We start from the raw sequence: 57671 nt of genomic DNA on the forward strand, positions 1-57671 counted from the left end.
TAGTTGAGTGCCATAGGTGTAACTGTGCCCATAAAAGAAGCAAACAATACAACACTAAAAAGGGCTATTGAAACAGTTAGCGAAAGTTCAAACTCAGTAAAAAGTAAAACATTAGCGCCAAATACTATTCCAGCTAAAAAAACACCGTTGAGCATAGCCACTAAAAATACTTTGGCTAAACGTGTCCATAAGCCTTCTACTACAAAACTTGGGTTGGCCAAACTCTGCACAACAATTGATGCTGATTGGATTCCTACATTTCCACCGGTTGCCTGAATAAGGGGAATAAAAAAAGCGATTGCCGTTACCTGCATCAACTCGGCTTCAAATAAACCCATGAATTTTGCATTCATCAGTCCACCCAAAATACCAATAATCAGCCAGGGTAAACGGGCTCTGATGTTACGCCAGACGCTATCATCTTCTTCAACATCTTCACTGATACCGGCCATGATCTGGCGCTCTTCTTCCGCCTGCTCTGTAATTACATCCACCACATCATCAATGGTAATGCGACCTACTAATTGTCCGTTCACATTTACAACAGGCACCGATTCCAGATCGTACTTCTGCATGATATCCGCTACCTCTGTGTCTTCAAGGTAGGTTTCAACAGAAACAACCTCCTCTTCCTCCATAATTTCTGCTACAGACTTGAAGGCATTGGCCAGCACCAAACTTTTTAATGAAACCCGGCCAATTAGACGATCTACTTCATCAACTACATACACGGCATAAAACTTATCAACATTTTCTGCCTGCTTTCTTATTTCTTCAATACATTGATTAACCGTCCACCCCTGACGCACTTTGATTAATTCCTTTGCCATTAAACCACCGGCAACGGTTTCTTCATAGCGCAATAGGTCAACTACTTGTAAACGAAGATCAGCGTCTATTAATGCTAGCACTTCTTCACGTGCTTTTACAGGTACCTCATGCAAAATATCAGCTGCATCATCAGAATTTAACTGATTGAGTACTCCGGCTATTTCAGTAGGCGTGTAAATTTTCAGAAAAGCCTTGCGCGTATCAGAATCCAGGTCACGAATAATTTCTGCGTGTACCTCCTTATCCAGTATATCCAGTACATATTTGGATTCTTCAGAGCTAAATTCATATAAAAGAGATGAGATATCCGCTGACTGAACAGACTCTAATGTTTCGACAATAAAAGTATTGTCACGCTCATCAAGCGCTTGCTGAAACCGATCTCTAAACTCTTTGCTTAGTTCAAACTCCATGTTGGACTGCACGACTCTTCTCTATTACCTGTGTGAGCTGAATAAAATCTTCAACGCTAAGTTGTTCGGCTCTTTTATCCATAACGGGTAAGGCCGCAACATCGCTCGACAAAGTTAGATTTTTAAGTGCATTGCGCAATGTTTTGCGTCTTTGGTTAAAGCCTGTTTTTACAACGGTTACAAAAAGTTTCTCATCGCAACCTAATTGCTTCCTGTCATTCCTGACAAGGCGAATAACAGCCGACATAACTTTGGGTGGCGGTGTAAAAACACCTGGAGGCACCTTAAACAGGTTTTCAATATTGTAGAATGTTTGCAGTAACACGCTGAGAATACCATATGTCTTATTGCCATGTCTGGAGGCAATCCTGTCAGCCACTTCCTTTTGCAACATGCAAACCACTTGCTCTACCCTATTGCGCTGCTCCAAAACCCTGAAAAAGATTTGTGAAGATATGTTGTAAGGAAAATTGCCAATGATAGAGAAAGTCCCGGAAAACACGCTGTCTAAATCTTCTTTTAAAAAATCACCCTCAATAATTTTACCATCCAGTAAAGCAAAATGTCTCTTCAAATAGGCCACTGAATCACGGTCTATTTCAATAACTTTCAATTGTAGATTGGTTATTTCTACCAGGTATTTTGTGAGCACGCCCATGCCGGGGCCAATTTCTAAAACCTGATTGCCGGTTTTATCTAATAGCAGTCCTTCTGTAATCTTTCTGGCAATTCCCTCATCGTGCAGGAAGTGCTGACCCAGCGATTTCTTTGCTCTTACCTTATCATATGTGGCCATGGGTGCAAGTGTAAGGTAAAATACTGTATAATTGTGTTTCTATTTGTACAAATTAGTTGACTATAAGCCGATGGCTTCTGGTAAACAAGTAACAAGGTAAGTCATGATTCAACCCGCTAATACACAGCATTCACCTAAGTCTACAGATCATAAGCCGCGCATTGGCATTACTCTAGGCGACATCAATGGTATTGGTCCTGAAGTCATTATTAAAGCATTGTCTGATCACAGAGTAATGTCATTGCTTACCCCAGTTGTGTATGGGTCCGGACGGGTTCTATCATTTTATAAAAAGCAACTCAATAACGAAGAACTCAATTATACGCAGGTAAAAAACAAGGGACATTTTATTGCCAGGCAGCTAAACCTTGTAAACTGTTGGGATGATGTAATTGAAATTGTTCCCGGCAAAGCATCAAAAGAAACCGGTAAGGCGGCCTTGTTGAGCTTACAAAAAGCCTGTGAAGAACTAAAAGAAGGACTAATTGATGCATTGGTTACTGCCCCTATAGATAAACAAAGCATACATAGCGAAGAATTTCCTTTTAAAGGACATACCGAATTTTTAACGCAATACTTTGGTGCCAGTGAGAGTCTTATGTTACTGGTAGGCAATACGTTGCGAGTTGGTTTAGTAACAGAACATGTGGCGGTGCGCGAAATTGCAGGACTTATTACCCGCGAGCGCATAGAGAGTAAGCTTAAGCTTTTAGAGCATTCGCTCCGAAATGATTTTGGCATTAACAAACCAAAAATAGCCATATTAGGACTTAATCCTCATGCTGGAGATGGAGGTTTGATAGGAACTGAGGAGGAGGAAATTTTGAAACCGCTTGTTAACGATTGGAGAAATAAAGGCAAACTAGTAAGTGGCCCTTTCCCTGCTGATGGCTTCTTTGCTTCAGGGCAGTACACAAAGTTTGATGGGATATTAGCCATGTATCACGATCAGGGGCTTATCCCTTTTAAAACGCTAGCTTTCGAAAATGGAATAAACTTTACCGCTGGGCTTTCTGTTGTAAGAACATCGCCTGATCATGGAACAGCATATGCAATCGCTGGAAAAAATCAGGCTGATGAAAATTCATTCCGAGAAGCACTTTTTAAAGCGTGCGATATTATTCAAAGCAGGAAAGAACAGCTTACAGGTAAATAATGTGAATTTATTTCCATTTTCTACCGTTTAACCTAATCTAATCGGCTAAAAGACAGTAAATTGTATTTTTGGTTAAAGCGAAAGTTCAAATGGACGTAGTTACTAGAAAGCATTTAAACATACTTATCCAGTTGGCTGAAGCCGACAAACACTTTGCAAAGGCTGAGCGGGATATGATTTTTAAAATAGCCAAGGAGCGCAATTTTCCGGAATTGGAGGTTCAGGAGCTTATTCGTAAGCCAGAACCCATCGACAGTCTGGGCGCCCTTTCTGTAGATCAGAAGTTCGAATACCTCTATAGTAGCATTGAGCTTATTTTAGTGGATCAGAATATTTTCGAAAGTGAAATAATTTTTTGCAAGAGCCTGGCAATAAAATTAGGTTTCAAAAAAGCAATTATTGATTTTTTTCTGGAGAACGTTAATAAAAAATCTAAAGCGCAATTAAAGGAAATTGCTATCCAAGAATATCTGTAAATATTGATAATCAGTCAATTAGCAAATTGACTTTCTTGGAAAAACACAGCTTTACTTTTAATTTTCCATTTATTCTTCTACATTTGCCGACTATTTTAAAACCGGAGGGTCAGGAAAGTGAATTTATTCGGGGTTAATATTTTAGGCTTAAGCCTCACTGTTCACCAGTTCGATTTCGAGCTTGATAGTGGTTTTTTTAAGCAGTATGGCTCCGAAATGATTACAGAAGGCAAGTTAAAAGCCACTGTGAGTCTCGATAAACATGAGACTTTTATTGAAACGAACTTCCGCATTGAAGGCAGCATAGTCCTTACTTGTGATCGGAGTCTGGATGAATTTGATTTCCCGATCAACATCAATCAAAAATTGATGTACAAGTATGGAGATGAAGATAAAGAGATCAGTGAAGAGGTGATGATGATACATCGTGATACCGCAACGCTGGATTTGGGACAGCCAATGTTTGAATACATTGTGTTGGCCGTTCCAATCAAAAAACTTCACCCTCGCTACAATGAGGAAGAAGACGATAATGAGGAAGGGAAACTAATCTATTCTTCAGCATCAAAGGATGAAAAAAGTGATGAAAGCGCGGTTGACCCACGCTGGGAAGCACTGAAAAAGTTAAAAAAATAAAGCACTGATACTAAACTGTTTGAGTTATGCCAAATCCGAAACGAAAAACCTCGAAAACAAGACGCGATAAGAGGAGAACACATTATAAAGCTGAAGTCAGCTCTTTCACTGTTTGCCCTACTACTGGCGAAACACACCGCCCACACCGTGCTTATTGGCACGAAGGAAAGCTTTACTTTAAAGGTAAAGTAGTAATGGAAAGAGAAGCACTTGCTTAATTGCATGAGACATTCGGCAATCCTACACCTGAAAGGCAACCTGTTTAGTGTTGCATCAATATCGGATTGTAAAACATCGTAATTGATAATCAATTATTGAAATGCTCGATGGTTCATCGGGCTTTTCTTTTTTATAAGGGTTTAGTAATACTGCTGTAAGCATTAAAAAAATGGATAAGATTCGCGCTGCGATCACTGGTGTTGGCGGTTATGTACCAGAATATGTACTAACCAACAAAGAACTAGAAACAATGGTTGATACCAATGATGAATGGATTACCTCCCGCACTGGTATTAAAGAAAGAAGAATTTTGAAAGGTGCAGGCCTAGGTACCAGCTACATGGGTATTAAAGCTGCCCAGGAAATTATCAGCAAAACAGGCATCGATCCCAGAGAAATCGACTTGGTTATTTGCGCAACTATTACACCAGACATGCCTTTTCCGGCAACAGCTAATATTATTGCCACCGAAATTGGTGCCGTTAATGCATTCAGCTACGATCTTGGAGCTGCCTGTTCGGGTTTTCTGTTTGCCCTGGCCACAGGAGCTAATTTTATTCAGAGCGGCACTTACAAAAAAGTATTGGTAATCGGTGGAGATAAAATGTCTTCTATCATTAACTATCAAGACAGAGCCACATGCATCATTTTTGGCGATGGTGCGGGTGCTGTATTGTTAGAGCCGACAACCGAAGATGTTGGAATCATGGACGCTATCCTGCGAAGTGATGGAACCGGTGCCAACTTTTTGCGTATGGAGGCTGGTGGAAGCCGATTGCCTGCAACGTATGCAACCATAGATGCAAAACAGCATTATGTATTTCAGGAAGGTGCCACTGTTTATAAGTTTGCTGTAACCAACATGGCTGAAGTAGCTGCTGAGGTTTTAGAAAGAAATAATCTAACAGGTAATGACATTAATTGGTTGGCTCCACATCAGGCCAACAAACGCATTATAGATGCTACCGCAAGTCGAATAGGGCTTTCAGAAGAAAAAGTAATGATGAACATTGAGAAGTACGGCAATACCACTGCCGGTACACTACCACTTTTACTGTGGGATTACGAGAAAAAGCTTAAAAAAGGAGATAATATTATTTTTGCAGCCTTTGGTGGTGGATTTACCTGGGGCGCTATGTGGCTTAAATGGGCCTATAATAGCAAAGCATAAGAGAGTGATTAATTAATATTTGTAACTTAAAGTCCGTTTTTGATTTATGGCAACTATTTCTGATCTGAGTAAAGGCAATTATGTACGCTACAATGGCGAGGTAATGCAAATTGAAGAATTGCTACACCGTACGCCTGGAAACCTGAGGGCCTTCTATCAGGTAAAGATGCGTAACGTGCGCAATGGCAAACTTGCAGAAAACCGTTTTCGTCCCGGTGATGATATCGAAATTTTGCGTGTGGAAACCAGAGAATATCAATACCTGTATGCGGATGGAGATACTCTTGTTTGTATGGATAAAGAAACTTTTGATCAGGTTTATATAGACAAAACTTTGTTAGGGCCGTCAGTAAACTTTATTAAAGAAGAAGTTACTTTATTGATTGCATTTGAAAACGGTACAACAGCTATTACTGCTGAAGCACCATCACATGTTGTATTTGAAATTACCTACACTGAGCCAGGTTTAGCAGGTGATACTGCAACACGTACACTAAAGCCGGCAACTATTGATAACGGATCAGAAATTCGTGTTCCTCTTTTTGTGAACACTGGTGATAAGATTAAGATTGACACCCGCACGGGTGAGTATATTGAACGCGTAAAGTAATTACTATGGCCAAAGCCCGAACTACAAAACCTGTTAAAAAAGAAGCTCCTGCAAAGAAGACTTCCTCAACTAATCAAACCGACATGAAAACATCAGAAATCAGAGACCTCATCGATTTCATTGCCCATTCCGGCTTGAATGAGGTCAATGTAGAAACTAAAGAGTTAAAGCTTTATATTAAGCGTGAACCAGATCAAAAAATACTAAAATCTGCAGCTCCAGTTGCTGCTGCACCAGTTGTAGCTACAGCACCCGCTACTGTTATTGCTGCTCCTGCAGCTGCTGCGGCACCAAAAACTGAAGTTGCTGTTGCTGCCGGTAAGAAAACAGCGGATATCAAATCCCCAATGATTGGTACATTCTACCGTTCTTCAAATCCTGAAACACCTCCATTTATTTCTGTTGGTGATAAAGTAACCAAGGGACAGACAGTTTGTATTATTGAGGCCATGAAGCTTTTCAACGAAATTGAATCAGAAGTTTCCGGTACTGTGGTAAAAGTAATGGTGGAAAACGCACAGCCTGTAGAATACGATCAGGTATTGTTTGTTGTAGAGCCTGATTAATTACAAATTCAAGATTACAGATTCGAAATTACTTCACTCAATTTTGAATGTTGAACTTTTCATTTTGAATTAAAACTTATGTTTAAAAAAATATTAATAGCTAACCGTGGAGAAATAGCGTTGCGCGTAATCCGTACTTGTCGTGAGATGGGTATTAAAACGGTAGCCGTTTACTCAACTGCAGATAGAGAAAGTTTGCACGTACGTTTTGCTGATGAAGCAGTATGTATTGGTGATGCACCCAGTAAAGATTCTTATTTAAATATTCCTCGCATTATTTCTGCCGCTGAAATTACAAATGCAGATGCCATTCACCCTGGCTACGGATTTTTATCTGAGCGTGCTGAATTTTCTGCTGTTTGTCACGAATACGGCATCAAGTTTATCGGCCCCACTCCTGCCATGATTAATGCTATGGGCGATAAATCCACAGCAAAAGATACCATGAAAAAGGCGGGAGTACCAACAATTCCTGGTTCTGACGGACTTCTCTCCTCTTTAGAAGAAGGTATTGCCCTTGCTAAAAAAATCAAGTACCCGGTAATTGTTAAAGCAACTGCCGGTGGAGGTGGTAAGGGTATGCGTATCATTAACAATGAATCTGAGTTTCAGAAAGCATGGGATGATGCCAAACGCGAAGCCGCTGCTTCCTTTGGAAACGATGGCTTATACTTGGAAAAATTTGTTGAAGAACCACGACACATCGAAATACAAATTGTAGGCGATCAATATGGAAAAGTTTGTCACTTATCTGAACGTGATTGCTCTATACAACGCAGACACCAAAAGCTTTTAGAAGAAACTCCTTCTCCTATTTTGAGTCAGGAACTTCGTGAGCGTATGGGTGAAGCTGCTATTAAAGGTGCTAAGGCCATCAACTATGAAGGTGCTGGTACAATCGAATTCCTGGTTGACAAACATGGTGATTTCTTCTTCATGGAAATGAACACCCGCATACAGGTAGAGCACCCTATTACAGAAGAGGTTACCGATTACGATTTAATTAAAGAGCAAATTAAAGTAGCTGCCGGAGTGCCTATTTCCGGAAAGAACTACTACCCTAATTTGTTTTCAATGGAATGTCGTATTAATGCAGAAGATCCTGCTAATGGCTTCCGTCCGTCACCGGGTAAAATAACGAATCTACACATGCCTGGTGGTCATGGTGTACGTATTGACAGTCATGTGTATGCTGGCTACACAATTCCACCAAATTACGATTCTATGATTGCTAAGCTTATTGTAAGCGGACAATCACGTGAAGAGGTAATTACTCGTATGAAGCGTGCCTTACAAGAGTTTGTGATTGAAGGTGTGAAAACCACTATTCCATTTCATATTAAGTTGATGGACAATGAAATCTTCAGAAGTGGCAAATTCAATACTAAGTTTTTAGAAACATCGTTCGATTTTTCAGAACTAAAATAGTGTAACAGATCACCTGATTAGCCACTTACACTGGTTAATCCAAATAATTTTGAAAAGCTCCGCTAAAACGGAGCTTTTTTTGTTTTAAGAATACATTAACTTCAAGATTCAAATTACACTGCATGAATTACTGGCTTGTAAAATCAGAACCCGATGTATATCACTTCGATACTTTAGTGAAAGACAAAAAAACCGTCTGGGATGGTGTGCGCAATTTTGCTGCCCGTCTCCACCTGAAAGCAATGAAAAAGGGTGATATTGTGCTTTTCTATCACTCAACAGGTGAAAAAGCAGTTGTCGGTATTGCCAAAATTGTGAAAGAATGGTACCCCGAACCGGGTGAGCCTGATTGGGCTGTTGTAGAATTAGCCCCCGAACGTAAACTTAAAAAACCTGTAACCTTAGCACAGGTGAAAGCAGATAAAAGACTAAGTGAAATGAAACTGGTAAAACTTTCAAGACTTTCTGTACAGCCTGTTACACCCGCAGAATTTGATATGATCTTAGCCAAGAGTGAAGAAAAATGAAAACCGTTTTTACCATATTACTTCTCTTACCTACTTTCATACAACTTCGTGCCCAAGTTGAACAGCCTCAGCGATTTGAAATTATTCAGAAGTACCTTGATGAGGAGTTCACTGTTATTTCGTTAGAAAGAGAAGGTCTGGCTCTTTTCCGGGGAACAAACCAATACAAAGATCGTATGAGAAGCTGGCAGGTAATGCTGCTAGATACTACATTAAATATAAAAGTTGATACACTCGTCAACATTGAAAGAGAGTATAACATTATTGGCTTTGAATATACAACAGGGATACTCAGTTTATTATTTCAATCCGGTGAGTTTATCAAAGATAAAATTGCACTATGCGATATTGAATTGAAAGATTCAAATATCAACATCTACAATATCAAAACAGAGGTTGAGCTTAAACTCTCCTTTTTTAGTCGACTACAGCAAAGTATCCTCTTTGCAGGTTACATAAACAATGAGCCTGCCATAGTTATGTATGATCTGGTAAAAGGTAAAGCCCAAATGGTACCTGGCTTTTTACAACGCAATACCGAATTACTAGACATGCGGGTAAACCTTAATGCAACTTTTAATGTGGTAATGGTAGAAAAAATGTCTGGTGAAAATAAGCGAATTATTTTTCGCACCTATGATGCTCATGCCACACTCTTGCTAGAGGACATCATCGAATCTGAAGCTAGTTATACAATTTTTAATGCCATTAGTAGCAATCTTTATCGCGATGATTTACTCCTCATTGGCACTTGGGGCACTCGTTCATCTGACAGAGCGTTGGGTTTTTATACAACGCTAGTTAATCCTTTTGAAGAACAAAAAACGAAACTCGTTCAATTTGGAAGTTTACAGCATTATCTTGATTATCTAAAGCCAAGAAGAGCAGACAAAATAAAGACTAAAACGAAAGCAGCAATACTTGAGGGAAAACTATTCGAGTACACTAACAATTCGTTGCCGTATAAAATTGTAGAACATCAAAATGGATTTATTGTGCTGGCTGAAACATATGCCACTGGCACTAACAACAGTGATTTCTATAATAATCGAAACTATACACAGCCATGGAATAGTCCATACTATTATTACAACCCATATTATCCACGATTTGGAAGTTCACGTCCTTATCAATCACTCTCTTATGGGCAAAATGTTGCGCAAGAGGACATTGAAATAAAAACATATTCATCCTCGTTGTTGTTTATCAATGCTAAAGGTATAATCGAAAATGATTTCTCAGCTAAATTGGAAGACTTCAAAATTTCAGGCATAAAACAAATATCTGATGTAGCATACTTTAACGACTCCGCTATTGTTGTTTATCGAAAAAAGCATGACATTCTTTTCCATAAGGTTGATCTACTCGACAGTAAATCAAAAAATGGCAATGTGAAGATAAAATTGAATGATGATTTTGATGATTTACGAACTGATGATGATCAGGATGCAGGAATTAAATGCTGGTACAACAACGTTTTCTATACATGGGGATACCATTCAATCAAAAACACCAACATAAAGGGCAACAAAACGCGTGAAGTATTTTATATCAATAAAGTTGTGGTTCATTAGTCTTGTACTTACATCGGCAGTATCATTTGCTCAGGTAGAACAAATTGATCGCTTTGAAGTTCCGATTAACTATCTCACTTCAGGATATGAAGTTACCTCACTTTTACACGATGGCATTTTACTGCACAGGGTAAATTCCTCTGATCTTTCACAAGAGTTTGAAATTATAAAATTAGACACGTTATTCAACCAAAGATGGAGGGGTGCAATTCCATTTGATAAAAATTTTACTATCACTCATAAAAAATTCTTTAAGAATAGTCTTTATATATTGGCCAGAGGAAATTCTTATTATGATTTTATATTGATTAAAGTCGATCAGGAAACAGGGCGTTATACCCAGTATAAATTACGCAATTATATTCCATTCGTACCATCCGAATTTCAAGTGAATGATCGATTAGGAATAATTGGTGGTTATTTTAATAAGATCCCTATTGTTGTGCTTTTTGATTTCGAATTGCTTCGTTTAAAAATACTTCCCGGTTTATTCAATGAAATCGGTGAATTAGCACAGATCAAAGTACATCAGGATAACACCTTCGATATATTATTATGTGCCCGTTACTTTAATAGAGAAAAAACAATCTGGATAAAAAGCTATACACCTGAAGGAGATTTTATTATCCAGAAGGTATTACCAACCGATGGTAATAAGAGTTTAGTATTTGGCAGAATAAATCAATCTGTTGACGATACAAAAATAGTGGCTGGAGTTTACGGCAATCGAAATTCTGAGTATTCAAAAGGACTTTTTGTTGCAGCTATAGACCCCTTTGGTGATAGTCAGGTTAAATACTACAACTTCGCTGACCTGGAAAACTTTTTCAGTTATATGAAAATAAACCGTCAAAAAAGGGTTAAGTACAGGATAGATAAACGCAAAAACAAGGGTAAAGAAAACCGTTTCAATTACAGACTATTAGTGCATGAACTTGTGCCATATAAAGATCAGTTTATTCTATTGGGCGAAGCCTTTTATCCAAAATATAAGTCAATCGATCGTTCTATAAGTCCAGGTTTTTTTTCTCGGTCTGGGTACGGCTACTCAGGTAATAGCGAAATGATTTTTGATGGTTACCGATACACGCATGCTACTGTACTCGCATTTGATGTCAATGGAAAACTTCAATGGGACAACACTTTTGAAATTAATGATGTGAAAACGTTTAACCTGGAACAATTTGTTAAACTTAAAACTGATAAAGAGCGTATTACCCTACTCTATCTCTTTGATAATATGCTTCGAACTAAAATAATTTCCGGCAGCAATGTAATTGAAAGTAAGAATACAGAGCCTATCAAAACATTGACTGAAGGTGATGTAGTTATCAATAACCAAACTGTATTAAATAAACTAGAATATTGGTATGGAGATTACCTGTTTGCATATGGCATACAAAACGTTACAAATACTAAACAAATTGGGGGACAATCTGAGCGTAGTGTGTTTTTTATCAATAAACTGAAATGTCGGTAAATCAACAATGGTTCCAGAAAACCTTAACCAGTCTTAGTATGCATTATTGTAAAATCCTTATCTTTGTGTGCTAAGACGGTAGCGTTAGTTTTAAAATGGCTATACAAAAGAAACTCATTCTTGATTCTGATCTTCTCGACATCACGCTAAGCCGTCTTTGCCAGCAACTTATTGAAACCCATAACGATTTTGCCGAAAGCGCCATATTAGGTATGCAGCCAAGGGGCATTTACCTTGCAGAGCTAATTCATCAAAAACTTGAGAAGGCTCTTCGTAAAAAAATAAACCTGGGTTATCTGGACGTTACTTTCCACCGTGACGATTTCAGAAGAAGAGAAATTCCTGTCAAAGCAAATGAAACCCGGGTACCCTTCTTAATCGAAAACAGAAATGTGGTGCTGATCGATGACGTGCTTTTCACCGGCCGAACTGTGCGTGCAGCTATGGATGCCATGATTGCATTTGGCAGACCTAAGAAAGTTGAACTACTTGTACTTATTGACAGAAAATATAACAGAGATTTGCCTATTGCCCCGGATTATGTCGGTAAAGTTGTAAATACACTGGCCTCACAACGGGTACAAGTGGAGTGGCAGGCCCAAGGAAATAAACAAAACAAAATCTGGTTGATCAATCAAGAATAACTATGTCAAGACTCAGTCAAAAGCATCTGCTCGGTATTAAAGATATTACCCGCCAAGACATAGAGTTAATTTTTGAAACCGCTGACAACTTTAAAGACGTTATTAATCGCCCAATCAAAAAAGTACCTTCACTCCGCGATGTTACAGTAGCCAATGTTTTCTTTGAAAACTCGACACGTACCAGACTATCATTTGAATTGGCACAAAAGAGATTATCGGCCGATGTAATCAATTTCTCTGCTTCAAACAGTTCTGTAAAAAAGGGGGAAACACTTCTTGATACTGTAAACAATATTCTGGCCATGAAGGTGGACATGATTGTGATGCGGCATGCAAGCCCTGGTGCACCTCATTATCTTTCCAGGCATATTAAAGCTAACATCGTTAACGCTGGCGATGGTACGCACGAACACCCAACCCAGGCGCTATTAGACACATTTTCCATCCGTGAAAAACTAGGTGGTGTTGAGGGAAAGAAAATCGCCATTATTGGAGATATACTTCATTCAAGAGTAGCGCTCTCTAATATTTTTGCACTACAAAAATTAGGTGCTAAAGTTATGGTTTGCGGCCCACCTACCCTGTTGCCGAAATACATTGCACAACTTGGTGTGCAGGTAGAATTAGATGTAATGAAAGCCCTTCAATGGTGTGATGTTGCGAATGTTTTGCGGATACAGCTTGAGCGTCAACAGATAAAGTACTTCCCATCACTAAGAGAATACTCACTTTACTACGGTATCACCAAAAAAATTCTGGATTCACTTAAGAAACAAATTGTAATCATGCACCCGGGGCCAATTAACAGAGGGGTTGAACTAAGCAGCGATGCAGCTGATTCACACCACTCAATAATCCTTGACCAAGTTGAAAATGGTGTTGCTGTAAGAATGGCTGTAATGTACTTACTCGCAGGTCAGATCTAAGCGGCATTGCAAGAATTAAATCGCGACTATATTTTCTCAATCCTGTTACCATTCTACTTCTGGTAAGCCTTTACTTTTTAAATAAGCATTGGTCTGACTAAAATGTTTATTGCCAAAGAATCCTCTATCGGCAGAAAAAGGAGATGGATGTGCAGACATGAGTACGAGATGTTTAGAGCGATCAATAATTTCGCCCTTCTTTTGTGCATAAGCACCCCAAAGCAAAAAAACCATATGCTGTTTCTGCTCCGAAATTCTTTTAATCACTGCATCCGTAAATGTTTCCCAACCCTTATTTTGATGTGAACCCGCCTCAGATGCCCTTACTGTAAGTGTGGCGTTAAGTAATAAAACTCCCTGCTCGGCCCATCTTCTCAAATCGCCTGAAGCAGGAATGGGCTTTCCCAGATCATTTCTGATTTCTTTAAAAATATTGACCAACGATGGGGGTACACGCATACCGTCTTTTACTGAAAAACATAGACCATTGGCCTGACCAGGCCCGTGGTATGGGTCCTGACCAATAATAACCACTCTGGTAGACGCAAAAGGGCTACTATCGAAAGCACTAAAAATCTCTTTACCGGGCGGAAATACGGTTTTTGTTTTGTACTCCTCTTTAACAAACTCAATTAGTTGTTTGAAATAATCTTGCTCAAATTCCCCCTGAAGCTGATTTTTCCAGCTTTCTTCGATTTTTATGTCCATTATTTTCGTCTAAATTCAAAAGTAACCACTAAAAACGAAGAAAAAGCTAATAAAACTGCTTGCTTGTTTGATTTGCTGAAATGAAAAATCTCTTACATTTGAACCGATGGTGACCGAGATAACAGAAGGAATTAAAGTGACTGTAGAAACAGAATACCAGCCTGGCTATTCAAGCCCAAGCCAGTATCACTATGTTTTCACATACAGAATCACCATTGAGAATCAGAGTGACTTTACCATTCAGCTGTTGCGCAGGAAATGGCTCATTCACGATGCAGGGTTTAATGCGCGTGAAGTTGAAGGTGAGGGCGTAGTGGGGCAGCAACCTGTAATTGAACCTGGACAAAGCCACCAATATGTATCGGGGTGTAACCTCAAATCAGGAATTGGTAAAATGATTGGTACCTACCTGATGGAACGCATTGTCGACAGCACAAAAGTAGAGGTAAATATCCCAGAATTTACAATGGTAGCCCCTTTGCGCCTCAACTAAGCCAAGTGTCAAAATTTTTTCAAGCTAAAGCATATCTATCGTATTGGTTGAATTGTGTTGACGAACATTCGCTTCACTCACCCTTCTTTTATGATTTCTACACAAAAGTTGTAAAGAAAAATTCAATCTATAATGAGGAAGCTGAACGACTACGAGCACAATTGCTGAAGAGTGAACTTACTGTTGATATCAATGATTTAGGTGCAGGTTCGGTTTTAAAATCAAAACAAAGACATGTAAAAGATATTGCTAAGCACAGCCTTAGCAACGCTAAATTTTCTTCACTCTATTCGCGTGTAATACAATTTTATCAATGCAACCAGGTAATTGAACTAGGCACGTGTTTGGGCATTAATACACTGTACTTGGCCTCTGCAAAACCTACCAGCCTGACTACTTTTGAAGGTGCAGATACATTGATTGGCCTGGCAAAAGACACTTTTTCGTTCGCTAATGTTTTGAACATTAAGCTTATTGAAGGTAATATAGATGAAACCTTGGAGAGCTACCTGCGTGCCAACCCTAAAATCGATTTTGCTTTTGTTGATGCCAACCACCGCTATGATGCTGTTATGCGTTATTTCCGGTTTATTATGAAAGCCTCGCATAACAAGACCATTATCGTATTTGATGACATACACCTGAACCCAGGCATGGAACAGGCATGGTCTGAGATAAAGAAAGATTCTCTTGTATATGCAACGGCCGACCTCTTTCGCTGTGGTTTTGTCTTCCTGGATCCTTCACTTAACCGTAATCACAAGGTTTTAAGGTTTTAAGTTTGTGACGAAACAGCCTAAAGTTCTATCTTTCGACTGTATAACAGCAATGTTTAAGAGCCCTTATTCAACTTATGAGCGAAGTAATACAAACATCCGAAGCACCAAAGCCAGAGGCACCCAAGCGGAATAACAAGAACATTATTTTCATAGCCTTGCTTATTCTGATTATTGTGGTGCAATCCGTAAAAATATTCTTAGATGCACAAGACAAAGTTGAACTAAAGGCTGAAAATGAAACTACAGAACAAGAATTGGCCTCTACCATGCAGCGACTGACTGAGATTCAACAAGAACTGGATACGAAAATTGCTGAAATAGAGAAACTTGGCGGAGATGTTACTGAATTACAAAGGGCAAAAGCAGATGTAGAGAAACAACTTCGTATAAAGACTAAAGCAACGGGTAACTTAATTGCTGAACTGAGATCAAAAGTAGAAGGGTATGAAGAGTTGTTAGAACTCAAAGATGAAGAAATAGAAAAGCTAAAAAATGTTAATAAAGAATTACTCAGTGAGAACACTACACTGAAAACGCAAAAAAATAAGTTGGGTGATTCAATTAACAGACTTGAACAAAAAGCAACCGAGCTAGCTTCTAAAGTCACCATTGCTTCACAATTAAAAGCAGAGAATTTTAAAATTGTTGCTGTCTCAGATCGTAATCGTGAAAGGGAATCGCCTTTTCGGGTTAGACAAATTGCAAAATTAAAAGTAGAATTCAGTTTGGCAGAAAATAATGTAGCCCCAATTGAAGGAAAGAAAATAATGATTCGTGTTGTCGATCAGAATGGGCAAGTACTCTTTGATGTCAATAAAGGTTCTGGCACATTTATCTTTCAAGGAAAAGAAGAGTTTTTTACCGCGTCACAGGAGATACTTTTCGACAATTCTAAGCAACGTCTGACTTTTGTTTATGATAAAGGTAGCGATTATGCTGAAGGCAATTATATACTAGAAGTGTATACCGATGATTACCTCATGGGAAGAGGCGCTTTTGAAGTGAAGTGAGAGACTAATCTCCTGTATTAGTAATTATTTAAATTTGTTTATGGTCTGGCTTAGTGCTTTGCTCTATTACGGAGTTTTCATTCCGATTTCGCTACTACCTTATCCGGTGCTTTACTTAATTTCCGATGGTGCCTATGTTTTAGTTTACCATGTAATTGGATATCGAAAAAAGGTTGTGCTAAACAACATTAGAAACTCCTTTCCTGACAAGACAGAACAAGAGCATAAAGATATAGCAAGTGCGTTTTACAGGCATTTTTGCGATGTCATTGTTGAAAGCTTTAAAACCTTCACAATTTCAGAGCAAGAAGCTATGCAGCGAATGAAGTTTGTCAATCCTGAAATACTTAAAGCCTATGCAGTCGAGAATAGAAGCGTTATTCTTGCAGGTGGCCATTACAACAACTGGGAGTTATTTGCCGTTGCTATTGATTTGTTAATGGATCATCAGGCCATTGCCATTTACAAAGAGCTTAAAAATAAATACCTTGATGAAAAAATGCGCTCTACGCGTGGCAAATTTGGGCTGAAAATGATCTCAACCAAAATAGTAAAAGAAGAATTTGAAAAAGAGAGGAATAATTTAACCGCAACCATATTTGCCACTGATCAATCACCAAGCGTAGCAAAAAACGCTTACTGGACCACCTTTCTTAACCAAGAATCAGCTATGATTTTTGGCCCCGAGCGTTATGCTAAAGAATATAACTACCCAATTCTATATGGAAGAATTAGCAAAATTAAGCGGGGTTATTATGAGTTTTCTTTTGACCTGATAAGTGACAATCCAAAAGATGAAGCTTACGGAGAAATTACAAAAAAACTAGTGCGTCATTTAGAGCGAGACATTAAGCAAGCACCACAATATTGGTTATGGACACATAAGCGCTGGAAAAAAAACAGACCGGAAGGGATGCCATTGTATTAGTTTATATCCTAATAGCATACAAAAATTGTCAATTTCACGTTCCTCACCCGAAACAAAAGACCAATCTTTTACGTTTTCTTATTAGTATTTAGAAAGTAACATATGCTTAGTCCGCTACGCTATCTTCTTACCCTAACCCTGGTAATTTTACTTTCAGGTTCATCTTCGGCTTTTGTAATTTTAAACCAAACTGCTTCTTATACAGAGCAAAATGAGAAAAATGAAAGCGAAAATTTTATAGATGAAGCCATTCCCTCTAGTCGTTCTAAAAAGCAAGTAGTAAAAAATTCTAGTCCTTTTTTAAAGGCTGCTACAATCAAGCAAGAATCAATTTTTCCATCAACACATTCATCTCATTCTATTGGTGAAAGTTACCTGTTTATAAAATACAGGAAGCTAATTATTTAAACTTCCAATTTCCTTCTCTATTCTTAACTCAGGCATTGTTGATTCTATTCGACAATAGCAATCGTTAATATTTTCCATCTAAAATTCATGTGTATGAAATCAATTTCATATGTAATATTGCTTGCATTAATATTATCCTCTTGTGCCATTGTAAGACAAGGCGAAGTAGGTGTTAAACGAAAAATGGGCAAGCTCAAAGAGGAGGCGCTTAGCCCTGGTCCGGTTGTGTATAACCCACTTATTACTCGTATAATAAAAGTACCTACACGCACGGTCAATGTAGAAATCAATTCAAACCTCCCCTCAAAAGAAGGGTTAAATGTAGGCTCTGTCATTTCTATTCTTTATAAAATCGATCCTTCTTATGCACCATCAGTGGTGGAGAACATAGGTATGAATTACGAAGATGTATTGATCACGAGTGTTTTCCGTTCTGCTGCTGCTGATGTATGCTCGCGCTTTTTTGCCAAAGACATGCACACTGCGCAGCGAGCAGTTATTGAGCAAGAAATTTCCAATCAGATGAGGGGGATACTTAAAAATCGTGGATTTGAAATTGAAGCAGTGCTCTTAAAAACAATTCAATTACCCGCTGGCTTAGCAAGGGCGGTTGAAGAAAAGCTGGAGGCAGAGCAGGACGCACAACGAATGGAGTTTCTCCTGCAACGTGAAAAACTAGAGGCGCAGCGCAAGCTTGTAGAGGCACAAGGTATTCGTGATGCCCAAAAAGTTATTACCGAAGGGTTGAACGATCAAATACTTAAATGGCAAAGTATTAAAGCTTTTAAAGAGCTTAGTAAGTCACCCAACACAAAAATAATTATGACAAACGGAAGCACACCGTTTTTAATTGAACCTAATAAATAATACGACTATGAAATGGATAGTATTGGAAGAAAACCCAATGCCAGATAACTACATTGCCATCATGGCCGCTGAAGAAGATAGAATTTTGCAGATCGAAAAAAAGCGATGCTCAATTTTTGATTCATGTGACAAAGCGATGAATCGCGCGCGCGAATTGAGACAAAAGTACAAAGTTCCAAGTATTCGTTTATTCCAACAAGATGGTATTTCGGCACTTGTATGAAAATAGGTTAAGTTCACTTTTTAGGTTAAGGGTTTCAAAGTGAACGGGGGCATTCAGTTGAATGCCCCTTCTTTTACTAAGTTAATACTTTACACATAAATAATATTTATGAGTCTATCTACACTATGGATTGGGTTTAATCTTTTTGTATTGGTTATGCTGGCTTTAGATCTTGGTCTGTTCCACAGAACTTCGAAGGTGATCAGTGTAAAAAATGCGCTACTCTGGACAGGCATATGGGTGCTCTTTGCTTTCATTTTTAATGTTTTTGTCTATTATGAATTTGGGCAAGAAAAGGCTTTTGAATTTTTTACAGGATACATCATTGAAAAGTCGCTCAGCGTAGACAATATCTTCGTTATAATTTTAATTTTTTCATATTTCAATGTACCTCCTGCTTATCAACACAAGGTGCTCTTCTGGGGAATACTTGGAGCTCTTTTACTCCGTGTTGGTTTCATCTTTGCCGGTGTTGAATTGATTCATCGTTTTCATTGGTTGGTTTATATCTTCGGTGGATTCCTGATTTTTACAGGAATAAAAATTGTTACACAAGGAGAAATGAAACTGGATCCACAACGAAATCCTGTGGTAAAATTTACCAGAAAAATATTCAGAGTAACACCTGATTTTGAAAAAGACAAATTCTTTGTTAGGAAAGAAGGAGTACTCTGGGCAACACCCTTATTTGTTGTTGTTATTCTTATTGAAGCTACTGACTTAGTATTTGCAGTAGACAGTATTCCAGCTATTCTGGCTATTTCAGACGACACCTTTATAGTTTACACTTCGAATGTATTTGCGATACTTGGCTTACGCTCGTTATATTTTGCATTGGCTGGAATAGAGAAATATTTTATCTATTTAAAGTACGGCCTTTCTGTTATACTCGTTTTTGTGGGTGTAAAAATGTGCATCGCAGACTGGTATAAAATTCCAATTGAAATATCACTGGCTTTTATTATTCTTACTTTATCAGTTGCAGTGCTGGCCTCGATGGTATTGAGCAACACTAAAAAAGAATAAGTTAAAAGTGCTAATTCGTTTGGTTACCACTAGTTTCAAAAACATTAGAGATTTAATAAGAGTACCATCCGTCAGACCGCTGAAAGCAGAAGCAAACAGCGGTCGGACGGATTAAGCTAGTGAAATAAGATCAGGCTCTTTTTAATTCCAATATGGTTAGCTCAGGTGGCATACCAATTCGGCCGGGATAACCAATGTAACCAAAGCCTCTGTTTACATACAAGTGCTGATTACCTTCTGAGTATAAGCCTGCCCATTGTTTGTAGGCATATTGAGAAGGACTCCATTTAAAATCACCTATCTCTACACCAAACTGAAAGCCATGTGTGTGCCCTGAGAACATTAAGTCTATGTCTTGATAATCCTTTTTTACCTGTGCATCCCAATGACTAGGATCGTGCGACAATAATAATTTAACGGCAGCCTCATTGGTATTTCTATAGGCTTCATCAAGTTTTCCATATTTAGCAAAACCACCACCTCCCCAATTTTCTATGCCGATTACTGCAATTTTATCTGTTCCTATCTGAAGAAATCTGTTTTCATTCATCAACAAATCGAAATTCATTTGCTTATGTGCAGCCATTAAGTCACTGAAGTTTTTTCGTTTTGCTTCCGCTGATGCCCATTTTTTATAATCACCATAATCATGATTACCCGTAACGGAGTAAACCCCAAGTGGTGCTTTTAATTTATCGAAGATGTTGATATAATCTTTTACCTCCTCACTTTCATTATTCACTAAATCGCCAGTAAAGAAAATAGCATCAGGTTTTTCATTCATCAGCATTTCAACGCCACCTTTTACTGCGGTTTTATTAAAGAAACTACCCGAATGTATATCAGAGATGTGTCCGATCTTAATACCATCAAATGATTGAGGTAGGTTAGGCAAACGCAACGTAACACGCTTGATGCGGTAATCGTGTGCTCCTGAAATGATGCCATAGGCCATTGTACCAAAAGGAATAGCTGCAGCTATCAATGCAGTCTTTGATAAGAATTCTGAACGTGTCAGTACCTCTCCTTGTGTAGTCGTACTTTCTTCTTTAGAAAATGATTGCAGCATCCATCTTATTCCTCTTTGTATATCGTCAATGAAGAGAACAAGAACAGCAAAGAACTTGGAAAAATAAACACCAACAATGCCTGTGATTGCCCAGTTTCTGAATTGTGGCCCTAAACTGTAAGGATTACCAAAAGTCCAGAAGAGTATAATCAAAATGGTGAGTAAAGTAGGTAACCAAAAGAGAAGTCGTACAGATAACTTCCAACCTTCTGAGAGATTTTTGCTTACCTGGACTACTGCCTGAAAAACATAATAGTCGACTAACAGTAAAACGATGATGAGTATAGAAAATGTTAACATACGGGCTAGCATAAAAGATATTGTATTAAAACGCAGTGAATCAACTAATGTTCAGGCTAATACTTCCCTAAAGAAAAAGGTCGCCCATGTTATGGACGACCTTTATAGCAAAATAGTCTAACCTATACTTTACTTATTACTCATTTGAAGTTTAATCCCTGTTTTACGATTTAACCAGAACATAAATTTCTCAACAAGCAAATACATAACTGGTACTACTACCAGGGTTAAGAATGTTGCAAAGATCAAACCGAATATAATGGTCCAGGAAAGCGGTGCCCAAAAGGCAACACTATCACCACCAATATAGAAGTCGGCATCGTAAACATTGAAGAACTTAATGAAATCGATGTTGATACCCACTGCTAGTGGTATTAATCCAAGTACAGTTGTAATAGCGGTTAGCAATACAGGACGCAAGCGGGTTTTACCTGCTTCAGCAATGGCATGCATAACTTCTTCAATTGTCAGGTCCTTGCCTGTTTCTTCCCGTTTACGTTTCTTCTTTAATTCAACAAAGTCGAGTAATACAATGGCATTATTTACCACAATACCTGCCAGTGAGATGATACCCACCATAGTCATGATGATGACAAACTCCATATTGAATATAACTAATCCCAGAAATACACCAATGGTACTGAACAATACAGAAGTCATGATGATTAACGGAGCTGTTAGCTTATTGAACTGGGCTACGATAATAAGGAAGATCAGGAACACAGCGATCATTAGAGCACCTGACAAGAAAGACATTTCTTCTGCCTGCTTTTCTTGTTCACCGCCAAACTTGTAGCTGTACCCTGCTGGCAACTGAAAATCCTCCAAATGATCTTTAATCTTTTGATTTACCTCTGTTGGGTTAAAACCACCCAATACATTTGAGCTGATTGATATCTGACGTTTTAAATCCTTACGCTTGACTGAACCGTAGGTAGAGCTTAACTCTGCTTTAGCTACTGCAGAAATCGGCACCTGCACAATACGTCCATTGGTTTGGTTACGATAAGTAATGTTCTTATTCATTAATGCATCTACATCGTAGCGATACTTATCGTCCAATCTTAATTGGATTTTATAATCATCTTCTCCTTGTTTAAATTTAGAAATTTCCTTTCCGAATAGTGATGTCCTCACTTCGCTGGCAACACTAAAAGTTGAAAGGCCAAAACGTCTTGCTTTTTCACGATCAATATTGACTAGCATTTCGGGCTTACCTGTTTCCAAATCAATTTTGAGTTTCTCAACACCAGGTATACCTGCTTCATTGATATAAGCTTTCATTTTTTCAGCTTGTACTATCAATACCTCCAGGTTATCACCGGTCAATTCAATCATAACAGGCTTACCAGTAGGTGGACCGTCAGCATTCTTCTCAGCAGTTACTGATACACCCGGATAAGTACCCAAATCCTTTCGTAGTTTGTCAAGTGCATCATTCGTATTTACACCTTGACGGTATTTGAAGTCAACGAAGTTTACTGTTATTCTCGCTTTGTTTGGTGATTCGGCCTGACCAATACTTGACATATCGTTTGGATCACCAGTACCAGCACCTACATTGGCAATAATTGATTCAACTGCAGTACCAAATACCTCCATCGATGTAATCACCTTATCTTCTATTACTTTGGTGAATGCGTCTGTTTCCTGAATATCAGCTCCTAATGGGAACTCAATAAACACGTTAACGTACTTTGGTTCGTTTTCAGGGAAGAATAAAACTTTTGGAGCACGTATACCCAAAAGGATTATTGAGAGAAACAATAAGCCAACGGTACCGAAGAATATGAAGTATGGCTTACGACCATGAAGTGCATACTCAATGAGTATTTCATAACGCTTTTCAAGTCGTGGCAATAAGTTTTGCTGAAAGCGATTTGAAAGTGGAACCAATACATAAACATTAAGTATTGTTAATAATGCAAAAAGAATAAGAAGATTACCTAACCAGGTAACACTCAGAAGTAAAAAGACAATACCCAAGGCAGCTGCAATAATCGAATTTCTCCAGATAGCTTTATGATTTACTACAATTTCTTCATCAAGCTTCATGTAATTAAGAATGAACACCGGGTTAATTACCAGCGCTACAAAAAGTGAGGCAGCTAACGAAACAGCAAGCGTAATAGGCAGGTAGCTCATGAATTGACCCATGATACCAGGCCACAGCATAAGTGGAATAAATGCAGCTACTGTTGTTGCGGTTGATGAAATAATTGGCAAGGCTACTTCGCCAACACCAAGTCGTGTTGCATCCCACATTGTATAACCTTCAGATCGTAAACGGTAAACGTTTTCTACCACCACAATACCGTTATCCACCAACATACCCAACGCCATGATCAATCCAAACAACACCATCATGTTGATAGTGATTCCCATTGCATTAAGAATAATAAAGGTCAAGAACATGGAAATAGGAATTGCCATACCCACAAACATTGCATTACGTGTTCCGATAAAGAGTAGTAGTACAATAACCACCACAATCACACCAGAGATAATGTTGTTTTCAAGACTGCTTACCATCTCTTTGGTAAATGAAGACTGATCGTTTGTGATACTTACCTTCAAATCCTTAGGAAAAACCTCAGTTTTTGTTTTTTCTAAAATGGCATTAATCTTTTCTGTGGCAATTAGTAAATTTTCTCCACTGCGCTTTACAACATCCAACATCACAACAGGTTCCTTTCTAAGACGAGCGTAACTCACTGCTTCTACATAATCAAACTCAACTGTGGCAACATCCTTCAGATATACAATGTTTCCATCTTCGTTTTTGATAACTATATTCTCTAATTGCTTTGGATTGGTAAATTCACCTACCACACGAATTGTTCTGCGCACTCCGCCATCTAAAACATTTCCACCCGAAAGAGTAACGTTTTCTGCAGTAACCGCTTGTTCAATGTCACCAAAATTTAATTTACGCGCTTCTAATTCATAAGGATTGACTTTGATTTTTACTTCCTTATCATCAATACCCCTGATTTCAACTTTTGATACTTCAGAAACTTTTTCAATTTCATCCTCCAGATATTCACCATACCGCTTCAACTCTTCAAGAGTATAATTACCTGCCAGGTTGATGTTCATGATTGGGAATTCAGAGAAATTCAATTCGAAAACATTCGGATCAGCAGGTAAGTCCTGAGGAAGTTCCGGCTTAGCACGATCCACTGCATCTTTAACCTTTGATAAGGCCTGTTCAGTAGAAATTTTCGGATCGAACTCAACAATAATTGTTGAGTAATCTTGTACCGAAGTAGACTTGATATTGTCAATTTCGGAAATAGTATTTAATTCCTTTTCAATCTGGCGTGTCACCAGGTTCTCCATATCTATTGGAGAGTTACCAGGATAAGGTGTGCCAATATATACTATTGGTTGTTTTATCTCAGGGTAACTGTCTTTAGGCATACTAACATAAGTTGATATACCTACAATTGTAATAAGGGCTGTTAAGAACATTACCATGGTATTGTTCTTAAGAGAGAAGGTTGTGAGACCAAATTCCTTATCTACTTTCTTATTTTCTTTATCAATATTGTTGCTATCGCTCATATATAAATGATTAACGATTAATTAACAGCTACTTTTGATTCGGCACCTGTTGCCAAGGTTATTTCAGCACCATCAGTTAAGTCTCTGAAACCTTCACCGATTACTGTTTCTGAACCAACAAGCCCTTCCAAAATTTCGGTGTTCCCATTAAAGGATTGACCTATTTTTATGTAAGCTTTTTTGGCATGTGCCTGGTTATGGATCATTTCAACTATGTAAACAAATTGTCCGTTGTTGTCACGTTGAATGTATTTTGTTGGCAAGGAGAAGGTGTTATTATTAACATAATCACGAAGTGTAACAAGTGTAACCTGATTTGGATTAACACCAACACCACCAGACAACTTAACCTCAACAGAAAATGTACGATTTTCAGGATTGATCACTTGACCTACTGACGCAATTATACTGCTAACCTTTTTATCCTGAACAGGGAAGTAAACTTCCGCCTTATCACCTGTTTTAAGTTTGCCAATAAACTCTTCTGAAACATCGGCTTTGATATACATATCGTCTTGACTAACCATTCTTACCAAAGGTAAACCGGGTGATGCCATTTGACCTTCAAGTGCATCAACGCGATCAATAGTACCGCTAAAAGGAGCCTTGATCAACATTTGATCTAATTGCGCATAGGCACCATTGAGTTTTTTCTCAAGACCTTCTTTGGTATTCTTAGCCTGCAGATATTGCACTTCAGTTCCAATATTTTGCTTCCACAATTTCTCCTGTTTCTCAAAAATTGTTTTAGCTAAATCCAAAGAGCTTTTCAGTTCTGCAATTGAGCTGCGTAAAATAGCAGCATCAAGGCTTACTAATAATTGATCTTTTGTTACACGTTGACCTTCTGTTACATGTACGCGTTCAATTTCGCCACCAGTAACAGCACTTAACAATATGTTTTTGCGTGATTCAACAGTGCCTCTCACATCAATAAAATGTTCAAAAGGTTTGTTTTCAATGGCAACTGGCTTAACTAAAACAGAAGAAGCGAGACTTGCAGCAGGATCTGAGTCACGAATTTCCCTCTCAAGTTGCGAGATTGTTTCCTTTAAATCTGCCATAACAGTTCTTACACTATCAAGCTTTTGCTTTTTCATGGTCAGGTCATCAACTGGCGGTGCACTACATGCCGCTGATAAAGCTAAGAGTATTACTGAGGATATGTATGTGTTTTTCATGAGTGTAGATTTTTAGTTTGAGGATTTCTTTAATTTACCGAAGGCTTTGTCTAAATCAACTTTTGCAATCATCAGATCGAATAAAGCACTGTAGTAATTGGTTTGAGCCTGACGTAAGCTATTTTCTGCATCTACTACTTCAAGGTTTGATCCAACACCTTGCTCATATTTGATCTTGGTTACGCGAGCAATTTTTTCTGCCAGTTCTGCATTCTCCTTCTGCCAGTTCGCACTTTTTTGTGCATTGTCAAAGTTTGTAAACGCTTGCTCAATCTCAAGATCGGCTGCGCGTTTTAAAGAAGAAAAACCGTTTTCAATTTTTTGCAGTGTTAGTTTCTCCTGCTTTATTTTATAGGTTCTTTGCAAACCAGAGAAAATCGGCACATTTAAAGTAAGGCCAAATGATGAGTAGTTATACCATTTATCAGGTCCCACTCCAAATTGATCTTCAATATTGGTGTTAGTCCTAAATAAACCGCCAACATTTGGTGATTGAGTTGCGTAACCCAGGTTAGCGTTTGCAGATAGTACAGGCATGCCGGCTGCATATTGATTTTTAACATTTAATTGTTGTAATCTTCTATTTGCTTCCAACACCTGATAATCGGCCCGTTCTCTGTAGTCCCACCCCTCTTTATAGCTATTAATATCTACATCTATTTTAATGTCCTGAATTGTTCCAGCCACAGTTAGCTCTTGCTCCAACGGAAAATTCATTTGGAATTTCAAAAGGATAAGACCAAGATTATTAAGATTGGCGAATTTACTTCGTTCGGCAATCAAGTTGTTGTAAGTAACGCGTATTCTGTCTACATCAATGCTTTCCGCAAAACCACTTTCATATTGCGCTTTGGTGTTACTCAAAAGTGTGTCAAGGCGAGCGATGTTATTGTCAAATAAATCTAAACGCTCTCTGTTGATGAGTACCGTATAGAAAGCCTTACTCACTTGCTGAATGATCTTCTCTTCTGTTTGAGCTGTGGTTTTGTATGCTAATTCCTTGTAGGCATTAGATGCCTGCAGACCCACTAAATAAGAACCATTAAAGATCAATTGATTAATATTAACACCCACATCTCCTCCACTTTTAAGTTGAAAGAAATTTTGTGCACCTACAACATCACCCGGCTGAATACCTGGAACACCAGATAAATCGATAAAGCCTCCAGAAGGATCATAAGTTGTAAAAAATCGGGGTAGTTTTTGGTTGTGAACAATGGAAGCATTGCCGTTTATCTGAGGTAATCCTAAGCCAATAGTTTCTTTTACTTTTGCTTCGGCAATACGCTCATCCAGCGTTGCATTTTGTTTATCGATTGCATTCTCTAATGCGTAAGCTAATGCCTGCTCGAGTGTAAAACTGGATGAAGCTTGTTGCGCCTGCGAACTATTCGCAAACACAAACATGGTTAGTACAAATAGGTATATATATCTCATAGTATGAGGGGATTAAGGAGTGAATTGTTCGGTGGATTTATTTTTATATTTCTGGTAAAGCTTTCTCCCTTTGTCGGTAACAAGACCATAGACAAAATGATCAAAAATCTGTGTTTGTACTTCGGCTATCTTAAACTTAGTACGAGAAAAGATTTCCTCGTTAAAAGCTAACTGTACCAACTCAATACGCATGATTGATAAAATCTCAGGATTCACATCTTCACGCACAAATCCTTCTCGTATACCCGAAGTGAGGTTATCAATAATCTCTTTAATAACTGTTTTCTTAAAGTTGATCCAAATTGACCAAGCTTTTGGATGAAATTTTTGTATATCGAAAAGTAAGGCTGGATTTAGCTCCTCCATTTCTCGCTTCATGCATACTGCTATTTTCGCCAGATGTTCAATAGCGTTGGAAGAGCTATCGCGAAGGGCTGCATACAGTTTTTGTTCTTGCTCCAGATGAGCTGTAGAGACAGCCACAACTAGGTCTTCTTTATCTGCAAAATGCTGGTAAAGTGTTTTCTTTGAAACAGAAAGATGTCGCGCAATATCGTCCATCGATATACTGCGCACGCCATAGCGCATGAACAGCTCCTCCGAACCTTTTAAAATTTTACCTTTAGTCTCAACTTCTTCCATAACACAAAACTGAGGAAACTTTTGATATTTTAAAAGTTTCCAACGTTTCCTTTAACGCCATACGGGCACAATAGTTGAGTTTTTTTTGAATATTTTTTTGGAGAAGTCCCTGAACCAGACTTTCAACCGTTTGAAGTGTCAGAATTCTCAGTTGAAACTTTTTCGTCCCAACGACACCATTTCTCCTTCATTCTGGTTTTAAAACGCTCGCGGTCTTCTGGGCTCATGCTTTGAAATTTATCGTACATCTGCTTCTTCATCTTCCAATGACGCGCACCACTACCATAACTTTTACCCCCAAAACCAAAAAGTATTTTGGATAAGAGTAACAATCCAAAAGTTTGCAGCAGATTAATAGCTGGTAGGCCAAATATTGTAGGCATTAACCAGTTCCATAAGTTCATGGTAAGCAAGCCAATCAGCACGACAAACAATATGCCGAGACAAACCCACATTACTATTTTCAATACTTTGTTCATAAAATCTATTTTCCGGTTTATCGGATGTTATAATTCATCATATAATCTTTGCAACCTCTTTCTCAAGGCAATTATAGCATAGCGCTTTCTTGATAGTAGTGTATTGATAGAAACACCTGTTTCTTCTGCTATCTCCCTAAAGCCCTTCTCCTCCATCTCATTTTTGATGAAGATTTCCCTCTGATCAGCAGGTAGTTCATCCAAAGCATCCATGATGGTATCCCAGATCAAATCTCTGAAATAGGCATCTTCTGGTGTGTTGCCTAAGTCGGGTAAAATTTCTTGAAGGGTAATGGGGGCGTCATCCTCCAATACAGAAAGACCTTCAAAGTCTGCGCGCTGCGGTCTACTGCTGTCTTTTCTGTAGCGGTCAATAATTTTATTGCGCGCTACAGCGTATAGCCATGACGTTACTCTGTCGAGTGACTCAATGGTTTGATACCCTGATACAAATTGAAAGAAAACATCCTGCAGAATATCCTCAGCCTCCTCCGTAGACGATACCTTGCTGCGAATAAAATTCAGCAGCTTGCCTCGCTCTTTCAGAAAAGTTTCTTGTTGTGTCTGCATGGTTAAGTCCATCGCCAACATCATATGCTTTTTAATGAAGTCGCAACAGAAGGAAAAATAGTCTAACAAGATTAGGGATTATTTCAGTAGAAAGTTCCCGGCTTCACTACCTGTTCGGCACAAAGCTTATCTTGCACGCAGAACAAACGGATGCAAACAGCTTTTTTTACATATAAACAAGCCACATTGTGCTACCATAAAATCGGCAGGGGTTCTAAAATCCTGCTTTTTTTCCATGGATACGGTCAGCATGGTAAAGTGTTTGAAGAGAACTCTCGCTTTTTGCAAGAAGAATATACGTGTTACTTATTTGATCTGTTTTTTCATGGAGAGAGCACTTGGGGTTATGGTGAAGAAGTGCTTACCAAGGATTTTTGGAACGATATATTGAAAGCCTTTTTAAATACACAACACATTGAACGCTTTTCATTGGCAGGATTCAGTATGGGGGGGCGCTTTGTTTTTGCCACATTAGAGGCAATTCCGCAACGGGTAGAAGCTATTTATCTGATGGCTCCGGATGGCGTAAAAACTAATTTCTGGTATAACCTGGCTACCTACCCTACCATTTTCAGAAAGCTGTTCAGGAGTATGATTTTACATCCCTCCTATTTTTATAGTGTTGCCAATGTCATTCACAAACTCGGTTTGGTGGATAAAGGCCTGATTCGTTTTGCGGAAAGTCAGATGAAAACAGAAGAAATGCGCAGTCGCGTTTATCATTCGTGGGTAGTGCTCAGAGAACTACTTTTCGATATGAGAAAAATAGCCTCCCTTATTAGAAAACATGGAATACCCACCAATATGGTGCTTGGTAAGTTTGATAAGGTGATCACCATAAAAAACATGCAACACCTCCTCAAACATTTACCGGAGTGTAAAGTCGAGTTGCTAGATACTGGACACAACGGTATAATTAGCCAATGGAAGCCATAGTATAACATCCCCCTGACTCGATATGCAGTTTTGTATTAATGGTCTGTGAGACACAGACCATGGTTAGGGGGCTGCTGGCAGCTAAACAGCTCATAAAGCAAGTGCTGGTTAAGCTGTGTATTTATCGTGATAAATTCGAAAAAGTAAAAGCCTTTCTCCCCGATAAACCTTATTTTTGCACCTCTTTCAAATCCACCAAACCATGGTTTCATTTTTCAGGAATACCAACGGCAACCTCTACGCTGTTGGCACGCCCGCTATTTTACAAAATTCTGACGTTCAAAAGCTTGAATGGCTCTTCAGTGGGGCTAAACTGCTGACTGAAAAAAGTCTCTCAGGCGAATTTATTGGGCCCAGAAAAGAAATGATTACGCCATGGAGTACTAATGCCGTGGAAATAACCCAAACCATGGGTATTTTAGGAATCAGTCGAATAGAGGGATTTCAAATTTCAGATTCAAGATTGCCTTTCGACAGGATGTTACAGCATAAATACAATGGCCTGGGTCAGGACATTTTTACAATACAACACACACCAGAAGAAATAAAGCCCATTGATAACATTGCTGCCTATAGCACAAAAGAAGGTCTGGCTTTAAGTAAAGAGGAGGTTGATTACCTCGAAAATGTAAGCAAGGAATTAGGCCGCAAACTTACCGACAGTGAAGTATTCGGTTTCTCTCAGGTAAACTCTGAGCATTGCCGTCATAAAATTTTCAACGGTACTTTTATAATTGATGGTGTGGAGATGCCCACAACGCTTTTCAAACTCATCAAGAAGACTTCACAGGAAAATCCGAATTACATAGTATCAGCGTATAAGGATAACGTTGCTTTCATTAATGGTCCGCAGATAGAACAGTTTGCTCCAGCCACACCTGATCAACCTGATTTCTATAAAACAACATCTATCAAATCCATTATTTCTTTAAAAGCAGAAACGCACAACTTCCCAACTACAGTAGAGCCTTTCAACGGTGCCGCTACTGGCTCTGGTGGTGAGATCCGCGATCGTTTAGCAGGCGGTAAGGGTTCAATACCATTGGCAGGTACTGCTGTGTACATTACTTCTTACCCACGTATGGAAGAAGGTCGTGCCTGGGAAGAAAATATTAATCCTCGTAAATGGTTGTACCAAACACCTGAAGAGATTTTAATTAAAGCTTCTGATGGTGCTTCTGATTTCGGAAATAAGTTTGGACAGCCACTCATAAATGGCAGCGTATTAACCTTCGAACATGTTGAAGGCGATAAAAAACTAGGCTTTGATAAAGTAATCATGCTGGCTGGTGGTATCGGTTACGGTAAAGAAGAAGACGCCCAGAAAGAACATTTACAGGCTGGTGATAAGATTGTATTACTTGGTGGCGATAACTATCGCATAGGTATGGGTGGTGGCGCAGTCTCGTCTGTAGCCACAGGCGAATATGGTAATGCTATTGAACTTAATGCCATTCAACGCTCTAATCCTGAAATGCAAAAGCGCGCCATGAATGCCATACGTGCTATGGCAGAAATGGAAAAGAACCCAATCATTTCTATACACGATCATGGTGCTGGTGGCCACTTCAACTGTTTGTCTGAATTATTAGAAGAAACCGGTGGCAATATTGACACATCAAAAATTCCGGTAGGTGATCCTACACTTTCTCAAAGAGAAATTTTAAGTAATGAATCGCAAGAAAGAATGGGGCTTGCGATAAAAGATAAAGACATCGCTTTTCTGAAACGTGTGGCTGATCGTGAACGCTCGCCTATGTATGTAATTGGTGAAGCAACCGGTGACCAGCAATTGGTTTTTGGTAAAGCAACAGAAACCCACAAGCCCATCAACTTTAAAGTAGATCATTTATTAGGTTCGTCACCTAAAACAATTTTAACAGATGCTGCTAAAGCAAGCGACTATAAAGAAGTAAGTTATGATGTAACAAAGCTTGAGCAATACATTAATCAGGTATTACAACTCGAAGCTGTGGCTTGCAAAGACTGGTTAACTAATAAAGTTGACAGGTCTGTTACAGGTCGTGTGGCAACACAACAAACCTGCGGTGCCATACAATTGCCTCTAAACAATGTTGGTGTAATGGCACTTGATTTTGTAAGCCATACCGGTATTGCAACGGCTAATGGTCATGCACCAGGCATTGCTTTAGTAGATGCGAAAGCTGGAAGTCAGATTGCGATTGCAGAAGCATTAACCAATATTGTTTTTGCACCACTGACGCACGGATTGAAAGGTGTTTCGCTGAGTGCCAACTGGATGTGGCCTGCTAAACAGCAAGGTGAGAATGCACGCTTGTATGAAGCGGTGAAAGCGGTAAGTGATTTCGCACTTGCCTTAGGTATTAACATTCCCACAGGTAAGGATTCTTTGTCGATGACACAAAAGTATCCGAATGGAGAAGTAGTGTTGTCGCCCGGCACGGTAATTATTTCAGCTGTGGCTGAAGTCAGTGATGTGCGTAAAACCATCTCTCCCGCACTTCAACCAAAAACAGGTAGTAAATTAATTTACATCGACTTCTCTAAAGACAAAAAGAAGCTTGGTGGTAGCAGTCTTGCTCAGGTACTCAGTGCTTTAGGCAAAGCAACTCCAACCATTACCGATGCCGCTTACTTTGCGCAAGCGTTCACTGCCGTACAACAATTAATTCAACAAGATCTTGTATTAGCAGGCCACGATATTTCTTCCGGTGGACTAATCACCACGCTTTTAGAAATGTGTTTTCCAACACCCAATGCAGGACTTAATATCATCCATGCTTTTGACGCAGATGTGGTGAAAGAATTATTCAGTGAGAATCCTGGTATTGTTTTACAAATAGAAGACAATGCTGCCGAAAAATTCTTACAGACAAATAAGATTGACTTTATTGTGCTGGGTGAAGTAACAAGCACCAGAATATTGTCCATTGCGAATCATCAATTGTCAATTGATGCACTCAGAGATGTCTGGTTCAAAACTTCTTTCTTGTTTGATCAGAAACAGCGCAAGAAAGGACATGCCTTACAACGTTTTGAAAATTATAAGCAGCAAAAACTGGAATATACATTTCCCAAAAATTTTACCGGCCGTTTAGCGGATTACGGTTTAAGTACAACACGCACAAGCAAGTCGAACATCAAAGCCGCTATCATTCGCGAAAAAGGATCGAATGGCGAGCGTGAAATGGCCTATGCCTTACACCTGGCCGGTTTTGATGTGAAAGATGTACACATGACTGACCTGATCACCGGAAGGGAAGATTTAAGTGATGTGAACATGATCGCCTTTGTAGGTGGCTTCTCTAATTCAGATGTACTGGGTTCTGCTAAAGGTTGGGCCGGTGCTTTCTTGTATAATGAAAAAGCCAAACTTGCCCTTGACAATTTCTACAAGCGCAAGGATACCTTAAGTCTTGGTGTGTGTAATGGTTGTCAGTTGATGATGGAGTTAGGTTTGCTCTATCCTGAATTAGGCAACAAGCATCCACGCATGCATCACAATGGTTCAGGTCGCTATGAATCTGCTTTCGTTAACATGAGTGTTCCCGAAAACAACTCTGTGATGTTGTCCACCTATGCCGGCACACGCTTAGGGGTCTGGTTAGCTCATGGTGAGGGTCGCTTCCAATTAAAAGATCAGAAAAATTATACAGTAGCCGCTCGCTTCAGCTACGAGCAATACCCTGGCAATCCTAACGATTCAGATTTTGCAACGGCCGCATTATGCTCTGCAGATGGACGCCATTTAGCCATTATGCCACACATCGAGCGTTCACTCTTTACCTGGAACTGGCCCTATTATCCGGCAGGAAAGCAACAACATGAAGTATCGCCATGGATAGAAGCTTTTGTTAATGCGAAACAGTGGGTGGCAGAAAAGCTTGCAGCAAAATAGATTAGAAGCACCCCTGAAAAGCACAAATACATTTTTCAGGGGTGTTGACTTCCTAGAGAAAGGATATAACAAACTCTTAGACCATACCTTCATAGGACTGTCACCGTTTATTCATTCAGAAAATCCTTTGCCGAAACGATTCTCATGTTTATCCGTATAGGTTACTCTATGCGTAATCAACTGGCTATTCTCCTCCTTTTAGTATTGTTCAGTCAGCCCACTGCTGCACAGCTTTCGCTTCAGGTGGCTACTTATCAATATGCAACCAACAACAGGCTTGCCAACATCAAACCCCTGGCCGATCATCTGGCTTCACGTTGTAGCTGCACTACAAACGTAAAAAGTTATGAGTCGGTAAATGCCATGCTCACAGGCATGCAGGCGAATGAAAGTGATGTTGTACTCATGAACACCTTTGGTTATCTTTTGCTTGATCTTAAACAGAAAGATTACAAACCACTAGTGGCACTTCAGATTGCTGCAGGCAAAACAAGCACCTATCAAAGTATTATTGTAGTGCGCAAAAGTTCCAACCTTATTTCACTCGAAGGGGTAAAGCAACATGCGTCATCTTTAAACCTATTGCTGGTTAATCCCGGATCTACTTCAGGCAATTTGGTGCCCCGATTAGGCTTTGCTTCTGGCGGAATCGACTCCGTTGAGAAAACTTTCAAATCGGTAAGCTATTCCAAAAATCACGCTAAAACATTACAGGAAATCATTGATGGCAATTTTGATATTGGTGCGTTTGGAAGTGAAGAGTATTCAAAGGCCTTAGCGAAAGATTCGAGTATACTAGAAAAAGTAAATGTCGTGTGGCTATCCTCGGACATTCCCCTTGGACCTGTGATGATAAAAAATTCATTGAACAAGAAAACCCAGAAGTGCATTAAGCAAGAACTACTAACACTGCATCTTAGGAATAAGGAAGCCTTGGAGGCGGTTAAGGCAGGTTGGACTGAAGCCATCCCTGCTGACCGCTATGTTTTAATTACTGATAAGGATTATCAACGTTGGTTGAATAGTATGGGCGGCAAGCAAGCGTTAAGTATTATCCGGCAATTCAGTCAGTAATTTTTTTCTACTGCATGAAACGTAAAGCTTAGGCGTAAAGCGCCTGCTTCTGCTCAGTTATCTTATCGTTTTCGATGTACTCGTCATAGCTGATCATATTCTTGATAAAGTCAGTAAATAGAATCTTCACACTACCTGCTCATAAAGCAATCTCTTTACTGAAAAATTCAATCTGCTAGTTCATTTCTTTTGTCAGAAATTAATACTTAATTTAATAAGCTGACAATATACTAGTACACTTAATATCAGTCCCTTCACACTTCTCCTTATAATGGCCTCTATTCGGACATTACTCAAGTGACAATTATCATTTTATTCATTAAATTAGCTGTTGTTGCATTTTATCGGAAATTTAAAGTAGATCAAAATCTATATATGGTTCAGGTTTAATACCCAAAAATACTCTTACTATGAGTGACTCAAGAAATCAAATTGATATCCTATCAATAAAAGAAAATACTCAGGTTAACCTGAGTATAAATGGTGGTGAATGGGTCATAAAAGAGGATGGTATTCACCAGAAGTTAAAAGCCGGAAACAGAAAGGCAGCGTCCGGCACTATTCTGCTGTACCAGTTAAGCAATCCGAATGCTATGGAGCAACTGCGGATGAAAGCTAGCCTCGCAAGCAAATATTGTACAGGTCTTATTTTCAATTACCGAGATAAGTATAACTACTCAATTTTTCTCGTAAACAGGGGCGCTGGAACCAGCAGAAACTATGCTGTTGAAATTGCTCAAATAGTTGATGGCGATTATAGAAGTATTTGTAAGGAGAAACATCCTGACCAATTTTCTGAAGAGGTACTCTTTGTACTTAAAAACCAAACAGGCAGATTGCGATTCGAATTCAATGAAGCCATAATCTTTGAGTGGGAAGGAATGCAGTTCTCTTCATCGCTTGGTATTGGGCTCTATTCTCAACAGAATGATGATGCTGTTTTTAGAGAACTTTCGGTACTCAGTGCGACAACAATATTTCCGGTTGAAAATGTACAAGCACCAAGTCCAGTTCCTATACCTGCCCCAACACACACAGAAAGTGATCATCAAATAAACAATACAATTAACTCCTTCCTCTCTCTTAAAAAACCATCGTCTAAAACGATTGTGCAGTTTGACGAAATTTTTACAGTACCACTCGATTCCTTTTACACATCGCTGAATGACCTTGTGAACGGTGCTGGAGATGACGATGTCCAAACAGGATTCCGAAAACTTGAAACGCTCGATCTAAGACCTAAGCGTTGGTACAGGCAGTTGCGGGCAGTAAATAACCTGTTGAATACATTGGAAAACCTTAAAGACTCGAAGCGCATACAACGGGATAAGGCTTTGCAGTCGCTGGGTGCAGAACTGACGAAAGACAACAGTACACCAGATGGAATTAAAATTGCTGAAAACCTGATAATAAAGCTTACAGATGAATTACAATCGTTGTTAGGAGAAATAGAAAGAGCACAGGATACTAAAGCTCTTTTGCTTCGTGAGATAAGAACCAATGGCTTTTCTGTGGGAGATATAACTAATCCGAAATTAAAAGAACTTGGATTTGATTTTGAAATAAGTAAATCTTTTCCAAATCTGAGCACCTCTAAAAGTATTTCGGTTCCTGAGAATTTCGACTATTCAAATGACACCTTCTGGAATGAACTTGAAAAAAACCTTCGTCAGGAGTTGTACGGAAACAATGTTATTAAGGAATCTGCTAAAAAGCTTTATGAGAGCGAAAGCTTTCAAATGAGTTCAGCAAAGAACTGCTGGGTCATCAGTGAAAAGATTGAAATTATCAACAAGGAGTTGGATGAATTAACTCTCAAATTGAAACCGCATAATGATGCTTGTAAGCAAACTTCAGATCGCGTAAAACGTTGGACTGAAACTTTAAAAATGATTCAAGCACAGGTCAATTACTATAAACCGTACGACCCAAATGATTATCCGATAACTTCGACAACGAGCTCAAAAAATGCTCTGGATGAGTGGGAAAAATTTGGCAAATGGCTTACTTCATTTCCAACTGAACCTCATAACACACCAGAGAACAAGCTCAACAACATAGAAGGATGGTATAATACCGCTAAGATTGAAACTACCAATATTATTGGTGGATTGCCATTAGACCCACCACAGATACATTTACTTGGAGAATTAAAAATAATTACGGTTAGAAAGACATTTACTAAACTACCACCAATCTCCCCTTCGCAACCTTCCTATTACAATTCGGTAATACATTACTATTTTCATCCGGGTGATAGAACCTTAGGGGCTAGCAATGGTTCTGGTGCTAGATTCGCATTTAACATTTTGTATTATGATACTCCATCTTTTAATCTAAAGATTACAGGAGCTCCTAGCTATCAACTTGGCAGCCCACGGGAAATGCTTGGGAAGTTAAGTCAAATGTGCGGTGAATACCTTGCGGCTCAAAATTTACATCTTTCTAACATTACTACTTACATTCAGAAGCTACAACTAGAAATTGATGCAAAGAATAATTTATTAACAACGTTGCAACGCGATGTGTTGACCCATGAACGTAAAAAGTTTCTCCAGTTCTGGAACGACCCTTATAATGACAAGGTGCGCAACCTGCACTTTGAGGCCATTTTGCCGGATGTTGATCCGCTGGCAGACTTACTGGTAAAATTAGAATCAGATAAAGAGAAAGCACCCAAGACCTATTACTTTAACCCTACAGAGAATGGTTATACCAACCAGTATGGGCAAAGTTTGCCCGATTTTGTGAAGAGTAAATACCTTAGTTTAGAAAATTCACTTTCACTATTTCCTATCATGGAACCGGATGGAAATTTTTCACAAGAACTCATTAAAGTAGTGAAGAATCCCAAAAGATCGGAAGCAAAAGCAGGTTTGCCCATTATCAAATTCATAGAAACATATAAAATAACCATTGGCTGGCAGGGTTATGGTCTGGGCGAACTCAGCCACTCCGTCAATCTTTTTCCTGGCGAATCAAAAGAATTGGTGGTGGAGAAAAAGACAAGACTCACAACCAAACAGGAGGAGTCAAAGAAACAAGGAACAGAAACAAAACAAAATCTTTCTTCTTCATTTGAAGATAACCTGAGCGATACTTTTTCAGAAGAAAATAAAAGCGACAATAAAACCGAGGCGAAAACAAAAACCGATCACAGCAACACTTCATCAAGTGATTACACGCAAAATACCGAATCCAGTTCCACCCTGAACTGGAATATAGAAGCAAAAGTCGGATGGGGATGGGGTAGCGTCAGTGGCGGAGCATCGGGCAATCAGAATACTAAAAGCAGCAGCAGTACTAACAATAAAAAGGCTTTTTCAGTGGCTCAAAACAACGAAGGGCTTAAAGCGAGCAATCAGAGCAAGGACGTACTACGTAAAAATGTAAGCAACAGCATTAAAAAAGTTGCTAATGAAACATCAGTGAATAATAAGGTAGAATTTACTGCTTCTAGTTCACAAGAATTTCAATCTGAACTTAGTAACAAAGAAATTATAAAACTTGAAAATCCAAACATAGGTCGCACAGTTAACTACAATTTTTTTCAATTACAGAACCTCTACGGAACCACAATTTCACTGAGTGATGTGAAAATAGTCATAAACAGCGGTAGCGAGGTTATTGAAGGAACCGGAATAAACGACATACGTGTTTACGAACTCGAAGAATTTGGGAAAATTTTTGCTAACTCGAGCCAGACAGATCACGATGTGCTAGTGGCTTCCATTATTGCCAGGCAGGTAATGAAGCATTACGGAAACTTTTTACCAGGACTCACAAATGGTAATGGAGCGGTGAGGCTTAAGGATGACTATACCCCTAACCGCAACAGTCTGGAGATACTTAACTATACGAGCGAAGAACTGGGTAAAGAACTAACCAGAGAAAGTATGCTTGAAAAATTAAAGGCTGCACTAAGCGACTTAAAAGCCATGCCATTTTATTTCAGTGAAACTGAAGTTCAGAGTGAAACTACCGTATCGGTAAATGCAGGAGCATACCATCTGGAAGCACAAGTAGGATTTGTACCGGCTACTGAGAAATATCTTGAAGACCGCAGAAATATTGAAACCGAACAGAAGAAAGCGGAGCTAGCTCACATGCAGGAGCAGACTAAAAAAGGAGTATTCCATCACTCAATACCTCCTACAGTAACGCATTTGAATTATGATTATGACAAATAATCAACCAACACACAATGGCTGACATTCCATCCAAAGAAAATATACAGGCGCGAAAGGTTTCTAATTTTGATCCTGATTCAGGAGGGTTTTATAAAAGAGGGGTCAACGCAACAAACTTTGATCCTGCTAAGGGTACTTTGTATACAAAGTCCGCTTCTGATCAGGCAGAAGCAAAACCAGCACCAGTATTAGATAGTTGGATGAAGGAAAATAAATGCAAAACCATTCCTGAATTTGTAAAAAATACTATCAAAGAAGCTTACCCAACCCAAATCCCAAACCCTTTAACGGGTGTGGAGCATAGGAATTTACAACTAGCATTTAATATATTAAAATACTATTTCTCATTTTATAATGATACTTGGAATATTTTTAAAAAATGTGTAGAGATATTTGATACTTGTGGCATTCTTTTTTCGAGTGACTTGAAAGTTGAAGGAGAAGCTATTAAGAAATCAGTAATATTAATTAATTCGAATTATTCGCGGGCTCCATTCATCATTGCTTCCATTTTGATTCATGAGGGCTATCATTGCGTTAAGGAAAGTGAATTTTACCTGGACGAAGAGTACGATTCTAAGATTCTTCAATTGCAATACTATTCGCATTTAGAGCAAAACATTTATAAATATCTAAAAAATGCAAACTCCATATTCTACTATAGTGATCATCTCGATGCAATCAATAAATACACTTCCGAAAGTGTTCTAACCGTAAAGTATTTCAATAGTGTTTTAGCGACAGAAAGAAACATAAAACTTAAAAACACTTTAATAGATTATATACTTGGGATGGAAGAATATTCTAAGTATTTAGATATTGAGTGGATTGTCAAAAACTGGGACTCCGATAAATATGGAAAATTTGTTTCGAGAGAAAAACCTGCGGTGCAATTGTTTTTGAAGAAATTTATTGATGCAAAAGGAGGTTCAAAGGACCAGCTAAGTGTTTTTACAAACATTTTAATGAGTCTTAAAAAGGATAAAAATAAGGGCATTGGTTACGTTGAACCGTTGGCCGATGATGCAGCCCAATTTTTGATAAATAATGTTATAAAAGATGAAGAACTTATTAAATGGCTAAAGCAGCACTAAAAGTGACAATCCCTTCAACAATACAGAATGGATTGTTAAAGAAAGATTCTTAATGGTCTTGCAACACACAGCTATAATTTTTAGCCTAGTCTCCGAGATAATAAACAAATGTATAACACTATAAGAAACCTACCATCCCTTCACGCTTCCTTTTCCTAATGGTCTCCGTTAAGATATTTCTCTAGTGACAATTATGGGCATATTTCTAACAAGAATTATCAACAATGGCTAAAGAAAATAGGAGGGAAATAAGCCCTACCCATTATCAAGCAGTATAGTCAATAGAATGTTGGTTCCATCTTACGCATACAGCGCTTGTTTCTGCTCAGCTATCTTATCGTTTTCAATGTACTCATCGTAGCTCATCATTTTGTCTATAATGCCATTAGGCGTAATCTCAACAATACGATTAGCAACTGTGTTTACAAACTCATGGTCATGTGAAGTGAATAACACTGTTCCCGGAAAATCCTTAAGTGCATTGTTAAAGGCCTGAATGGATTCCAGATCAAGGTGGTTGGTTGGTTCATCTAACATTAACAAATTGGCACCAGCCAACATCATGCGCGACACCATACACCTAACCTTCTCTCCTCCCGACAATACGCTACACTTCTTAAAAACTTCTTCTCCCGAGAAAAGCATCTTGCCTAAGAATCCGCGAATGTATACTTCATCTTTGTTTTCTTCTTCAGCATACTGGCGTAACCAGTCCACTAAATTATCATCAGTCTTAAAAAAAGCTTCATTGTTACCAGGCAAGTAGGCAGTGGTAATGGTCTGCCCAAATTTGAACTCCCCCGTATCTGGTTTCAGTTCATTATTTAAGATCTGGAAAAGTGAAGAGATGGCCAAGCCGCTTTTGCTCAGGAAGGCAATCTTGTCGCCCTTCTTTACGTATAAGTCTAATCCTTTAAACAGTGTTTCACCGTTTTGTGAATAGCTCAGATTCTCAATTTGTAAAATCTGATCTCCTGCAGTGCGCTTCTGTTGAAAAATTATAGCAGGGTATCTTCTTGTCGATGGTTGAATGTCATCTACATTAATCTTATCCAATAACTTTCTACGGCTGGTTGCCTGACGTGATTTAGATGCATTGGCACTAAAGCGTCTGATAAATTCTTGCAATTCTGCTTTCTTCTCTTCAGCCTTTTTATTGGCGTTGGAACGTTGCTGTGAAGCCAACTGACTAGATTGATACCAGAAAGAATAGTTACCCGAATACACTTTCACTTGTTTGTAGTCGATGTCTACAATGTGTGTAGACACAGTATCCAAAAAGTGACGATCGTGAGATACAACAATAACGGTGTTTTTAAATTCCAATAAGAAATCTTCTAACCAAGTAATGGTATTCAAATCCAAATCATTGGTAGGTTCATCCAGAATCAAAATATCAGGGTTACCAAAAATAGCTTGTGCTAATAACACACGCACTTTCTGGTTACCGCCTAATTCTTTAACATCTTTAAAATGGTCTTCTTCAGGGATACCCAAACCGCTTAACAAGGCAGCTGCATCTGATTGTGCATTCCAGCCATCCATTTCTGCAAATTCAGCTTCCAACTCCGAAGCACGCACACCATCCTCTTCAGAAAAATCTGGTTTTTCATAAATGGCATCTTTCTCTTTCATGATCTTCCACAATTTTCCGTGGCCCATCATTACCGTATCAATTACCTGGACGTTATCAAATTCATAGTGATTCTGACGCAGCACCGCCATGCGCTTGCCTGTGTCAATACTAATGTTTCCGCGTGTCGGATCAATGTCGCCAGCTAAAATCTTCAAAAAGGTGGACTTCCCTGCTCCATTGGCGCCAATAACACCATAACAGTTGCCGCCAGTAAATTTGATGTTTACCTCATCAAATAATACCCTTTTCCCAAATTGTAACGAAATGTTGTTTGCTGCGATCATTTTCTATGCTTTGACCTGCAAAGGTACAAAATAGAAGTTTATTAAAAATCGTGTTTACTGCTTCCACTTTTAATTCTGCGCAACGGAGCTTTTCAAAACTTAATTTTGAAAAAGCAATGCGTTGATTCAAGATTGCGCAGTTAACAGGCCCTTTTCTATGCAGAATTTCTGGCCGCGTTAATGATACCAAACATGCAGCGGATAATCAGCTTGCGATAGCGCAACTCCATTGCTTTGTCTGTTTCACCAGGTTTCGCCAAGCGCATCAATGCATATTGCTGTATAGCAATAAGAGGTAGCACAATGGTTTCGCGCAATTTTACTGAGTCGCGTATGGTCGGGTTGTTTTCCAGCAACCCATTTAAACCTGAAACTTCCAATACATTTTTGCGCGCCAATAAAAACTCATCGTGCATCTTATTCCAAAAGGCACCGTATTCAGCATCTTTATCTAAATAAGCAGTAGCCTGATAATAGCTTTTCGTCAGCGACATCATACTGTTGCCAATCAACGTGCGGAAGAAGAGCGAATGTTGATACAATTTTTGCAAATTCTCTGCCTGCCCCTTTTCTTTTAATACCTCAATGGCTGACCCAACTCCATAAAAACCAGGAATGTTTTGTTTCATCATAGCCCAGGCACCAACAAAGGGAATGGCACGCAGGTCTTCAAATTTCAATCCATCGCTACCATTTCTTTTTACTGGTCGCGAACCAATATTGGTGTCGCCAAAAAATGTAAGGGGTGTTTTGTTTTCCAGATAAGGCACAAACTTTTCGTGCTGCTTCAAACTTAAATAAGCTCTGTACCCTTCATTCGCCAAGTCATCAATCAATGCTTTATCCTCATCGGTCAATTGATTTTTCTTTTCGATGAGTGAACCCTGTAAACCTGCTGATAATAATTGCTCAATATTAAACTTGCAGGAAGCAAACCGGCCAAAATTAGAATTGATGGTTTGCCCTTGTATGGTAATCTGCACTTCCTTTTGTTCGATTGTATCCCCTAGCGATGCATAGAAGTCATGTGTGTTTCCACCGCCCCTTGCCGGAGGTCCACCGCGGCCATCAAAGAAAATAACATTGATATCATATTTTCTTGAAATGGTTGTAAGTGCCTCCTTCGCTCTGAAAATTGACCAGTTTGCACGTAAGTATCCACCATCTTTAGTGCCATCCGAAAAACCAAGCATAATGTCTTGCTTGTTACCACGATGCATCACCTGTTCTCGATAAGCAGGAATCTGATAGAGTTGTTCCATGATGTCACCAGCATGTTTCAAATCATCAATGGTTTCAAAAAGAGGCACAACATCTACAGGTACTATTGACTGCTTAAAAGCAAGTCGCACCAATGTGAATACTGCTATGACATCCTGTGCTTTCTGACAATTACTAATCACGTAACGATGACAGCCAGCCTCCCCGTTATTTTCTTGAATCTGCCGCAGGGTTTTTACACTGTTTACGGTTTCCTGTGCGAATTCATCTTCAACAACAAGATCGGTTATAGAGAAGTCCAGCGAAAGTAAATAATTGATTCTCTCTTCTTCGTTAAGCGATTCAAAGGTACTGGCATTGCTGGTTACGCTTTGCTTGTAGAGTTGATCGAATAAAGCGTTCCACGCTACAGTATGTCTGCGACTGTCTTGTCTTATGTCCAGCGAAGCAAAATAAAAACCGAATAATTTTACTTTAACAATGAAGGCATCCAGTAAATCGAGGAACAAGCCATCATGTTCATTGATTAATTTCTTTCTGATGTTTAGTAAAGCTTCTATTAATTGATCAGGTGATTTGTAATGCGATCCGCCAGCAAAGGCCATACTATAAATGGCTTGCTCAACATCAAAGATTAGTCGGTCAACACCCTGAAAAGTTAATCTTCTGCGAAGTATGCGTAAGTCGCGGTGATAGCATTTAAGAATTCCTTCGCGCAACCTATCAGCTACACGTAAAGTAATAGGACTAGTTACAAAAGGATTACCATCGCGATCACCTCCGGGCCAAAAACCAATCGCTATCAAACGTTTGTTAGCAAAATCATTCAGCGAAACGTTAAGTGCTGATTGCAACTGAACCGCTATTGAACCGATAGATTCATAAAATACATTTTCCAAAAACCAGCATAAGCTTACAGCCTCATCATAAGGGGAAGGTTTCTCTTTATTAATGAAGGCAGTTTTCCCTAGCTGCTTCAACAATAGATTAATATGTTCAAGATTATGCTCACGGATCGCTCTCTCAAGATCTGTGAGTATACCTAACACAGGACCTGGATAAAATTGTGTTGGGTGAGCCGTTAATACTAAACGAAGACTGAACTCTTCAATTTTCTTTTTCAATTCATCCTCTCTACCTTCTTGCCGAACCTGCAGAAGCAAAGCCTTGATGCTTCCCTTACCGCCCAAATCGTTTATCTGTTCAAAGGCAGAATCTTCCACTGAGTCGAAAAGCGCCACCTGACGCTCAACATATTGAATAAACTTGAATAGCAGATCAAGTCTTTCATCTGCATTAGCTTGTTGTATAAAGTCATTGAAAAAATCTTTGACAATTTCTTCAGCAGAATTTCCCTTGGCAAAACCGGCCTCGCAATACTTTTGAAACAGTGGCAGTAGTGTACCTGTATGATGGATACTGGCAAAAGGAAGATTAAGAAAGAGACTATTGTAAATGTGATAACGGGTGCCTACAAGATTATTGAAGTTTGAGCTCATACTCAAAGAAACCAAGAAACAGGGTAGAAGTCAACCTATTTCGGATAGAGGGACTTAAAATCAGGCAACAAGTTGGAAAAGAGAAGCTGGAGGTTGGAGGCTCGAAGCCAGCAGTTCGAAGTAGAAGTTAAATATGTTAACTACTATCAACGAACAACCAACAACTACATAACAATTAAAAAAACTTCTTGAGTAGATTCAAAACTTTCTGTCCGCTTTCTTCTTTACCATTCAATAGATCTTCAAAAATCACTCTATCTTCAGTTGAAATAGCTGTATTGAAATCCACTTCATTTCCAGCAAGTTTCTTTGAGCCCATGTGCCAGCTCGGAAATGATTTCTCTTTAATCGGACTGTAAGAAATCATCATAGCATTACTGTGACGGTCGTCAGTTTTTATTTTATCATATAGGTTAGTGATAACCTTGGCTTCACCTTCTACCAATTGTATGAACTTTGTATCAGAGTACAGTAAAACACCTGTGATATCAAGAGGCGGATTATTTTTTTTACAAGATTCGAGAATTTTATCGATTTCTGCCGCAGTACAATTAGCCTTTCTGTTGCTTACATAAACAAGTTGAGATAACATATAATAAGGTGATTTATGGTTAATTGACACTATAACAGTCAAATGCTTATAATGTTTAACAAAACCGGAAGAAATCGTTGAACTAACAAGAATGCTTCCAATCTTACCTTTTAACAGACGAAAAATCTTTGAACAAATATGCTTTACAAAAAGGACTCATCATTGTTAGTGTTGTGGGATAAAAATGCGCTGGACATCACCAACGAGTGACCCTTTACCTTAATCAAGATTATGTTTTTATTGCTCATGAAGTCTGCACTTAATTATAATTTGTTGGTGAGCCCACGCGCTAATGCTAACACGCAACACCAACAAAGGCGATATAGAAATAGAAATTATTTCTATCAGTATCAATCAACACATGAACTGCCTGAGTTTGAATTAATGAATTTTACTACCGAACCTAATTAGACAACTTAGATCTTTTTAAATAGGTTGCAAATTAAGTTTTAAGATTCCCTAATTCACAATCGCCTTTGTTATTTCGGAAATTCAGACTAATCATCAAGTCTTTTTAACCCTGAGCGTCTAACGAAAAAAGTGAATGTCGTTCCAATCATTACCAACATAATAAATAAGAGAGTCAGCATCGTTCCTGCAATCCAAAGTTCGTTTTCATCATAAAGCTGCTTAAAGAAATCAATTTCGTTGACAAAATTGTTTGGCAATATTAATGCTATTATGAGTGAGCCTAGACCATGAATATTTATCAAGGTGTTTTTAAGCTTGCTGCCCATTTCATAATTAATGTAATCAATAGTATTACCTCTTGTCAGTTTATTGGCAAAGTAGCCAAGCGTAATTATAACAAGAATTACCATTGTGCCCCAGAATTTAGTTGCGGGGTTAATGAATAATATATGCATAAATAAAAATCATAAATTCTAAAATCTTAATAGTTTTTCTGCCAACGTCTGTACCTACTATTACCCAATACCTAAGGTAAAGATATGTTTAAGTCTTCTTTTTAAACGACAAAGCTCATCAAATCTGTTTAAAGCATACCCTACCTTTCTACCTGAAAAAGACAATGCTCGTTAAACAGAGCTCGTATTACCAAAATAGTGTTGGATTTTTATTGCCTTTTTTTATTATCTTCATTTATTAAATCCAGGGTTTATTATGCGACTCTATCCTATCCTCTCTCTACTTGTATTAAGTTCTTGTTTAGGTTATAAGGAACTTCCCGTAGAATACGATTACAGCTATAAAGGCAATTTTAAGAAATACCGAAGTTTTTCGATGATGCATACCGTGGGTGCTCAACAGTCCATGACCAGCGACATAATTGAAAAATCGATAGTGGCAAGGATGAAATTTCTCGGTTATAAGGAAAGTGACTATAAACCTCATCTCATCATCAGCTTCCGAATGTTTTCAGATAGTTTATTTTTTAGCGGCTACCAGCAACCTGAAATTGAAGACTGGATAAGCAGCCAGAAAGAAGATTTAAACTATGACCCACAAAAATTCAATTTAAAGTCTGGTACGCTCCTTATACAATTTTACGACAGGCGCCAAAACCGGTCGGTGTGGCAGGGTTATGCCACCACCCAATATGGTTCTATAGACTTTAATAACGACCGCCATTTAAAAAATGCTGTAATCTCCATCTTGGATAAATACCGCTTCTGGGCAGAGGGCTTCATTGAAGGTCAATCAGAAATAGCAGAAAAAGGAATTATACCTTGATTTCAAGCCCCTGAGAATCAAATACCTGACATTTTGCATAAAAAAGCTGGAATCGCAGCCTTGTTTTTTCAAAATTTGTTCTACTTTTGCAGACCCAAATTTAGGGTAGAAATTGACCTATGGTGTAATGGTAACACAGCAGATTTTGATTCTGCTTTTCTAGGTTCGAATCCTAGTAGGTCAACAAGTAAAAATCCCCCCGAGTGGTCGGGGGGATTTTTAGTTATTAGTTGTTCATTATTCGCTTAATTTCGCTTCGGATAACGAATGGCCCACAACCAATAACGAAAGAGATGGCAGTAAAAATTTTCAGTGGACGATCAACCCAATACCTGTCCGATAAAATCGCGCACTCGTATGGTGAACCCTTGGGCGAGGTTTTGTACCAAACCTTCAGTGATGGTGAAATGTCTCCTTTTATTGCTGAGTCCGTTCGCGGCCACGATGTCTTTTTAATCCAATCAACTTTCCCTCCTGCAGATAATTTAATGGAGCTTTTGTTGATGGTGGACGCAGCCAAACGTGCCAGTGCGCATAACGTAAACGTTGTAATTCCCTATTTTGGCTACGCGCGTCAAGACCGCAAAGACAAACCAAGGGTTTCCATAGCTGCTAAAATGATTGCTAACCTGATTTCGGCTGCCGGAGCTACTCGCATTATGACTTGCGATTTACACGCTGACCAGATTCAGGGCTTTTTCGATATACCTGTCGATCATCTGGACGGTGCTTTCATCTTCGTTCCTTATTTGAAGTCGCTTGGTCTTGAAAGCAACATCATGTTTGCTTCGCCAGATGTTGGCGGTATTAAACGTGCCAGAAGTTTTGCTAAATTTTTTGAAGCTGATCTTGCTGTATGCGATAAGTTTCGCAAAGAAGCCAACAAGATTGAATCTATGCGCCTGATTGGTGAAGTAGAAGGCAAGGACGTTGTGTTAGTGGATGATTTGGTAGATACTGCCGGTACCATTTGTAAAGCAGCTGAATTACTAAAAGATAAAGGTGCTCGCTCTGTTCGTGCCGTGTGTACACACCCGGTGTTGAGCGGTAAGGCCTATGAAAATATTGAGAACTCTATGTTAGAAGAATTAGTGGTAACGGATACTATTCCGTTAAAACATAAGACCTCTAAAATCAAAGTGCTTACGGTGTCGGATCTTTTTGCGAAAGCAATACGTAAGATCCACGACCACGAGTCGATCAGTTCTCTATTTATGCGTTTGTAACATTTTTAACTTAAACAATAAACAATTATGAAGACCATTGAGATTATAGGGTATCGAAGAGCAAATCTCGGCAAGTCAGAATCAAAAAAAATACGCGAGAACGGTGACGTTCCATGTGTATTGTACGGAGGCGACAATCAGATCCACTTCCGCTCACCCATGATTCTTTTCCGTGATTTAGTATATACCAACGAAGCCCACTTCGTACACCTGAACATTGAAGGTGAAGAGTGCAAGGCTATTCTTCAGGAAGTACAATTTCACCCGGTAAGTGAAATTTTATTACACGCAGATTTTCTACGCATTTCTGAAGACAGAAAAATTAAGATGGACATTCCTGTATCACTTGTGGGCATTGCACCAGGTGTATCTAAAGGTGGTTCATTGGTTCGTAAAAGAGCTTCATTGAAAGTTTATGGCTTCCCTAAGGATATGCCTGATCATATTGATGTTGATGTTTCTGGTCTGGACTTCCACCACGCTGTAAAGGTTGGTGATATGGTTCTACCAGGTCTTGAATTCCTTGATCCTAAAGCTGCTGCAATTGCTGCCGTTGAGGTTAATCGTGCTGCGAAATTGGCTGTAGAAGAAGCTGCGAAAGCTGCTGAAACTGCTGCTGCTGCACCTAAAGCGGCTCCTGCCGCTGCTGCTAAAGCGGCTCCTGCTAAGAAGGAAGAAGGCAAGAAGTAATCAACAGATTACAGAATTTAAAATCCCTCCTGAGCAATCGGGAGGGATTTTTGTTTTAATAGTTTTTACTTTGAGTATTCATTCACTGATCAATTGCTATGAAATACCTGATAGCCGGTCTTGGTAACATTGGGCCTGAGTACGAATTAACACGCCACAACATTGGCTTTCTAGTGTTGGACCGTTTAGCTGAACAATACAAAGTTGATTTCAGCCTGGAACGTCATGCTTTTAAAACAGAGATAAAATACAAAGGTCGCAGTCTGCATTTGATTAAACCCACTACCTACATGAATTTGAGTGGTAAGGCTGTGGCTTATTGGATGAATGAATTGAAAATACCGAAGGAAAATTTATTGGTGATTGTTGACGACCTGGCTTTACCCTTTGGCACTTTGCGGATGCGACCTAAGGGAAGTGCTGCCGGTCATAATGGATTAAAAAATATTGAAGCGCTCTGTGGCGGACAAGATTACCCACGCTTGCGGTTTGGCATAGGCGATGATTTTGGCAAGGGCCAACAGGTGGATTTTGTGCTGAGTAATTTTAGCAGTTCAGAATTTAAAGAACTTCCATTGGTGATGGATCGTGCAAATGAAATGGTGTTGTCCTTTTGTACTGCCGGCATTGCCAATACAATGACTCAGTTTAATAAATAATTCTTCGAAGTTGGAAGTTAGACGTGTAGCCTGCAGTGTAAAGCTAAGTACAAGAGAGGGGCTAGAAGTTAGAAGATTGATGACCAACGTTATAAAACAAAGACACACAGCGTGAAGCTTGCAGCGTAAAACCCAATACTTAAGAATAACAACTAACATCTCTACAACCTATTTCACCCAAAACGTGTCTAAGAAAGAACACAGTTGACCATGAAATTTAAAGTCGCATTTTTTATAATTATTATTTTTCTCTTAAACAGTTGCAGCGATAATGAAATGCAAGAGCAGTTGGTGATTGGTTGCCCTACAGATGAAATTGTGCGAACTAAGGAAAGTGCCGCTGCCTTACTTATCGGTAAATGGGAATGGATCAAGACCTTTTATGTAAACCGTGCCAGTGGCAACTCTGTAGAAACTAGCTTCTCATCCGGCAAACAAATTACCTTTGAATTTAAAGCTGATAAAGTGATCGTCACGGAAAATAATATTGTAACAGAAGAGACTTACGAAATTGTTTTTTTTGATATCAATTCATCACAGGCTGAACAAGAACTTAAGATTAATTTTATAGCAGAAACGGGGGAGATAAGAGAAAGCAGCATTCTGCACATAAGTATTTTGGGGGATTGCCTTACCTTAGTTAACTCCTATGATGATGCTGGTGGTGATCTGAATTTTCAGAAGATGAATTAATTAATTTTATGATAAATGGCCTCCAGTCGATCATTGATAAAAAGATATCCAACCCCAGAGGAATCTTTTTAATTGATGGGATTGGGGCTATTATATCAGTCTTCTTTTTGTTTGTACTTAGTCGCTTCAAAGAAATAGGTATACCGGATGGCATTTTGCATTTCCTGATTTTTATTGCTTTCATTTTTGCTGGTTACTCTTTCTCATGCTACTTGTTTCAAGTGAAAAACTGGCGAACATTTTTGAAAGTTACTGCACTTGGCAATACATTTTATGGATTGACTACACTCATCCTTATTTTTTATTTATATAACCAACTGAGTATTTTTGGCATCAGCTATTTTATGGTTGAGCTGCTCGTTCTTGCCTTATTGGTACAGCTTGAATTTAAGATGGTAACTCAAAAAAAATAGAGATTGAGAAAGCCCGAGGTTAGAGGCTGGATGTTTGATAGGCCACCAATAACGAATTAATGAAGCAAGAAACCAACATAGATTGCTTCTGCATTCATTGGCATCGCACAGATGATACTCGATTTTCAAATCAATTAGACTCAGGGGAACAGTTAATCCCGTTAATCCTTAAATCCTCTCATCCTGATACTCATCACCGAATCATCTCATTACCGAATCAAAACGCCCGATTGCGGACATCTGCGTTCACTTTTAAATCTTAACATTGAAAGAAAAATCAATTTTTGAGTTAAAAATAGGCTTTAGGCTATGGCATTGATGTTGATTTAAATTGGGTAAGTCTACCCTTGAAGACGATAGGGTATTAACTAAAACTTTGTCAAAAAAGAGAAGCCAATCAAGCATGTTAAGAAATTATATCACCATTGCGTTTCGTAACCTGACCAAAAACTCAGTTTACAGTTTCATAAATATCACTGGCTTAGCGGTTGGTATTACTTGCAGCTTACTTATCTTTTTATGGGTAAGAGATGAAGTGAGCTTTGATAAATTTCATGAGAACCGCGATAGACTGCATCAGGTATTCATGAACCAGGAATTTTCTGATGGCATAGGTTCGCAGCAGGCCCTACCCTACCCCTTAAAGGATATTCTAAAAGAAAAATCGAGTAAGATTAATCGCGTGGCTATCACCAATTGGGGCGAAGGTAATTTACTTACTGTAGGTGAAAATCGTCTTGAAAGAATTGGATTGAGTGCCGGAGAAGATTTTCTGCGCATGTTTAGTTTTAGCATTGTAAAAGGTGATAGTGAAAATCCGTTGAAAGATCCTTCGGGCATAGTAATAACAGAATCTACGGCTAAAGCATTATTTGGTGAACAGGACCCTGTCAATCAGTTGGTAAAGATTGATAACAATCGCGAACAGAAAGTAGTAGCAATCATCAAGGATGTTCCCCCTCAATCAACTTTTCAATTCGATTACATTCTTCCTTTTTCATTTTATGAAGAAACCCAGCAATGGGTTCGCGATTCCAGAAATAGATGGGACAACAATTCATTCCGGATGTTTGTTGAGTTAACCGATGATGAAGCACTTGCCGCTACCAATCAGGATATTCAAAATGCTATTAAAGAGAATAATGAAAGTGCTACTTCAGCCGCATTATTTCTTCACCCCATTAGCGACTGGCACTTGTATTCGAATTTCGAGAACGGAAAAGTTTCAGGAGGCATGATTGAATACGTGCAGATGTTTTCAGCCATTGCTATTTTTATATTACTTATTGCCTGTATCAATTTTATGAACCTGGCCACTGCCCGCTCTGAAAAGAGAGCAAGAGAAGTGGGCATTCGCAAAAGTGTTGGCTCTGGAAGAAAAGAATTGATTTTTCAATTTATCGGAGAATCGGTGTTCATTACTTTTATTGCCTTTATTCTCGCTCTTGTCTTAACGGAACTTTCGCTTCCTTTTTATAATTCCATTGTTGCTAAAAAATTATTTATCGATTACACAAATGGCAAACTTTGGCTGCTGGCAACAGGCCTTATATTATTAACGGGTATAATAGCCGGAAGCTACCCAGCCTTCTACTTGTCTGGTTTTAATCCAGTAAAGGTATTAAAGGGAAAGGTGCAAGTTGGAAAAGGAGGTAGCACACCTAGAAAAGTATTAGTAGTTTTGCAATTCAGTTTTTCAATTCTGCTTATTATTTCAACAATTGTTATTTATAAGCAAATTCAATTTGTTAAAGCCAGAGACATCGGTTACAATAAAGAGAATCTGATGTTAGTGTGGACTACAAGTGAAATTGAAACCAGTTTTCAAACCATTCGTGATGAACTGGTACGCACAGGTGCTGTGCAATCCGTTTGTAAATCAAACAGTCCTATCACCCGAATTTTTTCCAGCAACAGTGTAGATTGGCCCGGAAGACCTGAAGGCCCACCGGTTTCGTTTACTACCATTGCCACTGAATATGATTACACGAAAACCATGGGTATCAAGTTGCTGGAGGGGCGCGATTTTTCGCCTGAGTTTAAAAGCGATACCGCAGCAGTATTAATCAATAAAGAAGCAGCCAACAGAATTGGCAAAGAAAATTTAATTGGAGAAACACTTAACTTCTGGGGCAGTAGTTTCACTATTATAGGTGTGATGGAAAATGTAATTATGGGATCTCCTTATCAGCCAATTGATCCGCTAATTATGGTGTACTCACCTGACTGGTCGAGTACCATTACGGTGCGACTTGAAGCTACCAGCGATTTGCCCGGTGCAATTGCCAAAGTAGAATCTGTGTTTAAAAAATACAATCCGGCCTATCCATTCTCTTACCGTTTTGCTGATACAGAATTTGATGGCAAATTTGCTAATATCAATCTTATCAGCAGACTTGGATCAAGCTTTTCTGCACTCGCTATTCTTATTACATGTCTTGGACTTTTTGGACTGGCCGCTTTCACGGCAGAACAACGCACAAAAGAAATTGGTATTCGTAAAGTGATGGGTGCTTCGGTAAATAGCCTGGTGTTACTCATCAACAAAGATTTTAGTCGTTTGGTAATACTCTCTTTCATTTTTGCCGCACCACTATCCTGGTACTTTACAAGTTGGTTTTTAGAACGCTACCCTTACCATACAGAAATACCCTGGTGGGTGTTGCCATTGGCGGGTGGCCTGGCCTTGTTACTGGCAGTAAGCATTGTTAGCCTTCAGGCACTTAAGGCTGCGTTTAGCAACCCAACAAAATCGCTTAGAAGTGAGTAGTATCAAAGGGTTTGGAAATAGCTGTGTGCTATACCCAAACCCTTTTTTGAATATCTCAGAGCCATACTAAAACAACACCCAAATAATTTTAATAAGTATTGCCGCTAATTAAAAAGCTTTTGAATATCTTGTTGGTATTAGACAGACCCTCATGCGCATTTTAATACCCCTCGCTTTGCTAATCAGTCAGGTAGTACTGGCTCAAAACAAAAGCTATCAACTAACCAGCAAGGACACCCTTATCACCTATAGTATTTCACAACGCAACTCAGTAACAGGACCCATGCATGAAAATCATGCTGCTGAATTAGAGAATTTAGTGGAAACGGTTTTCAAAGCACTGCCCTTTCCTGCACAACCTTATACCCTGTTTCGCAGCAATAGCAGCGAGGCTATGCAAATTGGCAAGCACAGTTATGATGACATTGAGCACCATACTTTTTTACTTTACAATCTCGATTCAGCATCGCTGTTAAACTTAAAAGCAAGAACAAGATTTGGAACACTGGCACTCTCTGCACATATGGCCGGGCATCATGGCTTTAATCATTTAATGCCTTGGCTTGATAATAATAGCTCATTAAAAATTCTACGTTCAGATTATATGGCAGGCTGGTTACTTGCTAAATTCAATGCCAGCGAAAGTGAATTAACAAAAACACTAGAGGCAATGCTTGCAGGACAAGCACCTCAAAAAGATTTTCCTTCACTGCAAGAAAGAAGTAAAGCATTAAAGCTTGGCTACACCATGGCAAAGCAAAATCCAGCAAGTCCTTTAAAAAGCCTTGAGAATAATCAGGGCTTGGATAAAACCTGGGAACGTCAATGGAGCCGTTGTGTAGAAGTTCCTGCTACGGCAATTGGTTTAGATGCATCAATTGTCGGAAAACTTAATCTTGATAATAGAGGACAACTACTACTCGAAAAAGGAGGTAAAAATATTGTTATCGCCAGAGCAATGCCATCAAAAGATACGCGATATGCTTATGTCTTGTACGACAACACCTTTCATTATTGGCTAATTGGTAAAGATGGAACCCTAAGCACTAGTGACGGAGCGCGGGAATTAGGTAATTTCAATATTGTACCGTTGCGGGAGAAGTAGTTGCTGGTTATTGGTTGATCGTTGATAGAAAATCGGTTCGACCTCTCAGCGTAGTGGCTTCAAGCTGCAGACTACTTGATAGTGCTTCGAGCATCAAGCTTCGAGCATCGAAGCTCTGGCCTCGAATATCCAAGTTTTACTTTTTAAAAGTCAAACCATTTTCTTTCAGAGCCTTTCGCATTATTGGCAGCGCAGAAGGGCCTACTCCGTGTAATTTTAAGATGTCAGCTTCTTTATACTTTGCTAACTGTGTCAGGCTTTTAATACCCTCATTCAGCAATGCTCGTGTTGCTGGTGCTGATAATTTTTCAACAAAACCCTGTGCTGACTTATTTTTCTTTTCGCATATCGGGCAGGTTGGGCAATCGCTGCTTTTATAAAACTGATGTCCGTTCTTACAAATTCTTAATTGCGCCTTTCGCTCTTTTTCAGCGGCCTTATCAAAATTCTCCTGCAACCTATACTCAACAATCTTCTTAATCAAAGCAAGTGGAAGTGGCTTATCAAATGGAAATTGAATAGCACCTTTTGAATATTTATAAGCCTTGAGCTCATTTGTAAAAGCTGAAATACCTGAAGAAGAAGGATAGAAACCAATATGGTTTTTATGAACTGCAAAATAAACAAGATTACCCTTTGCATAAAAACAAGGCATACCGTAACTGATACGCTCAGTTGCTTCAGGCGCAGCCGCCTGAATTGTATTCCGCATTGTCTGCAACAACTTTTGCATTGATACAGGAAACTCTTTCAGGTATTCATCGATCGATACTACTTGCTCCATCATATACTAACTCTTTATCAAATTGTATACCACTAAAACAAAAATATTATCAGCCTCAGATTTCACAGATAGGCACAGATTAATTTATTTTAATACAATAAATCTGTAAGCGTTAACTTAATAGGGAGCCTAAATTCTTTACACCAATACCTCACACTGATGGCCTAAGGCATTAACTATTTTTGTCACCGATTCAACAGACACAGTGCTATTCTCAATTCGTAAAATCCTGTCACAGTCTGCCAAATCAAAATTGATTTTCGCAGCAGGATACATTACATACAAAACATTACCGACCAAAGTAGATTCCTGTTGATTGTCAATGCTTGTCTTAAATACTTCTACCATTTTATTAGTCTCCATCAGCATGACAAAAAATTGTCCAATAGTGCCCATATCTATCCATAAGTGAAGTTAACCAGGCATTGTCAGAAGTTCTGTTCAGGTCTTGAATGACAACACCTCCAGTTAACAATTTAGTCATCACACTTTTTACTTCTTCATGCGTAGCACAGTTTAACATAAAAGTTACAGCATTACCTTTAACTAAAGTGTTTTCATAACTTAAATCGCTTGCCTTTAATGTAAACGACTCTTTGATCAGCGTGGTCTGCATAATCATTCTATTAAGTGTATCAGGCCATTGATATTCGTCAGGCACATCTTCTACAGTCTGAAATGTAAGCTCACCACCCAAACAAGTCTGATAAAAGGTCATCGCTTCTCTGCAATTACCATTAAATAATAAATAGGGTGTTAATAGCACAGAACGATCAAGCTTTTAATAATGTAGCAATATCAAATTTCTTCATTTGCATAAAGGCCTGCATAACACGCTGTGAGCGACTGGTATCCGTCATCAATTGCCCCAAAATACTTGGCACTATTTGCCACGACACACCATATTTATCCTTCAACCATCCACACATGCTTTCACTTCCACCCGCTGTTAACTTACTCCAGAAGTAATCAATCTCTTCCTGTGTATCGCATTCAACAACAAAAGAAACAGCTTCATTAAAAGCAAATTCAACGCTGCCATTGAGCCCCATAAATTTCTGTCCATTCAATTCAAAGTTTACAACCATGGGTGTGTTAACTGATATTCTTGAATTGGAAAAAACTGAACAATAAAATTCTGCTGCTTCAAATGCATTTCCATTAAACCATAAACAAGGGTGTATTGCATTTTTCATTTTTTACACAGTTAAAATCTTAAATACATTATTTGCGTTCGCAAATAGATTTTAATTTTGCCAAAGCCCTTGGCCAGCTTTCTTCGAAATACCCCTTAAACTCTTCATTGCTATCCAGCTCAATACTAAGTTTCGTACCCTCAGGCACAGCTTTAAAGGTATAATTCTCGTGCGATCCAGCCCAAGCCGTTATCTCTTCTCCTGTTGTTACTTCTTCATCACCATTTACCAAACCGTAATGCTCAATACTTATGTATTGATTAGGAATGTTTTCCTTTATTCTGGCAACCATCCCTTCACGCTTACCTTCTGCACTGGTGCCTACAAATAAAATTTTAGCATTCTTTTCCCAAGAGCCTTCAAAACGCGAACTGGGATTAAATTCACTCGTCCACTCACGGTAAGTCTTGTCAGCAAGCATGTCCGTAAAAACTTTTTCAGGACTAGCTTTAATTTCAATATCGAAGTGTAATTTTTCCATCATTATGATTCCGTATATTTTTTAAAATTATCTAGTATCGCTTGCCAGCCGTCTCTTTGCATTTCAATTGGATTGCTTTGTTCGGCATCAAAAGTTTCAACCACTTCTACAGCATTACCTTTTGGTGTAAACGTAACATCTACCTTTCTTCCGTCAGCCATAGCGTAAGTCAGGCGCTTGTTCGGAACAACATTTTCATATACACCCTCAAAGTCAAAGCCCATACTACCATCTTTAGCTTCCATGCGCGAAGTAAACTTACCCCCTAAGCGCAAGTCGTTAGTCGCGCGAGGTGTATGCCAATCATCCGATGCAGCATTCCATTTAATAATGTGCTTCGGCTCTGTCCAGCATTCCCATGCTTTTTCTGTGCTTGCATTTACCAAAGCCTTAATCGTGATGCTTACAAATTTGTT

Annotated in this window: 55 protein-coding genes and 1 tRNA gene (2 of these 56 only partly in view); 36 read left to right on the forward strand and 20 right to left on the reverse strand. The window is 38.8% G+C overall.

The features are described from left to right. Positions 1 to 1244, reverse strand: partial view of a magnesium transporter gene (gene mgtE / locus SanaruYs_RS18045; RefSeq protein WP_127124008.1) — the 5' portion only. The gene continues 106 nt to the left of window position 1, outside the view; the window shows 1244 of its 1350 coding nt (coding positions 1-1244); its start codon is at positions 1242 to 1244; the stop codon falls past the left edge of the window. Beyond that, positions 1234 to 2040 (reverse strand): 16S rRNA (adenine(1518)-N(6)/adenine(1519)-N(6))-dimethyltransferase RsmA, encoded by an 807-nt coding sequence (gene rsmA / locus SanaruYs_RS18050; protein ID WP_127124009.1) that lies wholly within the window; start codon positions 2038 to 2040, stop codon positions 1234 to 1236. Before rsmA ends, mgtE begins: the two co-directional genes overlap by 11 nt. A 103-nt stretch (positions 2041 to 2143) precedes the next feature. Here rsmA and pdxA point away from each other — a divergent pair, with 103 nt between their 5' ends. The 13 genes from pdxA to SanaruYs_RS18115 all read left to right on the forward strand — a co-directional run bounded on the left by pdxA (position 2144) and on the right by SanaruYs_RS18115 (position 13453). Beyond that, complete coding sequence (gene pdxA, locus SanaruYs_RS18055) at positions 2144 to 3196, forward strand: 4-hydroxythreonine-4-phosphate dehydrogenase PdxA (protein WP_127124010.1); 1053 nt, start codon at positions 2144 to 2146, stop codon at positions 3194 to 3196. 89 nt (positions 3197 to 3285) lie between these two features. Beyond that, positions 3286 to 3672 (forward strand): TerB family tellurite resistance protein, encoded by a 387-nt coding sequence (locus SanaruYs_RS18060; protein ID WP_127124011.1) that lies wholly within the window; start codon positions 3286 to 3288, stop codon positions 3670 to 3672. 117 nt (positions 3673 to 3789) lie between these two features. Continuing rightward, positions 3790 to 4308, forward strand: a complete 519-nt coding sequence (locus SanaruYs_RS18065) for a YceD family protein (protein WP_127124012.1) — start codon at positions 3790 to 3792, stop codon at positions 4306 to 4308. A gap of 26 nt (positions 4309 to 4334) precedes the next feature. Next, positions 4335 to 4526 (forward strand): 50S ribosomal protein L32, encoded by a 192-nt coding sequence (gene rpmF / locus SanaruYs_RS18070; RefSeq protein ID WP_127124013.1) that lies wholly within the window; start codon positions 4335 to 4337, stop codon positions 4524 to 4526. A gap of 170 nt (positions 4527 to 4696) precedes the next feature. Beyond that, on the forward strand, positions 4697 to 5698 hold the full coding sequence (locus tag SanaruYs_RS18075) for a beta-ketoacyl-ACP synthase III (protein ID WP_127124014.1): 1002 nt from the start codon (positions 4697 to 4699) through the stop codon (positions 5696 to 5698). A 46-nt stretch (positions 5699 to 5744) separates the two neighbouring features. Beyond that, entirely contained in the window at positions 5745 to 6308 is a 564-nt protein-coding gene (efp, locus tag SanaruYs_RS18080; protein WP_127124015.1) for an elongation factor P, read from the forward strand. 83 nt (positions 6309 to 6391) lie between these two features. Further along, entirely contained in the window at positions 6392 to 6874 is a 483-nt protein-coding gene (gene accB, locus SanaruYs_RS18085) for an acetyl-CoA carboxylase biotin carboxyl carrier protein (protein ID WP_127124084.1), read from the forward strand. 78 nt (positions 6875 to 6952) lie between these two features. Beyond that, positions 6953 to 8302, forward strand: a complete 1350-nt coding sequence (gene accC, locus SanaruYs_RS18090; protein WP_127124016.1) for an acetyl-CoA carboxylase biotin carboxylase subunit — start codon at positions 6953 to 6955, stop codon at positions 8300 to 8302. A gap of 122 nt (positions 8303 to 8424) precedes the next feature. After that, entirely contained in the window at positions 8425 to 8829 is a 405-nt protein-coding gene (locus tag SanaruYs_RS18095) for an EVE domain-containing protein (RefSeq protein WP_127124017.1), read from the forward strand. Then, entirely contained in the window at positions 8826 to 10403 is a 1578-nt protein-coding gene (locus SanaruYs_RS18100; RefSeq protein ID WP_127124018.1) for a hypothetical protein, read from the forward strand. The genes SanaruYs_RS18095 and SanaruYs_RS18100 overlap by 4 nt, the downstream gene beginning before the upstream one ends. Then, on the forward strand, positions 10366 to 11883 hold the full coding sequence (locus SanaruYs_RS18105) for a hypothetical protein (RefSeq protein ID WP_127124019.1): 1518 nt from the start codon (positions 10366 to 10368) through the stop codon (positions 11881 to 11883). Before SanaruYs_RS18100 ends, SanaruYs_RS18105 begins: the two co-directional genes overlap by 38 nt. Positions 11884 to 11978: 95 nt before the next feature. Then, entirely contained in the window at positions 11979 to 12527 is a 549-nt protein-coding gene (gene pyrR, locus SanaruYs_RS18110) for a bifunctional pyr operon transcriptional regulator/uracil phosphoribosyltransferase PyrR (protein WP_127124020.1), read from the forward strand. Positions 12528 to 12529: 2 nt separating this feature from the next. Further along, positions 12530 to 13453 (forward strand): aspartate carbamoyltransferase catalytic subunit, encoded by a 924-nt coding sequence (locus SanaruYs_RS18115; RefSeq protein WP_127124021.1) that lies wholly within the window; start codon positions 12530 to 12532, stop codon positions 13451 to 13453. A 45-nt stretch (positions 13454 to 13498) separates the two neighbouring features. Here SanaruYs_RS18115 and ung read toward each other — a convergent pair whose 3' ends face one another. Next, positions 13499 to 14161 (reverse strand): uracil-DNA glycosylase, encoded by a 663-nt coding sequence (ung, locus tag SanaruYs_RS18120; protein WP_127124022.1) that lies wholly within the window; start codon positions 14159 to 14161, stop codon positions 13499 to 13501. A 106-nt stretch (positions 14162 to 14267) separates the two neighbouring features. On the opposite strand from ung, the gene apaG reads away from it, so the two are divergent. The 8 genes from apaG to SanaruYs_RS18160 all read left to right on the forward strand — a co-directional run bounded on the left by apaG (position 14268) and on the right by SanaruYs_RS18160 (position 19895). Next, the gene (gene apaG, locus SanaruYs_RS18125; protein WP_127124023.1) at positions 14268 to 14654 is read left to right on the forward strand and encodes a Co2+/Mg2+ efflux facilitator ApaG/CorD; all 387 of its coding nucleotides are present in this window, start codon (positions 14268 to 14270) and stop codon (positions 14652 to 14654) included. A 5-nt stretch (positions 14655 to 14659) separates the two neighbouring features. Next, entirely contained in the window at positions 14660 to 15433 is a 774-nt protein-coding gene (locus SanaruYs_RS18130) for an O-methyltransferase (protein WP_160118717.1), read from the forward strand. Between the two features lie 74 nt (positions 15434 to 15507). Next, positions 15508 to 16443, forward strand: coding sequence for a DUF8428 domain-containing protein (locus SanaruYs_RS18135; RefSeq protein ID WP_127124025.1), 936 nt, complete (start codon positions 15508 to 15510; stop codon positions 16441 to 16443). A 40-nt stretch (positions 16444 to 16483) separates the two neighbouring features. After that, positions 16484 to 17371, forward strand: a complete 888-nt coding sequence (locus SanaruYs_RS18140) for a lysophospholipid acyltransferase family protein (RefSeq protein WP_127124026.1) — start codon at positions 16484 to 16486, stop codon at positions 17369 to 17371. A gap of 102 nt (positions 17372 to 17473) precedes the next feature. Next, positions 17474 to 17779, forward strand: a complete 306-nt coding sequence (locus SanaruYs_RS18145) for a hypothetical protein (protein ID WP_127124027.1) — start codon at positions 17474 to 17476, stop codon at positions 17777 to 17779. 93 nt (positions 17780 to 17872) lie between these two features. Beyond that, positions 17873 to 18646, forward strand: a complete 774-nt coding sequence (locus tag SanaruYs_RS18150) for a prohibitin family protein (RefSeq protein ID WP_127124028.1) — start codon at positions 17873 to 17875, stop codon at positions 18644 to 18646. Positions 18647 to 18653: 7 nt separating this feature from the next. Next, entirely contained in the window at positions 18654 to 18869 is a 216-nt protein-coding gene (locus SanaruYs_RS18155) for a hypothetical protein (RefSeq protein WP_127124029.1), read from the forward strand. A gap of 108 nt (positions 18870 to 18977) precedes the next feature. Continuing rightward, positions 18978 to 19895, forward strand: a complete 918-nt coding sequence (locus SanaruYs_RS18160) for a TerC family protein (protein ID WP_127124030.1) — start codon at positions 18978 to 18980, stop codon at positions 19893 to 19895. A gap of 130 nt (positions 19896 to 20025) precedes the next feature. Here the strand turns inward: SanaruYs_RS18160 and SanaruYs_RS18165 are convergent, their stop codons facing one another. From SanaruYs_RS18165 to SanaruYs_RS18195, 7 genes are all read right to left on the reverse strand, one after another. Continuing rightward, positions 20026 to 21264: a metallophosphoesterase gene (locus tag SanaruYs_RS18165; protein ID WP_246011942.1), complete on the reverse strand. Its 1239-nt coding sequence runs from the start codon at positions 21262 to 21264 to the stop codon at positions 20026 to 20028. 129 nt (positions 21265 to 21393) lie between these two features. Next, complete coding sequence (locus tag SanaruYs_RS18170; protein WP_127124032.1) at positions 21394 to 24831, reverse strand: efflux RND transporter permease subunit; 3438 nt, start codon at positions 24829 to 24831, stop codon at positions 21394 to 21396. 17 nt (positions 24832 to 24848) lie between these two features. Beyond that, the gene (locus SanaruYs_RS18175; RefSeq protein WP_127124033.1) at positions 24849 to 26012 is read right to left on the reverse strand and encodes an efflux RND transporter periplasmic adaptor subunit; all 1164 of its coding nucleotides are present in this window, start codon (positions 26010 to 26012) and stop codon (positions 24849 to 24851) included. 12 nt (positions 26013 to 26024) lie between these two features. Further along, positions 26025 to 27449, reverse strand: a complete 1425-nt coding sequence (locus SanaruYs_RS18180) for a TolC family protein (protein ID WP_127124034.1) — start codon at positions 27447 to 27449, stop codon at positions 26025 to 26027. A gap of 12 nt (positions 27450 to 27461) precedes the next feature. Further along, positions 27462 to 28091, reverse strand: a complete 630-nt coding sequence (locus tag SanaruYs_RS18185; RefSeq protein WP_127124035.1) for a TetR/AcrR family transcriptional regulator — start codon at positions 28089 to 28091, stop codon at positions 27462 to 27464. Positions 28092 to 28213: 122 nt separating this feature from the next. Beyond that, entirely contained in the window at positions 28214 to 28570 is a 357-nt protein-coding gene (locus SanaruYs_RS18190) for a hypothetical protein (protein WP_127124036.1), read from the reverse strand. A gap of 27 nt (positions 28571 to 28597) precedes the next feature. After that, positions 28598 to 29140 carry an RNA polymerase sigma factor gene (locus tag SanaruYs_RS18195; RefSeq protein ID WP_246011943.1) on the reverse strand — a complete coding sequence of 181 codons (543 nt, stop codon included), beginning with the start codon at positions 29138 to 29140 and terminating at the stop codon, positions 28598 to 28600. Positions 29141 to 29290: 150 nt separating this feature from the next. Between SanaruYs_RS18195 and SanaruYs_RS18200 the strand changes: the two genes are divergently transcribed. From SanaruYs_RS18200 to SanaruYs_RS18220, 5 genes are all read left to right on the forward strand, one after another. Continuing rightward, positions 29291 to 30076: an alpha/beta fold hydrolase gene (locus tag SanaruYs_RS18200; protein ID WP_127124037.1), complete on the forward strand. Its 786-nt coding sequence runs from the start codon at positions 29291 to 29293 to the stop codon at positions 30074 to 30076. A gap of 202 nt (positions 30077 to 30278) precedes the next feature. Next, positions 30279 to 33956 (forward strand): phosphoribosylformylglycinamidine synthase, encoded by a 3678-nt coding sequence (purL, locus tag SanaruYs_RS18205; protein WP_127124038.1) that lies wholly within the window; start codon positions 30279 to 30281, stop codon positions 33954 to 33956. A gap of 144 nt (positions 33957 to 34100) precedes the next feature. Next, positions 34101 to 35030 carry a phosphate/phosphite/phosphonate ABC transporter substrate-binding protein gene (locus tag SanaruYs_RS18210; RefSeq protein ID WP_127124039.1) on the forward strand — a complete coding sequence of 310 codons (930 nt, stop codon included), beginning with the start codon at positions 34101 to 34103 and terminating at the stop codon, positions 35028 to 35030. Positions 35031 to 35440: 410 nt separating this feature from the next. Then, positions 35441 to 39220: a hypothetical protein gene (locus tag SanaruYs_RS18215; RefSeq protein WP_127124040.1), complete on the forward strand. Its 3780-nt coding sequence runs from the start codon at positions 35441 to 35443 to the stop codon at positions 39218 to 39220. Between the two features lie 14 nt (positions 39221 to 39234). Beyond that, positions 39235 to 40314, forward strand: coding sequence for a hypothetical protein (locus tag SanaruYs_RS18220; protein WP_127124041.1), 1080 nt, complete (start codon positions 39235 to 39237; stop codon positions 40312 to 40314). A 300-nt stretch (positions 40315 to 40614) separates the two neighbouring features. Here the strand turns inward: SanaruYs_RS18220 and SanaruYs_RS18225 are convergent, their stop codons facing one another. The 3 genes from SanaruYs_RS18225 to SanaruYs_RS18235 form a co-directional block, all read right to left on the reverse strand. Continuing rightward, positions 40615 to 42234: an ABC-F family ATP-binding cassette domain-containing protein gene (locus tag SanaruYs_RS18225; RefSeq protein ID WP_127124042.1), complete on the reverse strand. Its 1620-nt coding sequence runs from the start codon at positions 42232 to 42234 to the stop codon at positions 40615 to 40617. A 155-nt stretch (positions 42235 to 42389) separates the two neighbouring features. Next, positions 42390 to 44954, reverse strand: a complete 2565-nt coding sequence (locus SanaruYs_RS18230) for a phosphoenolpyruvate carboxylase (RefSeq protein ID WP_127124043.1) — start codon at positions 44952 to 44954, stop codon at positions 42390 to 42392. Positions 44955 to 45129: 175 nt separating this feature from the next. Continuing rightward, on the reverse strand, positions 45130 to 45546 hold the full coding sequence (locus SanaruYs_RS18235; RefSeq protein WP_127124044.1) for a BLUF domain-containing protein: 417 nt from the start codon (positions 45544 to 45546) through the stop codon (positions 45130 to 45132). Between the two features lie 231 nt (positions 45547 to 45777). Between SanaruYs_RS18235 and SanaruYs_RS18240 the strand changes: the two genes are divergently transcribed. Next, positions 45778 to 45957 carry a hypothetical protein gene (locus SanaruYs_RS18240; protein WP_127124045.1) on the forward strand — a complete coding sequence of 60 codons (180 nt, stop codon included), beginning with the start codon at positions 45778 to 45780 and terminating at the stop codon, positions 45955 to 45957. Positions 45958 to 46043: 86 nt separating this feature from the next. Here SanaruYs_RS18240 and SanaruYs_RS18245 read toward each other — a convergent pair whose 3' ends face one another. Further along, positions 46044 to 46412 carry a hypothetical protein gene (locus SanaruYs_RS18245; RefSeq protein ID WP_127124046.1) on the reverse strand — a complete coding sequence of 123 codons (369 nt, stop codon included), beginning with the start codon at positions 46410 to 46412 and terminating at the stop codon, positions 46044 to 46046. A gap of 256 nt (positions 46413 to 46668) precedes the next feature. Between SanaruYs_RS18245 and SanaruYs_RS18250 the strand changes: the two genes are divergently transcribed. The 9 genes from SanaruYs_RS18250 (at position 46669) to SanaruYs_RS18290 (ending at position 54794) form a co-directional block, all read left to right on the forward strand. Continuing rightward, the gene (locus SanaruYs_RS18250) at positions 46669 to 47238 is read left to right on the forward strand and encodes a DUF4136 domain-containing protein (RefSeq protein WP_127124047.1); all 570 of its coding nucleotides are present in this window, start codon (positions 46669 to 46671) and stop codon (positions 47236 to 47238) included. A gap of 113 nt (positions 47239 to 47351) precedes the next feature. Continuing rightward, positions 47352 to 47422: transfer RNA gene (locus SanaruYs_RS18255), tRNA-Gln, on the forward strand. Between the two features lie 109 nt (positions 47423 to 47531). Then, entirely contained in the window at positions 47532 to 48464 is a 933-nt protein-coding gene (locus tag SanaruYs_RS18260) for a ribose-phosphate pyrophosphokinase (RefSeq protein WP_127124048.1), read from the forward strand. A gap of 27 nt (positions 48465 to 48491) precedes the next feature. Beyond that, positions 48492 to 49154 (forward strand): 50S ribosomal protein L25/general stress protein Ctc, encoded by a 663-nt coding sequence (locus SanaruYs_RS18265; RefSeq protein WP_127124049.1) that lies wholly within the window; start codon positions 48492 to 48494, stop codon positions 49152 to 49154. Positions 49155 to 49252: 98 nt separating this feature from the next. Continuing rightward, positions 49253 to 49813: an aminoacyl-tRNA hydrolase gene (gene pth, locus SanaruYs_RS18270; protein WP_127124050.1), complete on the forward strand. Its 561-nt coding sequence runs from the start codon at positions 49253 to 49255 to the stop codon at positions 49811 to 49813. Between the two features lie 210 nt (positions 49814 to 50023). Further along, positions 50024 to 50506, forward strand: a complete 483-nt coding sequence (locus SanaruYs_RS18275) for a hypothetical protein (RefSeq protein ID WP_127124051.1) — start codon at positions 50024 to 50026, stop codon at positions 50504 to 50506. Positions 50507 to 50514: 8 nt separating this feature from the next. Continuing rightward, entirely contained in the window at positions 50515 to 50919 is a 405-nt protein-coding gene (locus SanaruYs_RS18280; protein WP_127124052.1) for a hypothetical protein, read from the forward strand. 403 nt (positions 50920 to 51322) lie between these two features. Beyond that, positions 51323 to 53689: an ABC transporter permease gene (locus tag SanaruYs_RS18285; protein WP_127124053.1), complete on the forward strand. Its 2367-nt coding sequence runs from the start codon at positions 51323 to 51325 to the stop codon at positions 53687 to 53689. Positions 53690 to 53840: 151 nt separating this feature from the next. After that, positions 53841 to 54794 carry a hypothetical protein gene (locus tag SanaruYs_RS18290; RefSeq protein ID WP_127124054.1) on the forward strand — a complete coding sequence of 318 codons (954 nt, stop codon included), beginning with the start codon at positions 53841 to 53843 and terminating at the stop codon, positions 54792 to 54794. A gap of 136 nt (positions 54795 to 54930) precedes the next feature. On the opposite strand, the gene SanaruYs_RS18295 is transcribed toward SanaruYs_RS18290, so the two are convergent. The 6 genes from SanaruYs_RS18295 to SanaruYs_RS18320 form a co-directional block, all read right to left on the reverse strand. Continuing rightward, positions 54931 to 55581, reverse strand: a complete 651-nt coding sequence (locus SanaruYs_RS18295) for a DUF1801 domain-containing protein (RefSeq protein ID WP_246011944.1) — start codon at positions 55579 to 55581, stop codon at positions 54931 to 54933. A 135-nt stretch (positions 55582 to 55716) separates the two neighbouring features. Then, positions 55717 to 55941 (reverse strand): hypothetical protein, encoded by a 225-nt coding sequence (locus tag SanaruYs_RS18300; protein WP_246011945.1) that lies wholly within the window; start codon positions 55939 to 55941, stop codon positions 55717 to 55719. Beyond that, complete coding sequence (locus tag SanaruYs_RS18305; protein ID WP_127124055.1) at positions 55931 to 56344, reverse strand: VOC family protein; 414 nt, start codon at positions 56342 to 56344, stop codon at positions 55931 to 55933. Before SanaruYs_RS18305 ends, SanaruYs_RS18300 begins: the two co-directional genes overlap by 11 nt. A 7-nt stretch (positions 56345 to 56351) precedes the next feature. Further along, positions 56352 to 56774 (reverse strand): VOC family protein, encoded by a 423-nt coding sequence (locus SanaruYs_RS18310; protein ID WP_127124056.1) that lies wholly within the window; start codon positions 56772 to 56774, stop codon positions 56352 to 56354. Between the two features lie 28 nt (positions 56775 to 56802). Further along, positions 56803 to 57258: an SRPBCC family protein gene (locus SanaruYs_RS18315; protein ID WP_246011947.1), complete on the reverse strand. Its 456-nt coding sequence runs from the start codon at positions 57256 to 57258 to the stop codon at positions 56803 to 56805. After that, on the reverse strand, positions 57258 to 57671 hold the 3' portion of the coding sequence (locus SanaruYs_RS18320) for an SRPBCC family protein (protein WP_127124057.1). Its footprint extends 9 nt past the window's final position; only the last 414 of its 423 coding nucleotides appear in the window; its start codon lies off the right edge, out of view; the stop codon is at positions 57258 to 57260. The genes SanaruYs_RS18315 and SanaruYs_RS18320 overlap by 1 nt, the downstream gene beginning before the upstream one ends.

The organism is Chryseotalea sanaruensis (assembly GCF_003990915.1).
In the GTDB taxonomy this organism is placed as follows: Bacteria; Bacteroidota; Bacteroidia; order Cytophagales; family Cyclobacteriaceae; genus Chryseotalea; species Chryseotalea sanaruensis.

What these genes read in the sequence shown, in the direction of transcription:
- SanaruYs_RS18240 (WP_127124045.1), top strand. Translation starts at nt 45,778, where the DNA reads ATGTTTTTATTGCTCATGAAGTCTGCACTTAATTATAATTTGTTGGTG.
- SanaruYs_RS18190 (WP_127124036.1), bottom strand. Translation starts at nt 28,570, where the DNA reads ATGAACAAAGTATTGAAAATAGTAATGTGGGTTTGTCTCGGCATATTG.
- SanaruYs_RS18095 (WP_127124017.1), top strand. Translation starts at nt 8,425, where the DNA reads ATGAATTACTGGCTTGTAAAATCAGAACCCGATGTATATCACTTCGAT.
- SanaruYs_RS18115 (WP_127124021.1), top strand. Translation starts at nt 12,530, where the DNA reads ATGTCAAGACTCAGTCAAAAGCATCTGCTCGGTATTAAAGATATTACC.
- SanaruYs_RS18200 (WP_127124037.1), top strand. Translation starts at nt 29,291, where the DNA reads ATGCAAACAGCTTTTTTTACATATAAACAAGCCACATTGTGCTACCAT.
- SanaruYs_RS18075 (WP_127124014.1), top strand. Translation starts at nt 4,697, where the DNA reads ATGGATAAGATTCGCGCTGCGATCACTGGTGTTGGCGGTTATGTACCA.
- SanaruYs_RS18310 (WP_127124056.1), bottom strand. Translation starts at nt 56,774, where the DNA reads ATGAAAAATGCAATACACCCTTGTTTATGGTTTAATGGAAATGCATTT.
- SanaruYs_RS18280 (WP_127124052.1), top strand. Translation starts at nt 50,515, where the DNA reads ATGATAAATGGCCTCCAGTCGATCATTGATAAAAAGATATCCAACCCC.
- efp (WP_127124015.1), top strand. Translation starts at nt 5,745, where the DNA reads ATGGCAACTATTTCTGATCTGAGTAAAGGCAATTATGTACGCTACAAT.
- accB (WP_127124084.1), top strand. Translation starts at nt 6,392, where the DNA reads ATGAAAACATCAGAAATCAGAGACCTCATCGATTTCATTGCCCATTCC.
- SanaruYs_RS18165 (WP_246011942.1), bottom strand. Translation starts at nt 21,264, where the DNA reads ATGTTAACATTTTCTATACTCATCATCGTTTTACTGTTAGTCGACTAT.
- SanaruYs_RS18285 (WP_127124053.1), top strand. Translation starts at nt 51,323, where the DNA reads ATGTTAAGAAATTATATCACCATTGCGTTTCGTAACCTGACCAAAAAC.
- SanaruYs_RS18220 (WP_127124041.1), top strand. Translation starts at nt 39,235, where the DNA reads ATGGCTGACATTCCATCCAAAGAAAATATACAGGCGCGAAAGGTTTCT.
- purL (WP_127124038.1), top strand. Translation starts at nt 30,279, where the DNA reads ATGGTTTCATTTTTCAGGAATACCAACGGCAACCTCTACGCTGTTGGC.
- SanaruYs_RS18150 (WP_127124028.1), top strand. Translation starts at nt 17,873, where the DNA reads ATGAAATCAATTTCATATGTAATATTGCTTGCATTAATATTATCCTCT.
- SanaruYs_RS18170 (WP_127124032.1), bottom strand. Translation starts at nt 24,831, where the DNA reads ATGAGCGATAGCAACAATATTGATAAAGAAAATAAGAAAGTAGATAAG.
- SanaruYs_RS18175 (WP_127124033.1), bottom strand. Translation starts at nt 26,012, where the DNA reads ATGAAAAACACATACATATCCTCAGTAATACTCTTAGCTTTATCAGCG.
- rpmF (WP_127124013.1), top strand. Translation starts at nt 4,335, where the DNA reads ATGCCAAATCCGAAACGAAAAACCTCGAAAACAAGACGCGATAAGAGG.
- pth (WP_127124050.1), top strand. Translation starts at nt 49,253, where the DNA reads ATGAAATACCTGATAGCCGGTCTTGGTAACATTGGGCCTGAGTACGAA.
- accC (WP_127124016.1), top strand. Translation starts at nt 6,953, where the DNA reads ATGTTTAAAAAAATATTAATAGCTAACCGTGGAGAAATAGCGTTGCGC.
- SanaruYs_RS18265 (WP_127124049.1), top strand. Translation starts at nt 48,492, where the DNA reads ATGAAGACCATTGAGATTATAGGGTATCGAAGAGCAAATCTCGGCAAG.
- SanaruYs_RS18235 (WP_127124044.1), bottom strand. Translation starts at nt 45,546, where the DNA reads ATGTTATCTCAACTTGTTTATGTAAGCAACAGAAAGGCTAATTGTACT.
- SanaruYs_RS18300 (WP_246011945.1), bottom strand. Translation starts at nt 55,941, where the DNA reads ATGGAGACTAATAAAATGGTAGAAGTATTTAAGACAAGCATTGACAAT.
- rsmA (WP_127124009.1), bottom strand. Translation starts at nt 2,040, where the DNA reads ATGGCCACATATGATAAGGTAAGAGCAAAGAAATCGCTGGGTCAGCAC.
- SanaruYs_RS18245 (WP_127124046.1), bottom strand. Translation starts at nt 46,412, where the DNA reads ATGCATATATTATTCATTAACCCCGCAACTAAATTCTGGGGCACAATG.
- SanaruYs_RS18185 (WP_127124035.1), bottom strand. Translation starts at nt 28,091, where the DNA reads ATGGAAGAAGTTGAGACTAAAGGTAAAATTTTAAAAGGTTCGGAGGAG.
- ung (WP_127124022.1), bottom strand. Translation starts at nt 14,161, where the DNA reads ATGGACATAAAAATCGAAGAAAGCTGGAAAAATCAGCTTCAGGGGGAA.
- SanaruYs_RS18210 (WP_127124039.1), top strand. Translation starts at nt 34,101, where the DNA reads ATGTTTATCCGTATAGGTTACTCTATGCGTAATCAACTGGCTATTCTC.
- SanaruYs_RS18135 (WP_127124025.1), top strand. Translation starts at nt 15,508, where the DNA reads ATGAGCGAAGTAATACAAACATCCGAAGCACCAAAGCCAGAGGCACCC.
- SanaruYs_RS18145 (WP_127124027.1), top strand. Translation starts at nt 17,474, where the DNA reads ATGCTTAGTCCGCTACGCTATCTTCTTACCCTAACCCTGGTAATTTTA.
- SanaruYs_RS18260 (WP_127124048.1), top strand. Translation starts at nt 47,532, where the DNA reads ATGGCAGTAAAAATTTTCAGTGGACGATCAACCCAATACCTGTCCGAT.
- pdxA (WP_127124010.1), top strand. Translation starts at nt 2,144, where the DNA reads ATGATTCAACCCGCTAATACACAGCATTCACCTAAGTCTACAGATCAT.
- SanaruYs_RS18315 (WP_246011947.1), bottom strand. Translation starts at nt 57,258, where the DNA reads ATGATGGAAAAATTACACTTCGATATTGAAATTAAAGCTAGTCCTGAA.
- SanaruYs_RS18230 (WP_127124043.1), bottom strand. Translation starts at nt 44,954, where the DNA reads ATGAGCTCAAACTTCAATAATCTTGTAGGCACCCGTTATCACATTTAC.
- SanaruYs_RS18225 (WP_127124042.1), bottom strand. Translation starts at nt 42,234, where the DNA reads ATGATCGCAGCAAACAACATTTCGTTACAATTTGGGAAAAGGGTATTA.
- SanaruYs_RS18275 (WP_127124051.1), top strand. Translation starts at nt 50,024, where the DNA reads ATGAAATTTAAAGTCGCATTTTTTATAATTATTATTTTTCTCTTAAAC.
- SanaruYs_RS18060 (WP_127124011.1), top strand. Translation starts at nt 3,286, where the DNA reads ATGGACGTAGTTACTAGAAAGCATTTAAACATACTTATCCAGTTGGCT.
- SanaruYs_RS18180 (WP_127124034.1), bottom strand. Translation starts at nt 27,449, where the DNA reads ATGAGATATATATACCTATTTGTACTAACCATGTTTGTGTTTGCGAAT.
- SanaruYs_RS18295 (WP_246011944.1), bottom strand. Translation starts at nt 55,581, where the DNA reads ATGATGGAGCAAGTAGTATCGATCGATGAATACCTGAAAGAGTTTCCT.
- pyrR (WP_127124020.1), top strand. Translation starts at nt 11,979, where the DNA reads ATGGCTATACAAAAGAAACTCATTCTTGATTCTGATCTTCTCGACATC.
- apaG (WP_127124023.1), top strand. Translation starts at nt 14,268, where the DNA reads ATGGTGACCGAGATAACAGAAGGAATTAAAGTGACTGTAGAAACAGAA.
- SanaruYs_RS18155 (WP_127124029.1), top strand. Translation starts at nt 18,654, where the DNA reads ATGAAATGGATAGTATTGGAAGAAAACCCAATGCCAGATAACTACATT.
- SanaruYs_RS18100 (WP_127124018.1), top strand. Translation starts at nt 8,826, where the DNA reads ATGAAAACCGTTTTTACCATATTACTTCTCTTACCTACTTTCATACAA.
- SanaruYs_RS18250 (WP_127124047.1), top strand. Translation starts at nt 46,669, where the DNA reads ATGCGACTCTATCCTATCCTCTCTCTACTTGTATTAAGTTCTTGTTTA.
- SanaruYs_RS18195 (WP_246011943.1), bottom strand. Translation starts at nt 29,140, where the DNA reads ATGCAGACACAACAAGAAACTTTTCTGAAAGAGCGAGGCAAGCTGCTG.
- SanaruYs_RS18215 (WP_127124040.1), top strand. Translation starts at nt 35,441, where the DNA reads ATGAGTGACTCAAGAAATCAAATTGATATCCTATCAATAAAAGAAAAT.
- SanaruYs_RS18290 (WP_127124054.1), top strand. Translation starts at nt 53,841, where the DNA reads ATGCGCATTTTAATACCCCTCGCTTTGCTAATCAGTCAGGTAGTACTG.
- SanaruYs_RS18140 (WP_127124026.1), top strand. Translation starts at nt 16,484, where the DNA reads ATGGTCTGGCTTAGTGCTTTGCTCTATTACGGAGTTTTCATTCCGATT.
- SanaruYs_RS18160 (WP_127124030.1), top strand. Translation starts at nt 18,978, where the DNA reads ATGAGTCTATCTACACTATGGATTGGGTTTAATCTTTTTGTATTGGTT.